Genomic DNA, 57671 nt, shown 5'->3' on the forward strand with positions numbered 1-57671 from the left:
TTAGGTACACTGGCAGGTATGCGTACTGCTTCGGCGCCGGTTATTGCCAGCCATATATTAAGTCATCATCAATCAAAAAATCTGACGCAATCGCCTTTAAGGTTCATGCAATCGGTAAGTGTAGCCAATACATTAAAAGTGATGTCTTTTAGCGAGTTAGTGGTAGATAAGCTGCCATCAACGCCTAATAGGATTAAACCATTCGGCGTACTGGCACGCTCGCTGTCAGGAGCTCTGGCCGGTGCAAGTATTTATAAAGCCAGCGGTAATAACGCTTTTGTTGGCGCTGTTATAGGTGGTTCGGCTGCTTTGGTGTCAACATTTGGCAGTTATTATTTGCGTAAAGGAGTAGTTAAAGGTAGTCATATTATTGATCCGGTTATTGGCGCTATTGAAGATGCCTTGGTTATAGGCGCCGGTGTGGGCATATCCGCAATGGCTTAACTGGAATGCTGCACATATTTTTCCAGATCGCCTAACTCATTTCTGGTTTTGGGCAGGCTACCCGGGTAATTTTGCTGCAGATAGGTGATCAGGTTTTCGCGGATATAACACCGCAGGTCAAACGCATCAGACGATGTTCGGGAGCTCATGAGCACCCTGATTTCAATAACACGTTCTTTTACATCAGTTACCTGTACTACTTTTACCCGTTTGTCCCATAAAGGTGTTTTTAAGATCAGGCGCTCAAACTCGCCCCGGATAGCATCTATAGGTACGGTATGATCCATATACAAAAACACAGTACCCAATATATCGGCAGAGGTGCGTGTCCAGTTTTGAAAGGGCTTTTGTATAAAGTAATTGATAGGTAAAATCAACCGGCGCTCATCCCATATTTTTAAAACAACATAGGTAAGTGTAATTTCTTCAACACGACCCCACTCGCCCTCCACCACCAGTACGTCATCAATACGTATGGGCTGTGTAAAAGCAATCTGGAAACCGGCTAATAAATTACCTAACGAATTCTGGGCCGCAAAACCTACAATAATACCGCCTATACCCACACCCGTTAACAGCCCGGTGCCAATTTTACGCATACTCTCAAAACTCAGCAGGATAATGGCTATAGTTACAAAAACAATAATTACTACCAAAAGCTTACGCATAAACTGTATCTGTGTGCGTATTTTTCGCTCTTTTAAATTATCGGCTTTGTTCAGATCATAGGTATGGTAAATATAATCTTCCAGTATCCTTACCGAACGAACCAGTATGCCTGCAAAGGAAATGGTAAGCAATATTTCAATAATCTTATCCAGTGGGGCTATATAAACTTTATCCAGCCGCATAAACGGAACGAATAAATTAAGCAGAAAAAGTGGTATAAAATAAGTGATAGCCCGACCAAGGTTAATGATCACTGATTTGAAAAAGGAATAAGAGGTTTCTTTTTTGGCATAAAACCTAAAAAGGCTTGTAACTATAAATTTGATGATCAACCCTACCAAAATGGCTATTACCGTTATACCCAGGTCCCATAATATGGCAGGTACACGTTGCGATAACTCCAGCAAACCGGATGGCAATTTATTTTCCATACTTATAGCAGATGTGTTTATAAAATCTACTTTGAAAATAGTTAGAATGTAAAATTGTTTTAGCAATAATGCATGTGGCAGGTGTCTGTACTTATATTTATAGAATTTTTGATAGTTTTGTTAAAAAAGTCAGGAATGTGATCTGACTAAGAGTTTTATATAATTATAGATCAAATGGCTGCAGGCAATGACCATCAGGATATAAAGCGGGAAAAAATTTTAGACGCCTCTCATCAACGGTTCTTACATTATGGATATTCAAAAACTACCATGAATGAAATTGCCGGAGACCTGTCTATGTCAAAGGCGCTGCTTTATTATTATTTTCCTGATAAAAGCCAGTTATACATTGCAGTAATGCGTAAACTGGCCAATGATTACATCAAAAACCTGGAAGACAATATTGACACTTTTGCTAATTTAAAAGACGCTTTTGTTTTCCAGATAAATACCAATCACGATTTTATTGTAAATAATTATAATTTCTTTGATTTTTTCAGATTGAATGAACAAAATCTTCCGGATACTATTTGGGAGATCGTGGAGCAGGTTCATTTGGCCGAACTGAATTTGTTGAGCCGATCGATAAAAACTGAAATAGAGCGGGGAGCTATTAAGCCTGTTGAAAACCCTGAAGAGATTGTTGATTTGTTATTGGATGCCCTACATGGTATTAAAGTTAGCGCTGTATCGCAAAAGAAAGTAAACTTTCCGCGTAAAGAACATCTGGAAGAAATACATACCAAAAGATTATTACTGATAGATATTTTTATAAAAGGACTGATGTATTAAGTCATCCTTAACTAACGAAGCTGATTTACTGTCAGTTATTAGTCAAAAGATAGATGAATAACCCATCTCGAATATTATTATAGATAACTTTGTTTTGCACAAATAATCAGACGTGTATTGAATTAATACCCCGATTATTGAAAGAAACTTCCTATTTAATAAGAGGTGATTGTTTTAGAGTGATTTAGCAGAATGGAGCATATCCATTCTGCTTTTTTGTGTTTAAATTATTTGAACTGAGTTATTGCTGTTTTGTCCCTGCATCATGAACAAGCTGATGCTGAAGTAACACTACAGATCGACCGTCTATTTGTATTGTATCTTCGGCTTTAAATGCCCGTACAGTTCCATTATTATCGGGGTTAGCAGTGTCAATCAGGAGCTCCCAATCAAGCGCATATTCCTCGTGGGGTAGTTTATAGCTCAGCGGCTCATCATGCGCGTTAAAGATGATGTAAAAGCTATCATCAACAACTTTGTCGCCTTCTGCATTAACACTGTGCAAGCCTAAGCCATTTAAAAATACAGCTACAGATTTGGCAAAATCATGGGTCCAGTTATCATCATTCATCTCAGAACCATCAGGCAAAAACCAGGCTATATCTGCAATGCCGTTACTATTAACGGGTTGCCCATTAAACCAGTTCTTGCGCGAAAAGGCAGCATGTTCTTTTCGCAGGCTGATCAGTTTGCGGGTAAAAGCATACAGATCTTTGTCCAGATTTTGCCAGTTTACCCATGAAATTTCATTATCCTGGCAGTAGGAGTTATTATTGCCTTGCTGGGTTCTGCCCATTTCGTCACCAGCCACAATCATGGGCACGCCCTGCGAAAGGAATAGCGTAGTTAAAAAATTCCTTTTCTGCTTAGCGCGTAAGTTATTAATGGTAGCGTCATCCGTCGGACCTTCCACGCCGCAGTTCCATGACCGGTTATGGCTTTCGCCGTCGTTATTGTTTTCGCCATTGGCTTCATTATGTTTTTCGTTGTATGATACCAGGTCGGTGAGCGTAAAACCATCATGGGCGGTTATAAAGTTGATACTGGCGGTAGGCCTTCTGTATGATTTGTAGAGGTCAGAGCTGCCGGTAATGCGGTTTGCAAACTCGGCCAGGGTACTCTCGGCACCGCTCCAATAGTCGCGGATACAATCACGGTATTTACCATTCCACTCGGCCCAGCCGGCAGGAAATTTGCCTACCTGGTATCCTCCTTCGCCAAGATCCCAGGGCTCGGCTATCAGCTTAACACGTGATATGGTAGGATCCTGATGAATGATATCAAAAAATGCGCTCAAACGGTTCACCTCATGCAGTTCGCGGGCCAGGGTGGCTGCCAGATCAAAGCGGAAGCCGTCAACATGCATTTCTTCTATCCAGTAACGCAGGCTATCCATCATTAGCCGCAAAACATTAGGCAAATTGGCATTCAGCGTATTACCTGTGCCGGTATAATCCATGTAATATCTTTTATCGTCATCAACCAGGCGATAGTAAGATACGTTATCAACCCCTCTGAAAGACAAGGTAGGGCCAAGGTGACTGCCTTCACCGGTATGATTGTACACCACATCCAAAATGACCTCTATACCAGCCTTGTGCAACTCCTTTACCATGTTTTTAAATTCAGTTACCTGTTCGCCAAGTATACTGCAAGAGGCATAACGCGCATCAGGGGCAAAGAAACCAATGGTGTTATAACCCCAGTAATTGGTAAGGCCTTCATCAAGCAAATGCCTGTCTGAAAGAAAATCATGTACCGGCATTAACTCAATAGCGGTAACACCCAGATCCTTTAAATAAGCAATGGCTACCGGATGTGCAATAGCCGCATAGGTTCCCCTGATGTTCTCAGGTATTTCCGGATGAAGTTTGGTGAACCCTTTTACATGGGCTTCGTATATAATCGATTTGTAGTAGGGGATATCAGGACTTTTATCACCTTCCCAGTCAAAGTGGTGATCAATAACTACGGCTTTGGGTATAAAGGCGGCACTATTTGTTTTGCTAAAACCAAGGTCCTCTTCCGGGCTGCCAACTTCGTATCCAAACAGAGAGTCGTTCCAGTCAATTGTCCCGGCAACGGCTTTGGCATAAGGATCAACCAGTAATTTATTAGGGTTAAAACGATGCCCATTCTTCGGTTCATACGGCCCATATACCCGGAAACCATATAATTGTCCGGGTTTTAAGCCGGGTATATAAATGTGCCATATCAATTCTGTGTACTCGGTGATGGGGATCTGTGTCGATTCTACTTCGTCATGAACGCCGTTAAATAAACAAAGATCAACCCCGGTAGCATTTTCAGAATAAAGTGTAAAGTTAACTCCTTCGCCATCCCAGGTAGCGCCAAGTGGAAATGGGTTTCCGGGGTATGTTACTATTTTCATGAGTGTTCAGATAGTTATGTTTTGTAGTCAGTACTTCTGAATTGAAATTAAAGAAAATTGTTTTAAGCACAACCCTATTTTCAGTATTAAACATAACAATGTAAAAACATCGCCAAAAGCATTGCTTTATTTTTAAATAACTTAATTAGTAATTGATTGTTAATAGTGTGCTATGTAAATTTGTTTATCTACACAAACAAACCTATGAACAAGAAAATATTTATTGTGGAGGACGATGCCGATCTGTCTGAAGCTATACAATTGATCCTGCGGGAAGAGGGTTACGAAACCGCTGCTTCCCTGGATAAAAACTCCATAAAGGGAGTAATTCTTCATATGCCCGACCTGGTATTGGTTGATAACAGGTTAAAAGATGGCTTTGGCAGTGAGCTATGTGTATCTATCAAAAATCACCCTTTAACTAGTCATATCCCTGTAGTATTGATGTCTGGTTGGGCAAATCTGGCAGATATTGCCCGTGATTGCGGGGCGGATGCTTATCTGAATAAACCTTTTGAAATGACCCAACTGATTGAAGCTGTGGATAAACATCTGAGGCATCTTGTTTAATTATAAATTAAACAGGATGGGTTATTAAGGATCAATCTGATCGCTGTTGATGGTTTGTAGCTTATAGTGATCGTAACCTTTAAGCTCTATTGCGTTAGCGGCTTCATCAACAGACCGTTGCATTTCTTTTAGAAAGTTTTTCAGTATCTTTTCTTTCCCGGGCAGTTTAAGCATCAGGCGCAACATAGTGGTTTGCAACCAAAGCTGTTTTTTTGATTTGGGCACCATATCCTTTAAAACAGTTAGCCCCAACCGTTGATTCGCTTTCACAAACCACCGCATCTGGCTTTCGTAATTAGCAAACGCTATTTGATGGTTGCCAAATGAAGCGGCCAGTTCGCCGGCTAATACATAAGCACCAACCATAGCCAGGCTGCTTCCCTGACCCGAGGCGGGAGAGGGACAATAACCCGCATCGCCCAATAACACTACCCGGCCGTTGGATAAACTTTCTGTTTTTACCTGGCTTATAGCGTCAAAATAAAAATCGGGTGTATCATGAATGGTATCCAGGATTTTTGAAACTACCGGGCCTTCATCTTTAAAATGATCAATTACTATTTGTTTCTGTTGTGCTATGTCGCGATGGTCATATTTAATAGTTGGCGCAGCAAACATCAGGAGCACTTTGGCTTCCTGGTTTTTGCCAGTACTGTATATATTTACGATTTTATCTACAGCCGGATAATTGAGTTCCCAATGGTCGAGGTTAAAATAATTGGGAATGGTGAAAACGGATACAAAATATCCGAGGTGATCTACAGATATCTTTTCCTGATCAAATGCTAACCTGCGCACATTTGATCTTAAGCCATCGGCAGCTACAACCAGATCAAAATCACGCTGTTCTCCATTTTTAAAAACAACTGTAACAGATTCGTCGGTCTGGGTTAACGCAGTAATGGAATTATTAAAAATATATTCTGTTTGATCCTTTGTTTCGGCGTAAAGTATACCCGAGAGTTCGCCCCGCATAATCTCCACATCGCCATCCTGCCGCATGCCAAATATATTGGGATCATTTAGGTCCGCATATCGTTTCCCCTCGGCGTTGATCATGGATGAGCCGCGCATGGCGGTATTCAATTCCCTTACCTGGTTTAAAATGCCCATGCGCTGCGCCACATCGGTAGCCACGCCGCGAAGATCAATGCGGTAACCGCCTTTGCGTAGCTCAGGAGCTTTTTCAACAACGGTAACATTAAACCCGTATTGGTTTAGCCAATAAGCCAGGGCCGGGCCGGCTATACTGGCACCTGATATTAAAATATTCCGGTTGTTTAAGTCGTTGTTCATCATAAGCCATCAAATAATGAGTCAAATATGATGAGGTAGCTAAGCTTTTTTTAGTGAATTTCGGCCAAATACCCTAAATTGTCGGTGAATGAGGGAATAGTAAAATTGAAATTATTTAAATAGTGATGACGTTATAGTCGGCACCGTTTTATACGTTTGTGATCATGATAGAAAAGCATGATGTTTCATGGATGCGGGTTGACAAGGAATTGAAAGATTCCTTTGCCGTTAATTATCTGCACGCTCATGTTTTTGAAACGCAAGCTGTTTGCCGGATCAATTATCACCGTATTTTTATCATTCAGGAAGGAAATGGTACTCTCCAAATAGATGACAACAACTACCAAATTTCGGGGAACGAATTGTTCTTATTAGCCAAAGGCCAGTTATATACCTTTGAAGAAGGAGCTCAAATAACAGGTTATGAGCTTTCTTTTGGTGATTGTTTCTGGGAAAAGACCCCGGGCAGTGCCAGCAATTGCAAAGCGGTGCTTTTTAATAATGCGGTTGACAATCAGCAATTACCATTGAACAATGCTGATCAATCTGAGCTCAATAATCTTTTTCAAACCCTTCACCAGGAATATATTAAAGAGGATTATCCCAATAAGCTGGATGCCATGGCGGCCTATTTAAAGATCATCATGATCAAGATAGCCAACGTGAACGCCTTGCTTGCCCGTGGTTATGATAGTTATGAGAACCAAATTTACCGGCAATATTTGGAACTAGTGAGCAGCCAGTATCAAACCACGCATGAGGTAGCCGATTTTGCGCGTCAGTTGGGGATCCCGGCCCGTAAACTGTCAGATCTGTGCCGGCGTTGTAGTGGTAAGGGGGCCAAGGATATTATCAACGGACAAATCATCGCCGAAGCCAAGCGCTCCCTGCAATTTTCCTCCAAACCGGTTAAAGAGATCGCCTATCACCTAAACTTTTCTACGCCCGATCAGTTCAGCCACTTTTTTAAAAAAAATACACTGATATCACCCAATGATTACCGTGGCCGCTTTGTAAATATTGGCATGTGATTGGCGGTTTTTAACATTTACCGGGTACGCCACCACAACTAATTTTGCTGATATAAAATCAACAAAATATGTCTGTAAATAAAGTAAAAACAATTGCCGGGATCACCATCCCTGATAGTACTATCGCCACCCAGGCTACCGAGCTTTTATTGGAGCATGGTACCGAATTTATCTATAATCACTCGTTAAGGGTATTTCTTTTTTCGTCGCTAAACGGAAAGCGTAACAATTTACCTTATAATGCCGAACTGTTATATGTGAGCTCGGTATTTCATGACCTGGGCTTAACCAAACACTACAGCAGTCCCGACCTGCGTTTTGAAGTCGACGGGGCCAACGCTGCCCGAGATTTTCTGAAAAGCCACGGATTACCCAAAGAATCATTACAGCTGGTTTGGGATACGATTGCCCTGCACACCACCATCGGTATTGCTGAGCACAAGGAACCCGAAGTAGCCCTGATGTACTCCGGCGTAGGCCTTGATGTAATGGGCGAGGGCTACGAAAACCTAAGCGCCGAAAACCGGGAGGAGATCATCCACGCCTTTCCTCGGAATGATTTTAAGAAAAATATCATCCCAACCTTCTTCAGTGGCTTTGAGCATAAAACCGAAACCACTTTTGGCAACATCAAAGCCGATGTATGCGCCTACATGATCCCGAACTTTCACCGCAAAAATTTCTGCGATTGTATTTTGCATTCGCCATGGAATGAATAAGGGGAGAATAATAGCCCCTGTGTCATTGCGAGGAGGAACGACGAAGCAATCTCCTCGCGTTCAATATGCACGCGAGGAGATTGCCACGCTACGTTCGCAATGACATATTTCTTTTTACCTTCCCTCCCCATTAATGATATTTTAATAAAATATTTATCCATGACGATAGATTTGTGCCATACCCCGCTTCGCAAACCTGTTTAAAAACCTGGATAATGAATCTATCTGTATCAATTCTAAAAAGAGTTTATGGCTGTGCTATGGCAGTCGCCCTGTTGTTCATCTGTATTTTTAGTAAAGCCTCCACACTGCCAGATCGAGGCGATTATCAATTCGACAAAAAAATATCGCGCAAGGTATTGGAAAATTACCTCGACCGTTCCATCACCATGCAAAGCCTGTTGGTAGGGCAGGGTAATTTTGATGATAACCTGCGCATGATCAAAAATATAGGTGCCAAGTTCATTGGCCGGGCCGTTTGCCAGTGGGGGCAGGAGGATGAGATCACCCAGAACCTGGTTAAAGAAAAAGAATTGGCCACTAAAGTGCATGCGGCAGATGCCGACATTATTTTACAGGCCTGCATCTTCGAGATCGTAACGCCCAAAGTAGAGCAATTGCCTGTACCTGCCTGGGCATTTGAGGCTTTAGGGATGCCCGTACAAAAACGGAATTTTAGTTATGCCGACATGCTGTACCCCGATGGTAAATTTAAAAATCAATGGGGCAGGGGTTCCGTACCCGATGTAAGCCGTGCCGAAACCAAGTTGTTCTTTTACTTCCTGGCTAAATCATATATCGACGCGGGTATCGAAGGTATCCATTTCGGGCAGGTGGAGCTGATGAATAAAAATGATCCTAACCTGGATAACTACGCCCAGATATTAACCCTCATCCGCGAATATGCCAATAAACATGCCCGCAGGCATATTGTTATTTGCGATTCGCACGTACCCAGTGGAGGCTTTGTACGCAATGGCAAGCTGCTGATGGATGTTCACGCCTTCCCGCTCCGCATTATGGAAACCCCGGGCAAGCCCGAAGAGGCCACGCTAAAAGTGGGCCATACCGATGCCCTATATCTGCGCAGCAAAGGCGGTATTACGCCCAGCGGCTGGACTTGCGAGCATCTGCCATACCTGGTGGAGTTTGATAACTATGGCGTAAGTAAAAAGCCCGGGCAGGAAAACGCCGGCGACATTCCGTTCTGGGTTTGGGGGTATGATGAGATCAGCTGGTTTGCCCATCAGAACAAAGCCTACCGCACGCAATGGCTGCATTACGCGTACGATTGGTTAAAGAAAACCGACTCGAACGGTCACCTCGAAATGCCTGGCGGCAGGCAAACCACATCGCCGCTGGATAAAAAACGCTGGTATTATGCCAATAACCCCGGTGCCGCCGTACCAGATGGTCATGGCGATGAGGATACTATTCGGGATATATGGGCAGCTGAGCGTCATTAAATATATTGATGTAAAAGCAACCCACATCTTCTTTTCGCCGTAACGATTATTAAACAGGTATGAAAGAAGATAAACCTACTGCGGTGGTGCATCCCAGATATAAGCAGCTGGATAGTTTGCGGGGATTAGCTGCATTGGCTGTTTTTTTTGTACATATCATAGGAAAAAATGCAGTTAATAATCCCTTTGTTGATTTTTTAAAAAGAACACTGTTAGGCATTGTGTTTAACGGAGGGGCAGCTGTGATGTTCTTTTTCGTGCTGAGCGGTTTTGTACTAAGTCTGCCATTTATTAATAACGAAAAGCCATTACAACTTACGGCGTTTTATATAAAAAGGGTTTTCAGAATATATCCGGCTCTTCTATTCGCTATTGTTGTTTCGGTATTGCTAAAAGCGTTTGTTTATGATAAATTCATTACTGCTCCTATACCTGATATTCATTCCGGCGAATGGAGTGGCTTCTGGAACTGGCACTGGAATAAAGAGCACGTTCAGGAGCTTATTAAAACATTTGTATTAATAGGACCTGAATTTAACTTTAATCTGCTCGATCCCCCCATCTGGTCATTGGTCATCGAAATGAAGATCTCCATTCTATTGCCCTTTTTTATCATGATCATCGCGCGCAGCAGCAAGGTGTTAAATATCATCTTTCTGTTTATAATTGTGTATTTAACTTACGATCATGCAGGTGTATGGCCCATAGGTGTTTTTTATTTGGGTATACTCATGGCAAAATATAAAGATCAAATAACACACACCATTAAATCGTGGCCGTTAATTATCTTGATCATCGTATGCTTTTTGAGCGTATTCTTATATAATATCGGGTTTGAATTTGCCGGGAAAATTCAACAGCATTATGCCCTGTTTAGCCATATCTGGAACAGCTATATGATAGCTGTAGGCAGTTGTATCATGATGATGATTGTTCTGGCTAAAAAAAGATTATCGCTGTTTTTTGAACATCCTGTTTTTACTTTTTTGGGAAACATATCTTACAGCTTTTATTTAATTCACATGCCTTTGGTAATCGCTATGAGTTCGGTATTTGTTGGGAGATATGCCTTTGGGGGGCTTTATACTTTTATAACCGCTTTTTTATTTGCTTTAATAATTAGTTACCTGATGCTTGTTTTTATTGAAAGGCCGTTTCAACAGATTGGCGCGAAGTTAGTCAGGCGGTTTAAGGTATTTCAAGTAATAACCATCTAAAACAAAACGGCCCGATAAGTTTTGCCTACCTTGCCGTTTGCCTGCCCCGGTTTGAAGATTATTTTTAATATTTTATGATCTAAAGATCATCCTTAAGGATTGATCTTTTGATACGTATGCCGTACCCCAGTTATACAGGGTTTTTAGTTTGTTACGATAATTTACCAGCGATATCAGGTGGATAAACAACCACATGAACAAGGCCATAATACCGCCAATGTGCAGCTTGTTCTTAAACAGATCAACCACCGCTTTATTCCTGCCGATGATAGCCATATCGCCCTTGTCAAAGTAGTTAAAAGCGCTTAATGGTTTACCATTTTGCATGGCTATAAAGTTTTTAGCCAGGTTGCGGCCCTGTTGTATCGCTACCTGCGCCAATTGTGGATGACCTTTTGGATAACGCTCGTCTGTTATCTGAACGCTGGCATCGCCAATAGCGTATATGTTTTCCAAACCAATTACCTGGTTATATTCATTGGTGATCATCCTGCGGCCAACACCCAGACTACTTTCCGGTATGCCCTCAAAGGTGTTTGCAGTAATACCTGCCGCCCAGATTAATGTCCCGGCTTCAATAGTTTCACCGGTTGACAGGGTGACTTCATGTTTATCATAATCCCTAACCTGTGTGTTCAATTTTACTTTTACACCCAGTCCGGAAAGTACCTTATAGGCCTCCTGGTGTGTTTTTTCGCTCATGGGGCCCAGCAGGTTTTTGCCGCCATCAACAATATAGATACCGCCCGGAGTGCCTTTCAGCTCAGGATAGTCTTTCAGGAAAATGTTCTTTTTCATTTCGGCCAGCATACCGGCAATTTCTACCCCGGTAGGGCCACCACCGGCTACTACAATGGTTAACAGTTTTTTCCGCTCGGCCAGGTCTTTGGTCATGGATGCCTGTTCCATGGTTTGCAGCAGGGCATTCCGCATGTACAGGGCATCATCAATAGTTTTCATGGGGATGGCGTTCTTTTGAACATTTTCCATCCCAAAAAAGTTTATCCTAGCACCTGAGGCAAACACCAGATAATCATATTTCAGTTCTTCGTTGGTTAAGTGTACGGTTTGTGATGCAGAATCTATTTTGACTACTTCGGCCATGCGGTAACTGATCCGTTTATTGCGAAACATTTTACGAAATGGGTAACTGATATCTGATGGATCCAAAAAGCTGGTAGCCACCTGATAAAGCAGTGGAGGGAAGTAGTTATAATTGTTTTTATCAAGCAAAATAACCTGGTAGTTTTTGTTTTTGGCTACTTGTTCGGCCAGGTTTATTCCGGCAAATCCACCTCCAACAATAACAATTTTTTTGACAGCGTTTTGGACATTGCCCATAGCTGCCGGTATAGTTTTAGGAGTGCTCATTTTATCAATTATTTTGATAGTGTATTTTATACACAAATATACCTCTATTTTGTCTTTTGTATTCGTTTTTGAGAGGTTATTCAGGGCTGATATGAAAGTGTTTACAATAGGATGATTAAGTGTGTATTTTTTACACTAAGTAAAAAATAAAAGACAGAAAAGTAATCAAGAAGGGTGTTGTAGACTATGGTCGGTGTTATCACCGTACCATACATTAAGGGGCTGATAAAGTGTTGCATAGAAAACGCAAATAGTGGTGCGGTGATAACACCGACCACAGGCTGAAACTGGAGTGGTAGCCTATGAAAATATGGCCATCCAAACTGGTTGTGATGGTGATTTCTATAATAAAAGCGAAAGATTTTGAATTAAGAAAAGCATTTTTAGTTCCCTCCCCACGGGAGGGGCGCGTAGGGCAGGTGTAATGGCAGGGAGGGGTTTCTACACCCGATAATTATCCTGGTCCGGAACCCCTTCCTTCTCTTCCCGAGGGAAGGAATCGCACAACGGCTCTGGCTCTTTTGATGGAGCTCAGATATATCAAAAAGAATGTCATTTCGAACGAGGAATGAGGAGAAATCTTATACAACTTGTTTTTTAAATAAGCACGTCTCGTAAAAGATTTCTTCTCACGCCATTCACAGCAAGCTCGCGTTCGTCGAAATGACATTTTTTTTACTAAATGTAATTACACTACTTCAATAACAATCGTTGTTTCATTCTGATCAATACTCAGCGGAATAGCCTCTAACCCCGGTACAAAGTTAAATACCCTGCCTTTATTGGTGATTGGCATCGCAGTAAGCTTGCCTGTTGATGTTATTTGCAAATCCGCCTTGTTTTTGCTTATGTGGATCCGTTTTTCATCGAGGGTGAATTTTTCTGTTGACTTGGAAACTACCGGCAAGATGATCTTGACCTGACCATCATAACTGGATTTTTCAACACTCAATTTGATGATCACCCGCTCGCCGGCAAACTGGTAAGTTACCTGGCAGTTTACCTCGCCTGCAGGTGGATTTTGCTGGTTTTTATCCACCAGTTTTGCGCGTGTTGTGATAACTTCCTGTGCGCTGATGTCTCCAAGCGCTATCTGGGCTCCCAGATGGTTGATGTTCGTAAATACCGAATCACCCACCCGTAGTTCTATACGTGGTGTTAACGGCATAGACAGCGGGTCGGTATCGGGTTGCATATTATCGGCCTCAAACAATTGATATTGGTTCATGCTGCCTGCAAATATAGGGCCTGTTTTTTCGTGCCAGAGCATGGTGAGGGCGCCGCCTGTGGCATGGCCGTTTTTGGTTTCCTTATATTCCCTGTCGTACCCGGTAATGGTGGCCCTGAACTTTCCTTTGGCTACCAGCCAGGTCTGTATATCGCTAAAAGAGCGGGTCCCGTATGTTTCTTCACGTGGCAGTTTAACGCTGTCAACACTCACTTTCACCGGTTTATGCTCATGTTCCAGTATGGTTGTCAAAGCCTTAATGTGGCAAAAGGTATGGTGCACGCAAACCGGTACCTGGTGTGATACATAATGCGGTCCGCCGTGTAGTAAATTATCCTTGGTACACTCCTGCAGCAGTTGGGTATTTCGCAACGCTACTTTGTAAAACCGTGGGTCACGATCGGCCATCAGCGTGTATGCTGCCTGACAGCCATCACTGGTGCGGCTGCCCCAGTAGGTCCATTTATAATTACGTGTGCCCCAGCTGTTATCCCAGCCACCATCGGGCAGCATAAACTCCATGTGGGTACGCAGGCTGCGGGTTACCGCGTCCAATACTTCCTCGTCTTTAGTCAATAAGCCATAAAGCACCAGTGAGGGCAGCGATTCTTCGACATTATAACCCAGATCGACAGAGAAACATCCCTTCGGACTTGCCTTGCTGTTAGGGCCTCCTTCGCCATATATAAAACCATCTTTAGGTGTAATGTATTTTAAAGCCGTATGCGCAAACTCACGGCCTTTGTCCTTATACTTTGGTATATCTAATAGCGTGCCTATCAGCGATAGCGCGTAGGAGGCGGTAATAGGATAGTTAACATTGCCATATTCCATCGAAAAATTGGTGTAAACATAGTTGGCAGCCTTTTGCAGGCGGTCGGTCAATTCAGCCTTAAATCCGTTGTCCATGATAGAGCTATGGTTTTTTAGCGTTTCAGCCAGTGCTATCGACGAAAATACGGTTGTGCCCTTCCAGGAGCCTTTCACGGGCTCGTTAAGCCAGGAACCATCGGGCTGGCTCACACGGGTTTTCATCCAGCGGTAAAGCAGGGCGGCGGCATCTGTGTATTTGGAATCGCCGGTTTTTTGAGCCAGGTGATAAAACGGATAAATAGCATCGCTGCCGCGGCCATGAACTGTTTTGTTTGCCGGGCAATACAGGCCACCATAATTATCGGTATTTGATTTGTCCAGAACCTGCAGTGCCAGCAAACCTTTGGCCCATTGCCCCAACAACTGATCGCTCAATGCGTACAGATCATCAGTAATGGGAGGAATGGTTAAGACGAAAGCATTGGCCAATGGCGCTGCGCCGATCAAGCCCGCTGTTCCAATGGCGGTGGTTTTAATAAAGCTTCTCCGGGATAATGTCATGGTTAGAATAGGTATGGATCACAAATGTAGCTGATAGAAGATTAGGGATTAAAAAAATCAACTACAACGATGTAATAGCCTGTTTTGCCATGTTTAAATCGTTATTTTACCTGAGTATTTAAGTAATACTGCTGATCCACAGAAAACCTGCCGCCCCCGCTTATTACAAGTGACAAGGCCAGACCGATCATCAACAGATCAAACTCAAACCCTTCAAAACCTTTTGGGTTTGCACCAAACCAATCCATAAAAAAGCCTGCCTGCCAGTGATGGGTAATAATAATGCCGATAAACAGCGGAATGATCAGCGCCGCGACGATGCGTGTTGCCCAACCCAGTATCAGCAGGATGGAGCCCGCAAACTCAATCATGATTACAATAAAGCCGATAAGCCAGGGCAGGTGTACTACATCTGTAAAGTATTGCATGGTAGGCGAAAAACCCATGCCCCCGAAAAGCCCGAGAAGTTTCTGAGCGCCATGCGGTAATAATATGAGGCCTAGTGTGAGGCGACTGATGGTTGCGGGCCAGTTGCCTGCAGTGCTGAAAATTTTGTTTCTGATATTTTTCATGAAGCAAAATTCGGCAGCTCCGGAATGCTGTCTATGAAACTACATTCATAAATTGCCCTGTTTTTATAATCTTTTGCGGCGGATCCTGCTTAAAAACTGTGGTGTTATACCCAGGTACGATGCGATCAGATATTGCGGTATCCGTTGTTGCAGGGTAGGATAGCGTTGCAGAAAGATGTCGTACCGTTGCTCGGCAGTAAAGCTGATGGCCTCCATCACCCGTGATTGTGAGGCTACGAAGGCATTTTGAAAGAGTATCCTGAAATATCTTTCCATGGTTGGTACCGCTATAAGCAGCTTGTCCAGCGCATGTTTGTCTATTTGTAATACTTCGGTGTCTTCCAGGGCTGATATATACAATGTGGAAGGGTGTCCGGTTAAAAAGCTGTACAGGTCACCAACATACCAGTTTTCGACAGCCAGGAAAGCAATATGCTCGGTGCCCTGCTCATCAAGAGTATACGCTTTCAGGCAACCTTTAACAATAAAACTTTCATACCGGCATATTTCACCGGCCCGTATCAGATATTCATGTTTTTTGATGTGGCTGGTTTTGAAATTTGAAATCACAAGCCCGGCATCGTCGGCAGCAAGATCTGTATGCTGATGGATATGTTTTAACAGGAGATCGCTCATTAAATCAAAAATATTTATCTAAGATAAAATAAGCAGTTTTATACAAAGATATACTGTGGCAAATTACCACTTCGATGTGCCGAAAATTTTTCGTATATTTATACAAATCGGCAGCCCGGTTCTCTTACAAAAAGGGAACCGGGCTGTTTAGTTAAGGCAATACAAGAGCCAAAAAGCCGTAGTTTGCCAGGTTGTTATTTGATAATCAATAAATTAATACTTTTTAAAGTTTTGAAAACGCATCAAAACCGGGCTGTAATTTGTTAAAAAGTGTTAAAATGAGGGTTTTTCGATAGGTTTTTAGCTGTTTTTTCTCTGTTTTTGACCGGAAAAGTGTTAAAATTTAAGGTTTAAAAAGTTTTAAAGTTGATGGTCGCTAAGAAAAAGATGAGGTTAACATTCAGTTTAATTTGTGTTAACAAGATAACAGTTTCTTTGGCGCAAATTAAAACAGAGGCTATATTGCACCGCCGTTTTACATCAACAATTTCCGCATGAATAATTTTACAAAAGCAATTACCATTTTAGGTGCCTTAGCAATTACCGGTATCAGTGCCCACGCACAAACACCAATAAAAACCTATACCGTTGCCGATGCGCATTCGCACAATGATTATAAAAATAATATCCCCTTTTTTAGGGCTTATGAAAAGGGCTTTGGATCAATAGAGGCTGACGTATATGCCGTAAATGGCCAGTTGATGGTGGCTCATGATAAAAAGGAGATCAGTGCCAAACGATCGCTAAAAATACTATATATAGATCCATTGATCGAGAAGTTTAACCGTGACACCCAGCGGAAACTCCGTTTGCTGATTGAGATTAAAGATGATTATAAGGCGGTATTGCCACTGGTAATCAAAGAATTAAAACCGCTTGAACAATATTTTTCTTATGAAGGGCATCCAGGGCGTTTATCCATCGTGATGACCGGAGCGGTACCTCCGGCGGCCGAAATGACTAACTACCCGGATTGGATCTCTTTTGATGTTGACCACATGGATGGTTTTAATGCACAGCAATGGAAGAAGATAGGATTGGTAAGCTTTCCCTTTAGTAAGTATCTGAAATGGAACGGTAAAGGTGTACTGAACAAAGAGGAGATCAGCAGAGTGAAGGCTGGGATAGACAGTGTGCACAAAGCAGGTAAGATGATCCGTTTTTGGGAGACCCCTGATACCAAAAGCAGTTGGCTAGCCCTGATCAGACTGGGCGTTGACGTGATTGGTACGGATAAAATAGAAGAGCTTGGGGATTTCCTGAATAAAAAGCCGCACAGCGAATATCTATCACCCGCACCTTACGCGATATACCATCCAACCTATAAATCAGATGGGTCACAGAAAAAGGTCAAAAATATTATCTTATGTATAGGTGATGGTATGGGGCTGTCGCAAATATATTCAACGTATACAGCTAACCGGGGTCAATTGAATATATTCCAGATGCAAAATATAGGTTTTTCTATTACCTATTCGGCCGATGCTTATATTACTGATTCTGCAGCAGGCGGTACTGCTTTTGCTACCGGCCAAAAAACAGATGATCGCGCAGTTGGGGTTGATCCATCGGGTAAACCACTAAAATCATTGGCTGTTTATAGCGCAGAAGCCGGAAAGAAAACCGCTGATATTGTTGCCTGCGAATTAACCGATGCCACACCTGCCGTATTCTATGCACATCAGTCAGAGCGTTCAAGCGCGGCGGCTATTGCCAATGATATGGTATCGACGCCAATTGATATTTTATTGGGATCTGGTTATAAGGATTTTACAGAAAAGGTAAACGGCGAAACGCCATTGGATAAAATGAAGCAAAAGGGCTATACCGTTATTCGCAATTTTGATGAGTTTTTAAGTTCACAGGCACCTAAAATAGTGGCGTTGGTAGACGATAGCGTAACCCGTCCAAAAATGGAAGGCAGGGGGAATTATCTCCCGCTGGCTTTCAATAAAGTTACCAGCACGTTTAAAAATAGTCCGCAGGGATTTTTTATGATGGTTGAAGGTTCGCAAATTGACCATGGCGGCCATAGCAATAATCTGAAACAGGTAATTACCGAAAATAGCGATTTTGACCAGGTTGTAGGCAATGCGCTACGCTTTGCAGATGAAGATGGCGAAACACTGGTCATAGTAACTGCCGACCATGAAACCGGTGGTTTAACCCTGCTTGATGGAAGCATTAAGAACGGATATGTTTGGGGCGATTTTAGCACCAATGATCACACCGGTACACCAGTTCCGGTATTTGCATACGGTCCTCACGCTGGCGATTTCAGAGGTGTGTATCAAAATACCGAGATTTTTAACAAATTGTTGGCACTGATTAAAGCTAAGTAAGCGTAAATCGGACACTCTTTTAAATTACGAACAAAAAGCGGCTTGGATGATATATTTGAGGCGTTTTTTGTTCGTTTACTATAATCTGCAATTTAGCCGACGTTAATTTTCCGGAAACGTTTGCGCATTTTTACCTCAACTTATTGTTCTTCGGTTAGCATTTATCTCTAATTTAGTTAACCAATTATAACCGCGAATAAACCCTGGTCATAGCCTCTGTCGTCGAAAAAAAATGAGGCAATTGAAACAGATGATTAAGCCCGGTTTTACTGTGATGGTTTGATTCCATTATAGTTGGTATTGATTAACCCTAAAAACTAAGATTGATGCTTATGCCCAGAACAGTTTCGATAACAGCATTTCAAAATGGTGATGTAGGAGCATTTAATCTCATTTTTAACTTTTTTAAATGTGTATGCTTCTCTGCTACGGGAATTGTTAGTGAAAATTGTGTTGAACTCTGGAAAAAATAATAATTCTGAAATGATTTTTGCCTGCCAGTATCAAGTTTTCCTACAGCAAATAGCTTCAAGTATTTTATGCGGGGACATCCTTTTTTTACAGGTGACTGGGTTTAATCTTCAATAATTGATTGCAAATTTTTTTAATATGATAAGGATCACTACTTACTACATTCTATTAATCATTGGTTTGATGGTATCACCTCCATTATTGGCGCAACAAAAAACGGTTACGTTAGATTATTACTTCAATAACGAATACCGAAAAAATAAAGCTGGCGAACAGGAGAGGTATCACTATACCTGGGAGGACATAAAAAGTAGTGGTTTTTCTATCTGGGGAGATATTTTTAAGAAGAATGGAGCTGGTTTAAAAAGTCTCGAAAATGAACCAACACAAGATAATTTAAAGGGAACCGATATATATATTATTGTTGACCCGGACACTAAAAAAGAAACATCTAATCCCCACTATATCGAGTCCCGCCATATCAAAGCTATTGCTGACTGGGTTAAGCGGGGTGGCGTATTGATACTGATGGCCAATGATAGTGCTAATGCCGAATTGCCACATCTAAATGTATTAGCGGCTAAGTTCGGAATCCATTTCAATGATGATTTATATAAGCATGTGATCGGTACCCAGTTTGAAATGGGGGCCATCAATGTTCCTGCGAATGATCCGGTGTTTAAAACCGCAAAAAAGGTTTATCTGAAAGATATCGCCACGCTTCAACTATCAGCGCCCGCTAAACCCCTGCTGGTTGATGATAATCATGTAATAGTAGGTACCGCACGGTACGGAAAAGGCAGAGTAGTGGCTGTGGGTGATCCCTGGTTTTACAATGAGTATACAAATGGCAGGTTACCGGCAGCTATGGGATTTGACAATGACAAAGCTGCGGATGATCTGAGTAAGTGGCTGCTGGATCAGGTACCTGTAAAAGGGAACTAAAGAGATAACTAATCTATCATATCAGTGTTAGGCAATGGTTTCAGAAATTGAATTGATCGTATTAATTAAGGAGGGAGATATCCGCGCCTTTGATGAGTTTTACAAAAGAAACTGGCGTGTTTTGTATCAAACGGCTTATCGTTCAACATCCTCGCAGGAAGATGCTAAGGATTTGGTACAAACGGTTTTTATCAATTTATGGAATTGCAGGCAAAATCTTAACCCCGATGCTTACACGCCCTCTTATCTCTTTAAGATATTAAAAAATAACATTATTAATTTTTATAAGCAGGATTCGGCCAGAAGAAAGAGATTAGAACAACTGCTATATCTTGACGAAGTTAATCAGTATACCACTGAAGATAATTTGATGGCCAAAGAACTTTCGATAGTAATTGATGGAGAGATCAGGGAGCTGCCCCGGAAAATGCAGGAGGTTTTTATTTTATCACGCCAACAACACCTTTCTGTCAACGAAATTTCTGAAACACTTAACATTACGCCCCGCACAGTTAAAAATCAGCTCTCTAACGCTTTAAAAATATTGCGTACTAAACTGGGTATGTTTTAGCATTTGTCTATAAAAATAAAATAAATCTGGTACCAGGTTGCCTTAGCCTTGTATATAGTATCAAAACCCAAAACTGTTTAAATAACAGTTCATGTAAACTTAAAACAGATCATCATGATGCTATGGCGTAGGCCAGATCCCGACGATAAGGTTGGGGAAGAACATCTTCGGGATGAGGAGGCGATGCGTGCTGTAGAAAAAGAAATGCTCCAAAATATTCACAAAGATATTTTGGGGAGATGGCATTTTATCAAAACTACAACCGCACGGTATACCATGGCCGCTTCTTTACTACTGATGTGCTGCTCCGGGCTTTTATATAAAAAATTATCAGCTAATGATGAGGCTAGCTGGGTAATGGTATCAAGCCCAAAGGGAAATATTAAAAATATACAGCTTCCTGATGGATCAACCGTTTGGCTAAACTCAGGCTCGACACTGAAGTTTCCCGAACATTTTGGGAAAACACGAGAGATAGAATTAGTTGATGGTGAGGCTTATTTTGATGTAAAACATGATGATCATTCACCATTTACTGTGCACTATGGCCGCTTGCACGCACGTGTATTAGGAACTGCGTTTAATGTGAAGTTTTATAAAAACATTAGTGATGTACGGTTATCAGTTACCCGGGGCCGGGTTGAAGTAGGTAACAAATCATTGAGTTTTGGTGTGATTACACTCGGTAAAGAGGTTGTTTATGACCAAAGAGCAGGTACCCATCAGATTAGGCCAATAGATGCAGAAAAAGTAGCTGCCTGGAAATCAAATGAGATCAATCTATACAGTATTCCGTTTGATGAACTGGTAATACGGCTTGAAAATATTTATAATGTTCATATTAATTACGATCATACAAGGGTAAATCATCTAACAACCACCATTCATTTTTCAAGAGATAATACTTTACCGTATGTGCTTGATATCATTAAAACCATCTACCATTTGGATTATGATATAAAAGGGAAGGAGGTTTATCTGAAAAAAATGTAGATCGGCAAACCAAGGCCAATATTACCTGCTATATGCCGGTAATATCGGCCAGAGTTGAAATGATGAGTTATTGGCAGGTTCCAAGCTAATCCAATAATTCATTGATAGTTTTTTACTAAAAAACCACGTAAAGATGATAAAAAAACATACTAAATTATTTACTTTTTTTAAGAGGGTATTAATGTTGGTTATTCTTGGCTCATTGGTATTTATTCAGCTTTTGCATGCGAATAGTACGGCAGATCAGATAACAGACCACCCCGTTAAAATTTCGTTTGGTAATGAGTCACTACAAAGCTCCCTGGATAAACTTGAAAAACAATCCAACGTTAAATTTTCCTATAACCCAGCTGATTTAAAGGGCTATAGTATAGCACCGCATAAGTTTCAGAATGAGCCGCTTGGCAAGGTTTTAAATTATTTGTTCGCTAAAACTCATTTATCTTTTAAGGAAATAAACTCAGGTATTATCATTTATGATAGATCTGAATCATCAAAAATTAGCCCGCAAGTAGATAAAGCAATGGCTGGGGAGGTTAATAATGCTTCGGCTGATGAAATTACAGTTACCGGAAAAGTATCAGATTCAAATGGGCCGTTACCAGGGGTTTCTGTAGGAGTAGAAGGCACCTCAAAAGGTGTTATTACGAATGCAACTGGTAATTATACACTTAAAGTATCATCAGATGCAGTCCTGACATTCTCTTCAATAGGTTATAAAAAGCAGCGGATACCTGTTAATAATCAAACGGTTATTAATGTAACCATGCTTTCCGACCTGAAATCACTCAATGATGTAATTGTGGTTGGTTATGGCATTCAGAAAAAATCGGATGTAACTGGTTCGATTGTATCAGTTAATGAACAGGCACTTCGTGATATCCCGGCCTCCAACATTGGTCAGGCTTTACAGGGACAGGCAGCTGGTGTTGATATTCAGAAAAGTGGCGGTAACAGTCATCCTGGTGCAACGCCCTCCATTTTAATACGAGGCACCAGATCGATTAACGCCTCTAACGCTCCGCTGATAGTGGTAGATGGTTTACCTTTTAACGGAAGCCTCAATGATATAAATCCTGATGATATCGTTTCTTTAGAAGTATTAAAAGATGCTTCGTCAACAGCCATTTATGGCTCAAGGGGAGCTAATGGTGTATTGTTGATTTCTACAAGGCGCGGTAAAAAAGGCGGTACGTCTATAAGCTATAGCGGTTATGCTGGCTTTAATAAGCCGTTGGGGAATTATAATGTTATGAATGGCTCCCAATTTGAAGATCTGAAAAAATGGGGTTTGATTAATGGTAACCCCGGTAAGTACACTGGTATTGATGATCCTGCATTTTTAACAGATGGATCATTTGCTCCACAGGAAGTAGCCTCAATCAAGAGTGGGCGCAGTACGGATTGGCAAAAGCTCATTTATAAAACAGGTTTTGTAACCGATCATCAATTAGGAGTTTCGGGCGGTAATGATTTAACGCAATATGCTATATCAGGTGGATACTACAACGAAACCGGTATCTATTTTGGTCAATCATTCGTGCGTTACTCGCTTAAACTGAGCGTTGACCAACAATTGGGTAAGAATGTTAAAATTGGTTTAAGCGCATTAAACACCTTAAGCTATACCAATGGTGAAAATGCCAACCCGCTTGGGCAAGCATTGCGGGCAAGCCCGCTTTCAACACCTTATGATGATGTTACAGGGAAGCTGGTAGGATTTACTGCCGGTAGCGCTAACCAGGTATGGAACCCTTTAGCCAATTTTGTGCCCGGTGCTGTAGTTGAAACCCGTAAAAGGTTTGGAACCTTTACCACTGCATACGCAGAAGTAAATTTGGCTCCAGGCCTAAAATACCGGTTTAATGGAGGCGCCGAAATACGGCCCGATACATATGGAAACTACTATGCCAGTGCCACTACCAATAACCTTGGAGGGGCGTCAACAGCAAATAATCAAAGTACTTACAGCTATAACTATACCCTGGAGAATGTTTTAACTTATGATAGAACATTTGCGCAGAAACACCATGTAAACTTTACAGGTTTGTACAGTTTACAAGAAAGTCAAGCTCAGTCAAATTCATTTAGTTATAATAACATTCTGTCAGATGGTATTCAGTATTTTAATCCGCAATATGGGTCAAATTTGAGTGGATCTGGATCATACTCCAAATGGGATATCATTTCTTATATGGCGAGGGTAAACTATGGTTATGCCAATAAGTATCTGCTTACTTTAACCATGCGTTCAGATGGCTCGTCACGTTTGGCACCTGGTAATAAATATCATGTTTTCCCTTCAGCCGCAGCAGCATGGAATATTACTCAGGAACCTATCCTGAAAGATTCAAAAGTATTAACAAATCTTAAACTAAGGGCAAGCTATGGTACTGTAGGTAATACGGCTATTAATCCATATCAAACGTTGGGCGCGCTATCATCAGTAAACTATAACTTCGGCTCTACCAATTTAACAGGTGCTTATCCAACCAGTGTACCTAATCCAAACCTTACATGGGAATATACATCTACTTTAAACCTCGGACTTGATTTTGGCTTCTTTGACGGACGAATAACTGGCGCTGTAGATGCCTACCATCAATATACCCGGTCATTACTGCTGCCGCTGTCGCTGCCGCCAACCTCGGGCATACCCAGCAGCATTTTGACTAACGTGGGCCAAACGCAGAATAAAGGTCTCGAAATAAGCCTGAGCACTATTAATATAGCCGGAAATGGACGTAACAGCTTTAGCTGGACAACCAACTTTAACATCACCTTTAACCGTGGAAAAGTCACCAAACTGGCAAGTGGTGTTACCCAGGATATTACCAATGGGTTATTTGTTGGGCAGCCTATCAATGCCATATTTGATTATAAAAAAATTGGTATTTGGCAAAACACCAAGGCAGACAGTGCTTTGGCTAAAAGCCTGGGGTTAACTACCACCGGCACAGGCTCCGTTATTGGTACCATCAGGGTTGAAGATGTGAACAAGGATGGAAAAATCAATGCTAACGATAGGATTATACTTGGATCGGATCAGCCTAAATATACAGGTGGCTTTACCAACCGTATTGCCTATAAGGGATTTGATTTTACAGTAGTAGGAGTTTACCGTGTTGGGGGATTAATAACTTCTAAAATATTCCAAAGCGGAAGTTTTATTAATACTTTCCAGGGTAATTACAATAATATTAATGAAGATTACTGGACGCCAACCAATCATCAGAATTATTATCCTAAACCAAACTCTGCGTCGACAAATACCCCGTATTCATCGTTATTGAGCTATTTTGATGGCACTTTCTTAAAAATCCGCAGCCTTACTTTGGGCTATTATATGCCTGAGGCAATTACCAGGCGGATTAAGGCCAAGTCCTTACGGATATACGCAACGGCACAGAATCCATTCATTCTTTTTTCGCCTTATCGGAATGAGTTTCATGGCCTTGACCCTGAAACAGCTGGTACATTAAACGTTGATACGCCGCCTACCAAGTCATTTACATTCGGTATTAATATGACACTTTAAATTAAAATAAGATGAAAAGGATATCTATATACTTATATACTTGCTTGTTTTTAGGTCTTTTAACTACAGCTTGTAAAAAAACGCTGGTGGAAGATCCAAAATCAACGCTTACGCCTGCCTTTTTTGCCACAACACAAGGCTTCCAGGCAGGGCTTACGGCAGCTTATGCCGGTTTCAGAAATAACTGGGGGCCTGATACCTATTTTGAAATGACCGTACCCGGTACTGATGAGTTTATTGCCGGCAATGATGGTAATAACGGACTGGTCAAATACAACAGTAACTTTAACGCTTCTGATGGCACGGTAGCCGGGATATGGAAAAACTGCTATACCTACATCAATACTTGTAATGGTTTAATTGGTAACGCGCCATCGGGTCTTGACGCTGCTACAACAGCCAGTATGATAGGAGAGGCCAAGTTTCTGCGGGCAAATTATTACTTTATACTAGTGCAATTTTGGGGTGATGTAACACTCAATAAAACATTCCAGGCAACGCCTACCACATCTGCCACTCGAGCACCTATGGCGGATGTTTATGCTTTTATCATTCAGGATTTGAAGGATGCTATTGCTGCACTTCCGGCAAGTCCTTTAACCAGCGGTGTTCTTCCTGGCAAGGCAACAAAGGCTGCAGCCATGCATTTGCTGGCAAAAGTATACCTGACCCGGGCCGGATCATCGGCCAAGCAAGCTGATGATTATAAAAATGCGTATTCAACAGCTATTGATCTGATCACCAATGTTGCCCCGGCCGGAGGACTAAGGTTACAACAGGATTTTGGAAGCGTATTTGCAGAAGGCAATGAAGCCAATAGTGAAGTATTGTGGACAGTACAGCACACGCCTACATTAGCTTATAACGGTTCACCTACTCAAAACAATAGTGGTCCTGATAACTTATTGTGCCACTTATTTGTACCTAAGTACGAAGTGCAACCCGGTATGCAACGCAGCACACTCTACGGGCGCCCATACATCAGAGTAGTACCCACACATTGGCTTACTGACACTGTATTTAAAGAGCGGGTTAATGATCAGCGGTATAAAAAAACTTTCCAAACTACCTGGCTGTGTAATAATGCGGCTTCCATTCCAACATGGCCCAATCCCTTACCTGCTGGAGCTCCGGCTAATGCTCAGCCTGGTGCACCTAAGTTTACGGTAGGGGATACGGCTATATGGATGCCAGGTTATGAAATAAATGCGGCTAAAATTGCTGGATATCGTTATCAGGTCATCCCGCCGAGTAAATATAGCATTGCGTTATCGCCTGCTATGACCAAATATTTTGATACCAAGCGTCCTGATCAAAACTCTCCATCAAGCCGGCCTATCATCATCTACCGTCTGGCAGAAACTTATTTGATTGCTGCGGAAGCTTTATTAATGGACGGCCGGGCAAGCGATGCTGTGCAGTATGTTAACGCTGTGCGTGAAAGGGCTGCTTATCCATTGGGCAATGCCTCAGCCATGGATATCACGGCGAGTCAACTCACACTCGACTTTATCTTGGACGAACGTTCAAGGGAACTTTGCGGAGAATTAATGCGTTGGCTGGATCTGGTCAGAACCGGTAAATTGTTGGAGAGGGTGAAGTTGCACAATACAGATGGAAAGAATAATATCAAACCATTTCAGGTACTACGGCCTATTCCACAAGCGCAGATCGATGCAACAATAACCGGTACACCTTACCCTCAAAATCCAGGCTGGTAAATCCCGGTTTGAGAATGATAATTTGTATATAAAACCTATGAGTAATAGTATGAAAAGTAAATTATTCAGATTAACAGCGGTTTTCGCCGCTCTTGCAATGAGCATAACACTTTATGCTTTGAAACCCGCAACGGATGTGGTACCTGATGCCGATAATGCCGGATTAAAATTACCCGAAGGTTTTGGCGCCTTGAAAGTAGCCGAAACAGGCTCCAAGGCACGACATCTGGTGGTTACACCACAGGGAGATATCTATGTAAAATTGGCCAGGCCTAATAAAGAAGGCAAAGCTATTTTGGTATTACATGAAGCCTCAAATGGCAAAGCCGAGCTTAAAACTAGTTTTGGCAATTATGGTGGTACCGAGGTAGCTCTGAAGAACGGGTATCTGTATGCATCGTCAAATACGGAGGTATTTAAATATAAGGTAAACGATAAAAATGAGGTGATCAACCCGGATCAGCCTGAGAAAATTGTTACTGGCTTAAAAGCAGGCCGTCAGCATGAAACAAAATCATTTGCGCTGGATAACGATGGTAATATCTATGTGAATATAGGTGCCTGGTTTAACGCTTGTCAGGAAAAAGACCGGGGTTTGCATTCGCCAGGAATACCAGGTTGTCCGATCCTTGATTCGATGGGCGGGGTATGGCAGTTCAGAACCGATAAGCTAAATCAAAGCTACGGTGACGGCGTACGCTATGCAACCGGGTTACGGAATATGGTTGGCATGGATTGGAATCAGCAGGATAATCAACTGTTTGTAATGCAGCACGGACGTGATAACCTGAACAGTTCATGGCCCGAACTGTATACCACTAAACAATCGGCAGAGTTACCGGCCGAGTGTTTGTATGCCCTTAAAAAAGGCGACAACGCCGGCTGGCCTTTCATGTATTATGACCAGATACAACACAAAAAAATACAAGCACCGGAATATGGAGGAGATGGAAAAAAAGAAGCGGATGCTAAATATATAGATCCGGCTATGGCCTATCCCGGTCATATGGCTCCTAATGGCTTACTCTTTTATACTGGCAACCAATTTCCAGCAAAATACAAAAATGGGGCCTTTATAGCTTTCCATGGTTCATGGAACCGGGCACCGGAGCCGCAGGCTGGTTACTTTGTGGTTTTTCAACCATTTAAAAATGGTAAACCGGATGGTAATTGGGAAGTATTTGCGGATGGCTTTTCAGGTTCACCAGAAAAAACGGCAGCTGGTCGAGCAGATCATCGTCCCTGCGGTCTGGCCCAGGGTTCGGATGGTTCTCTGTATGTTACCGATGATTCTAAAGGGACTATTTATCGCATTATCTATTCAAAAAAATGATGACTAGGATGAGAAAATATATCTTGATTATCGCTTGCCTTTTTTATTGTACTCCATTACTGGCCCAGGTTAAAACTAAGCCTCGGTCAGTTGTAAGTTTGACTGCTGTTAATGGCAAGGGTATTTATGAAAAGTATTGTTTAACCTGCCATCAGGCTGATGGAGGTGGCGTACCCAATATGAACCCACCCTTAATCAAAACATCTTATGTGTTGGGCGATAAAACACGGCTAATTAAAGTAGTGCTCAATGGATTTTCAGAAAGTGTTGATATCGATGGAGAGTCATACTCCAATGTGATGCCTTCGCATGATTTTTTGAAAGACCAGGAAATTGCCGCTGTATTAACTTATGTCAGAAAAAACTTCACCAATAAGGCTGGGCCAATTACCACAACGCAGGTAAAAGCAGTAAGAGCTATGAATAAAAAGAAAACTATCTAAAAAAATAATGAAATATGAAAAGATTTTTATACCTGTTGCTGGTCCTTTGTTCAACCACCGTATTAGGGCAAACGAGCAATACAGAAGAGATAATTAGGAAGGTTGCGGATAATGTGATCCAAAACACTTCTTTTAAATTTATTAATACCAATACCAAAGAAAAATACGATTCAACCAAGGGTATGGCTTCATCACCCGATGTTAAAGCAGATAGTAAATATAATAAATGGATGTATGTAAATGGCGTATTGACCATTGGTATGATACAGACTGCGGATGTATTGGGCGATAAAAAGTATTCAGATTATTCGCAGCGTAACTTCGCATTTATTTTTGATAACCTGGGTTACTTTGAGGCTCTGCGTAAAGCTAAGGCACCAAAGGTAGAGTACGGCGCCGTTTTTAGCATTAGCAACCTGGATGCTTGCGGTGCCATGTCGGCAGGGTTATTTGATGTAGATGCACTGGCAAACAGAAAGGATTACAAAGCTTATTTAAGCAGATCAGCCGATTATATCTTAAACAAACAGCTGCGTCTATCCGACGGTACACTTTCGCGTCCAGCTCCCCGCAACATGACCCTTTGGGCCGATGATATGTTTATGAGTATCCCTTTCCTGGCGCGCATGGGTAAACAAACCGGCGACAACAAGTATTTTGACGACGCGATAAAACAAGTGGAGAATTTTAATAAGTATCTGTATGATCCTAATACAGGTTTATTTTTCCATAATTACTATTCCGACGATCAGACAAACGGTGTTGGCCACTGGGGGCGTAGCAATGGCTGGATAGCAATGGCAACTGTCGAGCTGTTAAATAACCTGCCAGCCAACCACCCAAAGCGTGCCGAAATAATTAAGTTGTTGCTTCGGCAAATAGTAGGATATGCCCGCTACCAGGATCAGACAGGCTTATGGCACCAATTATTGGATAAGCCGGATTCCTATTTGGAAACCTCTGTAACTGCTATGTATACGTATGCAGTTGCCCGTGCTGTGAACCAGGGTTGGATAAATGAAAAATACATAGCCATAGCCCAGGAAGGCTGGAAAGGCCTATTAGCCAAGATTACGCCCGATGGCCAATTGCAGGACGTTTGCATAGGTACCAATATGGATACAGATATCAAATTTTACTACACCCGTCCCACAGAGTTAAACGATACGCACGGAATAGGGGCACTTTTATTAGCCGGAGCAGAGATGCTTAAAGCCGAAAGGAAAAAATAGCTATGCGCGAGTTAATCAGGTGTCTGTTGATTATTGTATTTATGATAGCAAGTAGTTTAAAGTTATTTGCTGTTGATGTAAATATTACTGCATATGGAGCAGTGGGTAACGGTACTAAATTAAACACTAGCGTTATTCAAAAAGCGATAGAAAACTGTTATAAAGGTGGCGGTGGCAAAGTGATCATCCCTTCAGGGACATTTCTGACCGGAACTATAGTGCTAAATGATAATATCACCCTGAAATTAGAAAAAGGAGCAGTTTTATTGGGTAGTACTAATGTTAACGATTATAAAAACCTTGATCCTTTTGTAGATGGTTTGGGCGTCAGTGTTGGTTGGGCCCTGGTAGTAGCAATCGACAAAAAAAATGTAGGTATTGAGGGTGAAGGTATTATTGACGGACAGGGTTCAAAACTAAAAGCACAGCAAATACTGACCGATACCCGGCCAGAGTCACAACGTTGGGGACGACGCCCGTTTTTGTTACGTGTGGTGCGGTGTCAAAATGTTTCTGTAACCGGTGTTACCCTGAATTATTCCGCAGCCTGGACATCTCACTATTTTCAATGCAAGCAGGTGAGTATTAAGAATGTTAAGATTGTAAGCAGGGGAGTAGCACACAACGATGGTATGGACATAGATGGCTGCCAGGATGTAATCATTAAAGATTGTGATGTGATAAGCGGAGACGACGCGTTGTGTTTTAAAACCACATCAAGCAAAATGGCATGCAAAAATATCGTAATATCGGGTCTGCGGTTAAAAAGTGGTCAGGGAGCTATCAAAATAGGTACAGAATCTATGGCCCCGTTTGAAAATATCAGTATTTCTCAATGTTATATTTATGATACAGCTAATGGAGGTATCAAACTCCTTTCGGTTGACGGCGCCCGAATCCATAATATCAATATCAGTGATATTACCATGATGGAAGTAAAGACGCCTATCCTCATTCGTTTAGGCGCCAGGTTAAGTGTGTTTCGCAAAGATCAGGATACACAGCAACCGATAGGTACACTTGAAAATGTTACTATCAGAAACGTAAGGGCTAAAGCAGCTGATAACGCACAATTGATGCCACCATCTGGAATTTTAATAACTGGTATTCCCGATCATCCTATCAAAAACCTGACCCTCGAAAATGTCGAGATCAATCTTGCAGGCGGGGGCACTGATGAAAATGCCCGGCAGGTAGTACCCGAAGCTATTGACAAATATCCGGAGGTGAAAACTTTCGGTCCGCTGGTACCCGCTTATGGAATTTGGGCCAGGCACGTTGATGGTCTGAAGCTAGAGAATGTAAAACTTACTTTAAGTCATAATGATCTTAGACCCGCCTTTATCTGTGAAGATGGTAAAAACATTGAATTGAATAACTGGGATATCCCCAAAACTGTCGATGCGCAAGCTATTGTCAGATTAGAAAATGTGACTGGCGCCGATATCACAAATAATAGTGTATATGGCTTTGCTCATGAATTTGTATGCGTAGAAGGTAATACAAGCGGAGATATTCATGTTTTGAAAAATAAACTTCCGGGAATATCAAAAAAGGTGGAACTATCTGCTGATCTGAAAACTAGTACCGTTGTTTCAGATTAAAGTTAATAAATAATTAAATGTGCCCAACATGAAGATAAACACATATAAAATGCTTTTAGGTTTCTTATGTCTGCTATTCCCTAGTATAAGTTATGCTCAACAAACGGTTTTGCCTATGCAACCCGACCGTTGGGCTATTCAACCTGATGGCAGTATTAAATGGACAGTCCACGGTCGGCTTCCGCATACTGATCATATAGAAATGTCAGGCGAAAAAGTGTCTGTTTGGGTGCAGTATGGTATTGATAGCGCAGGCAGATCGTCCATTTCACGTACGGTTGTTTTCCCTACGTTCAGGATGTTGCCCGATGGTACACGCACGCATATCGACTATACCTTTCAGGATAATGAGCTACCACGTTTTTTAATCAACAATCGTCAATTAAAAACTGACTTGGCCACTGGCAAGAAAAATGGCGATCTGACCTACAATATCAAAAGCATCAGCCATAAAGGCATTATGCGGATAGTGGCCACCTCGGGCAACCAGGCACAGGTAAAGATCGACCGAAGCATCTTCCCATCCACAGATAAGCCTATGGTGATTGAAAAAATTGTTTTTACTAACATAAGCGATAAACCGGTTAATGTTACGATGGAATACCTGAGGCGCGAGGAAAGAACCGACAGTGCCAAAAGTAAAGTAAGGCCGCATACGGTGATCATGGGCACTGTTGATCATGGGAGCAGAATGTTACAGCCGGGTGCAAGTACCTCGTTTTCGGTTTATTATTTGGCAACGGATTTTCCGGAGCAGCCAATAAAAATTAATGTAGATGCTGAGGAAATGGCTCGTGAAAAACGGATAAATACCATTTTGGCCCCTTTACAATTGCAAACACCGGATACTTTATTGAATACGGCATTTGCCTTTGCCAAGATTCGCGGAACGGAAAGTATTTATAAAACCAAGGTAGGTTATTTGCATGGCCCAGGTGGTTTGGCTTACTATGCAGCAATATGGGCCAATGATCAGGCAGAATATATCAGTCCGTTCTTCGCGTTTTCGGGTGATAGTATTGGTAATCTTTCTGCCATGAACTGTTATCGTTTGTTTGCCAAATATATGAACTCCGAGTACAAGCCCATCCCTAGTTCCATAGTGGCAGAGGGGGATGCGGTATGGAAGGGAGCTGGTGATCGGGGCGATCAGGCTATGATTGCTTATGGTGCTTCACGTTATGCGCTTGCTTATGGACAGGCTGATTCTGCCAAAAAATTATGGCCGTTGATTACCTGGTGCCTGGAATACAGTCATCACAAACTGAATGAACAAGGTGTAGTTATCTCTGACCATGACGAACTGGAAGGTCGTTTCCCCGCAGGCAAAGCAAATCTGTCAACAAACAGTTTGTATTATGATGCGCTGATATCTGCTGCCTATTTGGGCAAACAATTACATCAGCCCAAAACCCAGACCGATGAATATCTGAAGCAGGCTGCTGAACTTAAAGGCAATATCGAGAAATACTTTGGAGCAAACATCGACGGTTTCGATACTTACAAATACTATGAAACCAATGACGTTTTGCGCGCCTGGATTTGTCTGCCGCTCACCATGGGGATTTTCGAACGAAGCGAGGGAACTATCAATGCATTATTTTCACCAAAGTTATGGACTGCCGATGGTTTAGCTACTCAAGCAGGTAAAGAAACCTTCTGGGATCGCTCCACTTTATATGCACTTCGTGGTGTATTGGAGGCTGGAAAAACAGAAAAAGCCCTGGATTATTTGCGTTATTACTCGCGCAGGCGGCTCCTGGGCGAGCATGTGCCTTATCCGGTAGAAGCTTTCCCCGAAGGAAATCAAAGGCACCTGTCGGCCGAGAGTGGACTTTATTGTCGCATCTATACCGAGGGCTTATTTGGCATACGGCCAACAGGCTTTGCCAGTTTTAATTGTACGCCAAGATTGCCAATGGAGTGGAATAAAATGGCAATAAATAATATACATTCTTTCGGTCATATATTCGATCTTACCATATCAAGACAAAGCAAGGATAAATTGCTGATTACTGTTAAAGAAGGTAGTAAAACAATAAAATACAAAATAAACGATGGCGATACGCAAGCTGTTCAATTGTAAATAATTTAAACCTATGAACTCATTTTTTAAATATATGCTGGCTATTGTATCGGCCATTGTCGCGCAAAGTGCATTTGCGCAAACCCATCAACTGGAAAAACTCTGGGAAACAGATACGGTGGTAAGGGTTCCGGAATCGGTTTTGCCTGATCTTAAAAAAGGCGTCCTGTATGTATCCGAGATTGACGGCAATCCCAATGCGATAGATGGCAAAGGCGGTGTAGCCAAAATTGGTTTAGATGGTAAAATCATCGATCTGGATTTTACCACCGGTTTAAACGCACCCAAAGGTTTGGGAGGATTTGGTAACGAATTGTATGCCGCTGATTTGTCGGAAGTGGTGGTTATTGATATGAATACCGGGAAGGTAAAAAACAAAATAGTCATTGACAGCGCAAAAGCCCTTAATGATATTACGGTAGACGATAAAGGAGTAGTGTATGTATCTGATAGCAAAACCAAAAAGATCCACCGGATTGAAAAAGGAAAGGTGAGCACATTTTTAACAAACATAGGAGGAGTGAACGGTCTTAAAGCTGTAGGTGCTGATCTTTATATACTGGGCGGACAAAAATTTATGAAATCTGATAGTAAAGGGAATTTAACTCCTATTACTACGCTCAATTGTGGCGGCGATGGGCTTGAGCCTGTTGGTAATGGCGATTTTCTGATCACTTGCTGGTCAGGCCATATATTTTATGTGACTGCTAGCGGTAAAATTGAAACATTACTGGATATGCAGGATAAAAAGGTAAACACTGCCGATCTGGCTTACGATGCTGCGAAGCATATTTTATATGTACCTACCTTTTGGGGTAAAAAAGTGATGGCTTATAAACTAATAACAACCCAATAATATGGAGCTTACTAAAGTTCAGTCTATTAAAAATTACCTGATTATCCTCTGCCTGGTGAATGTTGGTATAGCATCTGCGCAAACACAAAGCAACGATCCTTATTTAAAACTATGGTATGATAAACCTGCTACTGCCTGGGAAGAGGCTTTGCCATTAGGTAATGCTACTACGGGTGCCATGATATTTGGTGGCGTAAGCCAGGAACATTATCAGTTGAATGATCATAACCTGTGGTCGGGTTATCCGCAATCGGGTAATAACCCGCAAGGGCTAGAGTATCTGCCACAGGTACGAAAGGCTGTATTTGATAACGATTTTGATAAGGCGGCCGATCTATGGAAAAAACATTTACAGGGCCCATATACTGCCCGTTATTTACCACTGGGCGACCTATACCTCAATTTTAATGTTGCAGATAGCACGCACTACTATCGTGACTTGAACTTAAATGACGCGGTTTCAACCGTAAAATATGAGGCCAATGGTGTACACTACACCCGTGAAACCTTTATCAGTTATCCGGATAAAGTAATGATGATACGTATTACAGCCGACAAAAAAGGTGTTATTGATTTTACCGCCAGTCTGCAAAGCAAACTGCGTTTTTCTGTGGCAAACGATGGTAATGGTAAACTTATATTAAAAGGGAAAGCTCCAAGTTATGTAGCCAACCGCGATTATGAACCACGACAGGTGATTTATGATGAGCCTAAAGGTGAAGGAATGAATTTCCAAATCAACCTAAAGATCAAAAGTGATGGCGGGCATGTAGAAGCTGTTAATAATACTTTGCAGGTTAGCGGGGCCAACGGGGTGATTATTTATTTAACCGAGGCTACCAGTTTTAATGGTTTTAACAAATCGCCGGGGTTGCAGGGTAAGGATCCTGCTATTGAAGCTAATGCAGGCTTGCTTACTGCATCCCAAAAAACATATGAGCAACTTAAACAACGGCATGTAGCAGATTATCAACAGCTATTTAAGCGGGTGAGCTTTAATTTAGGTGCCGATGTCGACATGGTAAAACAACCTACAGATCAAAGGCTCCGGAATTTTAGTGTAACTAATCCTGATAAACAATTACAAACACTGTATTATCAGTTTGGGCGTTATTTGCTTATAGCCAGCTCCAGACCGGGCAGTGCCCCCGCCAATTTGCAGGGTATCTGGAATAACCAGGTATCGCCACCATGGGGTAGTAATTATACAACCAATATCAATACTGAGATGAATTATTGGCTTGCCGAGAATACGAATCTATCGGAATGTCACAAACCTTTATTTAATTTTTTGAAAGAACTTGCCATAAATGGCGCTATCACCGCTAAAGAGAGTTATAACATTCAGGAAGGTTGGGTTGAACATCATAACAGTGATATATGGGCCAAAACATCAACCGTTGGAGGTTATGACCATGATCCTAAGAGTTCGGTGAAATGGTCGGCATGGCCAATGGGAGGGGCCTGGATGAGCTTGCACCTGTATGATCATTACTTGTTTACCGGCGATAAGGCGTTTTTAAGTAAAACCGCTTATCCAATTATGAAAGGTGCTGTGCAGTTCATGCTGCATTGGCTGGTAACCGATCCTAAAACAGGTTACCTTGTAACCAATCCCTCTACATCGCCCGAGAATACCATCAAAATTAACGGTAAGGAATATTTAGTAAGTATGGCCTCCACCATGGACATGTCTATTATTCGAGAACTGTTCCAAAGTTGTATTAGTAGCGCATTGATATTGGATGTAGATAAGGTTTTTGCAGCACGGGTAAAAGCGGCTTATGATAAATTGTATCCATTTCATATTGGCAAACACGGACAATTACAAGAATGGTTTCAGGATTGGGATGATCCGGCGGATACCCATCGGCATATATCACACCTGTTCAGTCTGTTTCCTGGCAGGCAAATCTCTGTGTTTAATACACCGGAATTGGCGGCCGCGGCTAAACAGTCTATGATATACAGGGGAGATGTAAGCACAGGCTGGTCTATGGCCTGGAAGGTGAACTGGTGGTCGCGCATGCATGATGGTAATCACGCTTATAAGATACTAGGCGCCGCATTTAACTATATGGATCCGGTACAGAAAAAAGAACAGATGAGCGGCGGTGGTACCTATCCCAATTTGTTCGATGCGCATCCACCTTTTCAGATCGATGGAAACTTTGGCGGAACGGCCGGTATGACCGAAATGCTGCTGCAAAGCCAAAATGGGGAAGTAGAACTTTTGCCTGCTTTACCTGATGCCTGGGCCAATGGCAGCATCAGAGGCATTAAGGCCCGCGGCAATTTTGAAATAGCTATTGATTGGAAAAAAGGTAAATTGACTAAAGCGCTCATTAAATCAAACCAGGGAGGCAATTGTCGGCTTCGGACGCCTATCCCGGTAAAAGTAGTTGAAGTAAATAATAAAGCTGCTGTTGGCGACAATAGAAATATATTGAATACGCCACCCAAAATACCAATATATAAAAAAGCTGATGATGTTAAACTAGTGGATATCAGTTTTAATAAAGGTTATGAAATTGACTTTACCACTCAAAAAGGTAAAACCTACACCATTATACCTCAATAACGAAATGAAAATTCTGAAGTGTTTTTTATTGTTTTGCTTATATTTAAGTTCTGCTGATATACTCAATGCTCAATCTATCACCTGGACAGAAGTTGAACCGGGAATATGGAAGGGAGTGATCGGTAAGCCCGAAGAGTTTGATCTGTTGGGAGTTGCGGGTGTAAAGCCGTATCATACTGGTTTGCAACAGATGCCTGCAGCAACTTTTCCGCTGGCACAGGATGAAATTATAGGTCGCATCCATGATAGTAAAACCTATCTTCGTTTTCCGTTAGAGAAAAAAGAGCAGATATTTGGTTTTGGCTTGAATTTTCAAACGGTATTTCAGCGTGGTAAAGTACTCACCTTGCATGTAGATAATTATGCCGGAAAGGATAATGGCCGTACTCATGCGCCTACACCATTCTATGTATCATCAAACGGATATGGCGTATTCATCAATTCGGCCAGATATATCAATGTGTATGCTGGCACAGCTGTAAGGCGGGACAGTAAAACAGCTCCGGATGTAAAAGATAGAAATTTAGACAAAACATGGAACTCACATCCTTACTCAGATGGGGTTGAAATGTTGGTACCTGCAGCAGGTGTGGAGATTTATGTATTTGCCGGTCCAACAATGTTAGATGCTGTACGACGTTATAATTTGCTGAATGGTGGTGGCTGTCTGCCACCGCGTTGGGGCCTGGGTTTTACTCAGCGCATGCAGCGTTTAACCGATGCGCAGGGCGTGGCTGCGGAGGCGCAGGCTTTTGAAGAAAAAGATTATCCGCTGGATTTTATTGGACTTGAACCGGGTTGGCAAAGCAAATCATACCCCTGTACTTTTGAGTGGGACAAAACCCGCTTCCCTGATCCTAAAACGCTGGTGCTGGATATGCTGAAAAAAAATATCCGGCTAAACTTATGGACAAATCCCTATGTGTCGCCCGAAGCTTCGGTTTATAAAAGTATTTTGCCCTACAGTGGCTCGCATACCGTTTGGAATGGTATCGTTCCTGATATTAGCATGCCCGAGGCCCGGAAGATATTTTTTGGTGAACTGGAAAAAGGCAAAATAGATATCGGTGTTAGTGGCTATAAAATGGATGAAGTTGATGGTGGCGATAATTATTTATGGCCTGATGTAGCTGTTTTTCCTTCAGGGCATGATGCCGAACAAATGCGTCAGACCTACGGACTTATGATGCAACGTTATACCAGCGAAATTTATCATAGTCGTAATCAGCGTACTTTCGGATTGGTTCGCGCATCCAATGGTGGTGGTGCATCATTTCCTTATGTAATATATAACGACTATTACGACCATCGCGATTTCATAACAGCATTAGTGAACAGTGGTTTTGCAGGGGTATTATGGACTCCAGAAGTACGTTCATCTAAAACAGCCGAGGAATGGCTACGCAGGTTTCAATCAAATGTGTTTTCACCTATGGCTATGATTAATGCCTGGGCCAGCGGTACCAAACCATGGTCGTTTCCAGAGGTTGCCGAACAGGTAAAAACAATGGCCAATTTGCGTATGCAGATGATGCCCTATTGGTACAGTGAGTTTGCTAAATATCATTTTGAAGGTATTCCGCCATTTAGAGCTATGTACCTGGAAGACGGTTTTACAAATACCGAAACCAAAAGCGAGAACAAAAAAGTAAATCTGGAAGAAAATCCTTATGAAGAAGCTGTAACCAAAGAAGTAAAGGATCAGTACATGGCAGGGGAATACTTATTGGTGGCACCTATGTTTGCCGGACAAATCAGCCGTAAAGTAATATTGCCGAAGGGTAAATGGTATGACTTTTATACTGGAAAATATGCTGGTAATGGCGAGATAATCAACGTAACGCCTGGTTTGGATAAGATACCTGTATACGTAAAGGATGGGGGTATAATACCTATAATGCCGGTAATGTTGCATGCGCCAAAAGCAGGGCAAAAGGTTGATATAGAGGTGAGGTATTATGGTGAACAACCAGGTACCTATTCATTATATGATGATGACGGCGAAACCTATAACTATGAAAAAGGAAATTATACCTTTCGTAAGATCACTGTAAGTAAACTGAACGGAAAACTAAGAGGCGCAATTACCCCGGCTCCAAAAGATAAGCCAGATAATGTAGGTAAAGTAACTTTTAAAGCGATGACAGAACTTTAGGTATACATTGATGCACCTGCAGTTTTACCAGACTATATAATGTTAAAGCCATTGGATTTACCCGGTGGCTTTTTTGTTGGACTGACCAAAGTCTTTGTGAAAACTTCTTTTACCGCTTTTATTGAGTCTTTCACCGATAAGTAAGTATCATCCACTCTTTTTGCTTTGCCATTGCTTTGTCACCGTTTTACATTTGTTAAAATGTTTTAAGTGGCTAATCGTCCTTACTGTTATGGAAAATAATTACTTTATACTAAACCCAACAAACTCCACTATACCTGATCAGGAGCAAGAGCTTGCTATTATGTTTCTGGATATCCGGAACTTTACTGGACTGATGGAATCACAGCCAGGCCAAACCGTTATACAGATTGTTCGACGGTTGTTCACAGCTTTTGGCCAAATTGTGAAAAAATTCGAAGGCAGGGTGGTAGAAATTGCCGGCGATAGTTTGTATATAGTATTTGGTTTACAAACTGAACTTAAGGTAGCTGTGAATAATGCATATCAAGCAGCCAAAGTAATGTTTCATACGGTTAACCTTTTTAATGAATCTTATGCCGAACCCTATTATGGCGGCCCACTCGAAATAGGCATGGGTTTACACGCCGGAAAAGTTTTCGTGGGTGAGTTCGGTTTGGATAATGCGCCGCAATTGTCGGTTATGGGTTTACCTGTCAACATTGCCTCCCGACTCCAAGCTAAGACCAGGGAACTGGATAATGATCTGATCATTTCAGAAGATGCATATCAATTGCTGGTTAATGAACAGGACATTGTTCAGCAACAAACTGTGCAATTGCAAGGAATTAGGCATGAACAGCAGGTGCGTTTAGCCGGCAAATCATATGGTATTCAACAGAATCTAGAATATTTACTGGCCATCTCTGGTTAATACTAGACCTAATTAAAAGTCTTTCAACCCATAATAAGTGCATGCTTACAGCCGGTGAGCTTATATTACCGTTGTAATTGGCAATCTGCATTGACAACGCTATTCCTTATTCACAGAAATTCTTTCTGCTTCCCGCCAAATAACTTCCGAAAATAATTAATTAATGATGAGTCATGAAAAGTAGTTCTATGAAGCTGTTTTTTATGGCTAAGTCTTTGAAAATATAAGGTTCATTCAGTTGAATGTTTACCAATGTTAAATAAAATACTAAAATAGATTAATTTTTGTATAGTATTTGTAAACTAACAGTGTAGTATTTATATTTGACATCAGTAAACCCAATTTCTTAGCAATACCAAATTATATGAAAAGACGGGATCTAATCAAAAAGATCGGGCTGGCTACAGGAGCAGTAGCATTAAACAATGTTGTTGTTGCTTCTTCCCTTAATTCAGAGCAGAAAAAGAAAAAGGTCTTGAAAATAGCACACATTACCGATGTGCACATACGACCTGAATACAATGCTGTTGTCCGTTTTAAAAAGTGTTTGGAAATGATCAAAAAAGATAAGGTCGATCTGATCCTTAATGGTGGCGACTCTATATATGCGGCCGATTACGATGATATTAAAAAAGAGCGTGTGATTGAATTATGGAACTGTTGGAAAGATAGCACCTCCTTAGTTAAAGAAATTCCAATGTATAGCGTTCTTGGAAATCACGACATGTGGTGGCAGGGTAAGGGAGATGAGTTTTTTGGTAAACCGGGTGTACTTAAAATGTTGGGCCTAAAGAATAGTTATTACAGTTTTGATAAGAATGGATGGCACTTTATTATGCTGGACAGTAATCACCCCAAAACACCAGGGATGTTGGATGAAGAACAATGGAATTGGTTTGTGCAGGATGTACAAGCCAGCAACGGTAAGCCAACGTTGATTATGTCACATTATCCGCTTCTGAGCTGCACTGGTATCGTTGATAATAAGCCGGATTTTATTGGCCCGTTTAAAGTAAGTGGTAGCTATAATCATTTGGATATTATGAAGTTTATTGAGGTGTTCAATAAAAATAAGAATATCAAAGTTTGCCTGAGCGGACACATTCATTTGTTAGATAAAGTATGGTATAACGATGTAAGTTATTTGTGTAATGGTGCAGCCAGTGGTTTCTGGTGGGAACCGGGTGATGATGGTAAAAGCTCTTATAAGCAAACTGTGCCCGGCTACTCCTTATTGAACCTATATAGCGATGGCAGTTTTGATGATGAATATATTAAGTACGAGGCCTAATTAATTAAAAATATAACCCTAACTGAAATGAAAAAGCTATCCTCCTTATTAATGTTTTTATTGTTAACCGGTATAACCGCATTAGCTCAGAAAGCTACCGCCGACAAGGTAGAAAATATCCTTATTGTATCTATAGATGGGTTACGGTGGCATGAGGTTTTTCAGGGTGCTGAGAAGACATTAATCCTGAACAAAAAATATAACTCTCAGGATTCAGTCCTACGAATAAAAAAGTACTGGTCTGATGACCAACAGGAGCGAAGAGCTAAGCTGATGCCTTTTGTATGGAGCGTTTTTGCCAAAGATGGACAATTGTATGGGAATCGTGATTTAGGAAGTCTGGTAAATGTTAAAAACCCATACTGGTTCTCATATCCCGGAAGGAATGAAAATTTAACCGGATACGCTGATCCAAAAGTGAATTCTAATGATTATCCAGATAATCCCAATAAAAATGTATTGGAATTTATTGATCAGCAAAAAGGATACAAAGGCAAAGTTGTAGCTTTTGCATCATGGGATGCTGTGGCCCGCATCATCAACCGTAACAGGAATGGTTTGATGGTTAATAACCCATTTGAAGACATTAAAGGAGATAATCTTACAGAAGCCGAAAAGTTAGCCAATGAAATTCAACATTATGAACCCCAGATATGGGGTGACGGAGAGCGTTTGGATGCTACTACCTACGCTCTGGCTAAATCATATATTAAGGCCAAGCATCCAAAAGTAGTTTACCTTGATCTTGCTGATACCGATGATCACGCTCACGGAGGTAATTATGATCTTTATTTAGATGCCATCCATAATATCGACGCGATGATTAGCAGTTTGTGGAGCTATATGCAAAAAGACCCATTTTACAAAAATAATACCACCATCGTAGTGATGCCTGATCATGGACGGGGAGAAGGAAAGCAATGGACAAGTCATGGTGCTAGTATTCCGCACGCCAATGATACCTGGTTAATGGCTATCGGCCCTAAAATAAAACCATTGGGCGAGGTGAAAAGCAATGGGCAGATTTACCAGGATCAATACGCAAAAACCATAGCCAAATTATTGGGCTTTAATTTCACATCGGTAAATCCTATTGGTGAGGCGATAAATAGCGTGGCTAAATAGATTAAGAATGAAATTAAAGTCATTTTTTATTGCTGTCGCTTTATTAATCATAATGCCACTTGCTATGGTAAGGGCTCAGGAATATAAAGCTAACTGGAATAGTCTTGATAAACGCCCTGTTCCGGAATGGTTTAAAGATGCCAAGTTTGGTATTTTTATTACATGGGGGATATACTCCATGCCAGCTTATGCGCCCAAAGGACAGTACGCCGAGTGGTATCAGTATTGGTTGCAAACGAAAGCCTTCAATGGAGAGGTGGCTAAATATCATAAACAGGTATTTGGAGATAGAACATATTATGATTTGGCAAAAGATTTTAAGGCTGAACTGTTTAATCCAGATGAATGGGCCCAGCTTATTGAAAAATCTGGCGCCAAATACGTGATCCCGGTAGCCAAGCATCACGATGGATTTTGCTGGTGGCCAAATAAATACGCTGATGAAACCTGGGGTTTTCCCTGGACTGCTGTAGATGTGGGACCCAAACGGGATCTTTTGGGCGACTTTTTCACTGCACTGCATAAAACATCGGTAAAAGCAGGTGTTTACTTTTCATGGTATGAATGGTTTAACCCGCTGTATAAATCAAATCCAGAGCAATATGCGTTACAGCATGCCATCCCGCAGGCAAAAGACTTGATAGAACGATATAAACCAGCTATTTTCTGGACAGATGGTGATTGGGAGGATAGCGACACCACCTGGCATTCCACTGAATTTTTAAGCTGGTTATATAATGAAAGTGCTGTTAAAAAAGACATAGTCACCTATGATCGTTATGGGAAAGGGGTTAGATTTAAACATGGTAGTGTTTACACACCGGAATACCAGCCAGACATGGAATTCGGTGATCACTATTTTGAGGAAAGCAGAGGCATTGGATTTTCCTATAGCTACAATAAAATGGAGGATGCCTGGGATTACAATTCACCGCAGGTTTTGGTGTTACTACTAAGTGACCTGGTGAGCCGGGGTGGAAATTTGTTGCTTGATATCGGTCCGGATGCATCAGGGAAGATCCCGCCCATTATGCAGGAACGGTTGTTACAGATGGGCGATTGGCTTAAAATAAATGGGAGAGCTATTTATAATACCCGTAAATGGATTAGGGCTTGCCAATGGAGTGAAGGAAAAAGAGATTATAAGCCCAAAAGAACCGAGGGCGATTTTAAGGCAAACGGTGATTTTATGCTCAAGTTAACTGTTGATCCCGATCCTGGGTATGCGGTAAAGGAATGTTTTTTTACCATTAACCCAATCACAAAAGAAGTATTTGCTATACTACCCCAATGGCCGGTTAATAACCATTTTATAATAAAGGATATGCGGCTAAAAAGTGGCGCGGTAATTAAACTTGTGGAAACAGGGGAGGTGATAAAATGGAAGCAACAAGGTGAAAATGTTGCACTAACATTCCCTGCATTTGATCTGCAAAAATATAAAAGCCAATATGCTTACACACTGAGCATATTATAAATATAAAAAGATGGACAGAAAAGAATTTATAACAAAAAGTAGCCTTGCCGGGAGCGCATTGTTATTGGCCCGTTATCCCCAACTGCAGCCGGCCAGTAAAAAGATTAGGTTTGGTGTTATTGCCGATCTGCACCACGATTTGATATACGATGGGATAGGTCGTTTATCAGCATTTATTGATGATATGAATGCCGAAAAGCCTGATTTTATTATTCAGATGGGGGATCTTTGTTTCCCCAAAAAAGAGAATCTTCCTTTAATGGATGCCTGGAATAAGTTCAATGGGCCAAAATACCATGTAATCGGAAATCATGACACTGATGGAGGGTTTACTCGTGACCAGGTGGTTGAATTTTGGAAAGCGAAGGCGAAATACTATTCTTTTGATGTCAATGGTTTTCACTTTGTGGTATTAGATGGAAATGAGCATAATCCCTCACCAGACAGACCTACAGGTTATGCGCGCTTTATTTCTCCAACCCAATTAGATTGGTTAAAAAAAGATCTGGATGAAACAACCTTGCCAACCATTATATGCTGTCATCAAGGGTTGGATAACGATGCCGGCGGATTGGAGAATGGCACGCTAATGCGCTATACACTTGAACAAGCCAATCAGAAGAATAAGCATAAGGTGATATTGGTGCTAAGCGGGCATCATCATCAGGATTATTATAATCAGATCAATGGTATACACTACGTGCAGATCAATAGTGCATCATACCAATGGTTGGGTGATAAGTACCTGGAGATTCGTTATTCAAAGGAAGTAGATAAGGCCCGCCCTTACATAAAATATACGGTACCTTACAAAGACCCATTATGGGCCATGATAGAGATTGACCAGAAAGGAACGATCAGTATAAAAGGCAGGCGATCGGTTTTTGTTGGATCCTCGCCAGAGAAATTAGGGGTTGATCCCAATAACTATATCTACCCCATAGTGCCTTTTATTTCCGACAGGAAGATCAAAATAAATTCATAAATATTAACCTATAACCCTAAATGAGAAGATCACTGATTGCTATTTGCCTGCTTGGCTTAACTTTACAACTAAGTGCACAAATTAAACATGTAAAACACATCGTTTTAATCGGCTGCGATGGCTTTGGCGCTTATGCCGTGCCCGATGCTAAAATGCCTAACTTAAAACATTTGATGGAAACGGGCTCATGGTCGTTAAAGGCAAGGTGTGTAATGCCATCATCAAGTGCCGATAATTGGGCATCCATGTTAATGGGAGCGGGGATAACAGAGCATGGCTATACGGAGTGGAATAGTAAGGTTCCTGAAATTCCATCAGTCACAACCACCAAATATGGTATTTTCCCATCTATCTTCAGTGTTATACGCGATCAAAAGCCAGAAGCTAAAACCGCGGCTATTTATAGCTGGGGTGGTATTGCCCCGCTGATCGAAAAAGATGCTATCAATATGGTAATACCGGGTGGTGATGCTGGTGATGATTTTTGCGTCGACACAGCCATAAGCGTGATCAAAAAGCAAAAGCCGCTATTTGCATTTATCCATGTTAGTCAGCCTGATGGGGTAGGGCATAATATAGGCCACCGCACTCCTGCTTATTATGACACTTTGCAAAAAGTAGATATAAGGATAGGTAGAATTGTTCAGGCTGTAAAAGATGCGGGTATTGAAAACGAAACTATTATTATAGTAACAGCCGATCATGGAGGCATTAATAAAGGGCATGGTGGTAAATCATTGGATGAGATACAAATACCCTGGATAATAAACGGCCCAGGCGTTAAAAAGAATCATGAAATAAAGGATGTGATCATTACCTATGACACGGCCGCTACCATAGCCTGGGTATTTGGATTGAAAATGCCACAAAGCTGGCGCGGGAAGCCCGTAACTGATGGATTTAATTAAACTAACTTTTTCATAGCTGGTACTATTTGATAAAGCGGGCCATTTTATTGAAAAGTGGGTTTACATGGTTTACACTTTTTATGGTTAAAATAGAGTTATTGCATTGATAATCAAATATTTGTAATTTTTTTTCTTAAAATAGTGTAAACCATCATTTTGCAAACTTGTTTTTGGTTCCGCTGAAGTCAGTTGTGTTGTTATTTGAATAAATTACTGGATTAAATCAGTCAAAATAAAGTTGGGTACACTTGCTTTTTTTCCCTGCATTGAGTACCGGGCATCATTATTAAATTTTGATTACTTTTGATCGAAAGTAATTATTATGCAAGACGATATTATCCTGAAAATTAGCTACCGTTTAAAAGAAATAAGAAAAGATAAGCGTATAACCATTCAGGAGCTGGCTGATAAGGCCGGGGTTAGCAAAGGGCTGATATCCCAGATCGAAAATAACCGTACCATACCTTCATTGCCGGTTTTGATGAATATCGTTCAGTCATTAAACCTGGATTTGACTGAATTTTTTAAGGATCTTTCTTCCAAAGGGCATCAGGAAAAAGTATTTGTTATCCGTTCATCCGAATATAGTCCAATTCAAAAAGAGGCATCCAAGGGTTTCAGCTATCAGAGGATGTTAACACGTAATATACAGGGTGGCCCGGTTGACTTTGTATTATTAGAATTAAAAAAAGGAGCACGTCGTAATAAAATGGTAATGACCGATGCTTTTGAATACAAATATCTGATCAAAGGTAGAATCGACTATTTGATAGAGGATAAAAATTATATTTTAGAAGAAGGTGATTCTATCTTTTTTGACGGTCGCCTGGGGCATAGTCTTTCTAATATTGGCGAGTCCCAAGCTATTATGTTGGTGGTTTATTATTTCATCTCCAACGATTAATCAGTACGCTAACCAATAACCTAATGATATAAGAGAAAGCCCCATATTTAAATATGGGGCTTTCTCTTATAGTTTTATCCTGAAGCCGAGCGTAAAGCCGCCAATTTCGGTAGCTATTTTAGTCATTATTCCACAAGATTATTCCTTAAATGTCTTCAATGTTTGCTTTTCTTTAAAAAAGGCACTTCTCAAAGCTATAATTTACTGCATTTATCATGGTGTATTTTATCTGAAAAATGGTGAAATTTTGTTGCTTTTTCTAGCTTGATTTTTATTTAGTATTTATAAACAATTAATCAATTGTTTGGAGATTGTTAAGTGGCTGATTTTGCTCTGTATTTATAATTCACACAAACGTTTGCGTAAATAATTTACTTGTAATTTGTTAATTTACAGTTATCTAAATTTTATTTTAAAATTTATCTATAAACATAACAGCAAAACGATTTAGTCTGAAATGAGATTGTTTTTCATCTTAAAAGTTTAATATTTATTTACTTTTTGTTTACAAATAATGATTATAATTGTACAAATACTAAACAAAGCTATTGGAATTTAAACCATTAAAAAATGAAGAATTTTTACTTGTTAAAGCACGGCCTGCTCCTGGTGGTAGTATGGTTGCTGACTTTGGGTATAGGTTATGCCCAAAGTAAGATTGAAGGAAAAGTTTCCGACGAATCGGGGCCTATTCCGGGAGTGGTCGTATTCAATAAATCAACAGGGAAAGGTACGGCTTCCGATTTAAAAGGCGGATTCAGAATTACAGCAAATGCCGGAGATGTTCTGGAGTTTAAATCACTCGGTTATTTAACCCAGTCGATAAAAATTGAAGGTAAAGACTACTTGACTGTTTTATTGAAGACTGATTCCAAAAACCTCAATGAAGTGGTAGTTACTGCACTCGGTATCAAAAAGGAAAAAAGTGCCGTAGGTTATGCCATTCAGGAAGTAAAAGGTGATGCGTTAACCAAAGCGCGGGAACCAAACCCTGTAATTTCATTAACTGGAAAAGTAGCAGGTTTATTGATTACACCAAGTTCCAATCTTTTTGGGAATCCCGGAATTTCTCTGCGTGGTCAAACAGGGGTACTTTTTGTAGTGGATGGTACACCAATTAGTACCGATTCCTGGAATTTGAGCGGAGATGATATTGAAAGTTACTCCGTTTTAAAAGGTGCAAACGCGGCTGCTCTGTATGGTAGCAGGGGGGCGAATGGTGCCATCATTATTACTACAAAGAAGGGTACTGGATCTAAGCAAAAATCATTATCTGTCGAGCTGAATTCAAGTACCCAATTACAGCTTGGTTATAATGCTATACCCAAAATACAGACAAGTTATGGCCCTGGCGATAATTTTGACTATGCATTTAAAGATGGTAAAGGTGGCGGAACTAATGATAACGATTATTTTATTTGGGGGCCTCGGTTTGAAGGGCAGCTAATTCCACAATATAATAGTCCGGTTGACCCTACTACAGGTAACCTGGTGCCAATACCCTGGCTGGCAAGAGGTAAAGACAACCTGGCAAATTTTTTGCAAAATGGATTGATCAGCACCAATAATGTTGCAGTTTCCACACAGAGTGATCTTGGTAATTTAAGATTCTCGGTATCGGATATTTACCAACGCGGTACCATACCTAATACGCAACTAAATATTACAAACTTTTCTGTTAACGGGACAATAAACGTAAGTAAAAAAGTAAGGTTTGAATCCAGTATTAATTACGACAGGCAGATTTCGCCAAATTATCCGGTTGCCGGATATGGCCCCACAAGTCCTGTTTATTTGATGACAGTTTGGGGAAGTGCCGATTATGATGTCCGTGATCTGAGAAATTACTGGCAACCAGGCAAAGTTGGAATTCAGCAATACTCCAGAGAATACACTATATATAACAATCCCTGGTTTGTGGCTTACGAGAATTTGCAGATCTACAAAAAGGATGACCTGTATGGACACGTACAGATGGATTATGATATAACAGATAAGCTTAAATTTAACTTGCGTACCGATGTAAGTACCTGGTCTAAAAACTATGCTGTTAATATTCCGGTTTCGGGTAACTTTTATCAATACGGTAATTACAATCAGATAGGTGGCTATATCAACCAAAATTCCAAATTCTGGGAAAACAATACACAAGCTTCTTTAAGCTATGCCGATAAGTTCCGATCATTCGGGTATAAAACCTCGGTTTTTGCTAATATACGTACAGTTAATGTTCAGGAAACCGATGCCAGCACAAACGGTGGCCTGCTGGTACCCGGTGTATATACATTAAGCAATTCTGTTTTACCATCTGTGCCTAAAAATTATTTTGCCCAACGCCAGGTAAACAGTGCATATGGTTTAATTGATTTGAATTACAAAACTTATGCTTATCTGAACCTGACCGGACGTTTTGATAAATCTTCTACCTTGCCGGCAAGTCATGATACTTATTTTTATCCATCGGCATCTTTGAGTCTTGTATTATCTGAATTTATCCATTTACCTAAGGCTATATCTTATTTAAAAGCCAGAGGGTCTTACGCAAATATTGCGCGTGATGTGGTGGATGAAAATAATCAGTATGATATTTACAAGCAGATACCTACTTATACAACAAACTCGCTGCGCTGGAATAATAATACCGGTGTTAATTACAGTAGTACTCTTTATAATCCGAATATACAGGCTGCGCGTGTAAAAACATCCGAAGTAGGTTTAGAAGCTCGTTTTTTAAATAACCGCTTAGGTTTTGATGCTGCTTATTTTCACAATATTGAGGGGCCTGGGATTGTAAATGTTGCCGAATCTCCTACTTCCGGAGTTACTTCTTATCAACAAAATGCCTACACCTATACACGTAAAGGGGCGGAACTAACCATTGACGGAACTCCAATAAAAACAACCGATTTTTCATGGAACATCGCCGGTAACTGGTCCTTTAACCATAAATGGCTTGATAAGATTGATGGCGTGCAAACCCGTAATGGGATGATCAAATTAGGGGACCGGGCAGATAGCTACTATATTTATGATTTTCAGAGAGATCCGCAGGGAAACATCATTGTAAAATCTAATGGATTGCCCGCAATAAATCCATACCAAACTAAAGTGGGTTATACCGATAATAATTTTGTTGCTGGTATTAACAATACATTCAAGTATAAAGCCTTTAGTCTTAGTTTTCAGTTAGATGGTCGTTTTGGAGGCAAAGTTCAAAATTATGTTGATTACAAGCAATGGCAGGCAGGCGTAGCGCCAGGCTCTGATTCGCCACAACGTTTGGCCGACTGGAATAACCGCAATAATCCAAACTGGAAAGGTACAGTAATGACCAATGGTCAAAAGATAGTAAGTGGTCTTTTAAGTACCGATCAGGATGGTAAAGTGATTTCGGATACACGTGTTTTTGCCCCTAATAATGTGCCTGTTCTTTATGAAAACTGGGCAAGCAATTTCTACACGGCCGATTATGAGATTACCAGAAGCGCCACCTATGTTAAACTCAGGGAGGTTATACTGAGCTATAATTTTTCAAAAAGCCTGCTTGAGCGTACCCGATTTATAAAAACTGCCAGTGTTTCTTTTGTAGCCCGGAATTTATTATACCTGACAGGAAAAGGAACGCAAAATATGGATCTGGATCAGTTTACATCCAGCTCTACCAATCTGCAAACACCAACGGTTAAAAGCATTGGCTTTAATTTAAATGCCACATTTTAAGTGATATTAATAAGCAAAAACATGAAAGCAAGAAATATAACAGGCCTTTTTTTACTTATTTTAAGTATGGCCCAATTGTCATGCAAAAAGTTTGATGATTTACGAAAAGATCCCTCGGCTATTGTAAATGCGCCACCAAAGTTGGTATTTACCGGTCTTCTGTTGGATCTTGTACAGTCTGAAGGCCCCTGGGGGCAAGATCAAAGAAATAACCAATTTATGGTATTGAACGAGCCATATTACGGGGGGCAGTATTATGATTGGATAACAGGTAGCTATACTAACTATACTTACCTGCAAAATGTTGGTCGCCTGGAAATAGAAGCGCAAAAAAACGGTGCGACGGCTGCTCCTTACCTTGCCCTTGCTAAATTTTTCAGGGCTTATTTTTTTGTGAATTTAACTACCATGTTTGGTGATATTCCAATGAGTGAGGCCCTGAACGGGGCAACCAGTAAAATTTTCACACCGAAATATGATAGTCAGCACGATGTTTACATGCAATGTTTAAAGTTGCTGGATGATGCTAATACCCAGATAGCTCCTTTAGTGAAAAATAATGCAACTGTTGATGGGGATTTCTTTTATGACGGCAATCTTTCCAAATGGCAAAAGTTGATCAATTCTTTCCGTCTGCGGGTTTTGATTAGCCTGAGCAAGAGGGCAGATGATGCACCTGATTTAAATATCAAACAGCAATTTGCCAATATCATCAACAATCCTGCACAGTATCCTTTGATATTAACCAATGCGGATAATTTTCAATTGGTATACAATACTTCGGATGTATCCAATAATTACCCTTTATGGCCAAGCAATGGCGTTGTGCTGTACAAGGATTTGAGGAATACTTTAGGCGCTACTTATGTTGATATTATTAAAAAAACAAAAGATCCCCGGATTTTTGTAATTGCTCTGCCTACAGATTCTGCCAAGGCAAGTGGCGATCCAAATTATGCAACTGAATTTACTTCTTTCCGCGGTGCAAAAACGGGCGATTTGCAGTCTACTCAAAAAACACAGTCTATAGCAGGCTTGTTGAGCGAGATTAATTTTTATTATTGGGAGGCTAGTCCCGCTGGTATTCCTTATGTATATACAGGGGCGTCTGAAACCAATTTCAGTATCGCAGAAGCTATCAATCGCGGATGGATTTCTGGCGATGCTTCTACCTATTATAATCAGGGGATCTCGGAGTCTATGAAATTCTATGGTGTATCTGGCACTGCGATCAGTGCATTTCAAACGCAAAATCCCTATATAGGGAATACTCCAGCCGGGCTTACGCAAATACTGGAGCAAAAATATGTTGCTTTTTTTGAAAACTCAGGAAAGGAAGCCTATTACAACAACCGCAGAACGGGTGTACCTAAATTTGATGTAGGGCCACAAAATGCCAACAATAATTTAATTCCAACGCGCTGGGCTTATCCTACTGGTGAATATACCACGAACACAGTAAATGTAAAAGCGGCTATTCAAAGTCAGTTTAGCGGAGCCGATACACAAAATGGTGTAACCTGGCAAATAAAATAAGTTAACCTGTTGATTACTCCATCCTATAAAGAATTGCAATAATGCGACCCTTTATAGGATGGGGTTTATGTTTAGTATTTATTAACAATTAATAAATTGTTAATTATTTGTTAAGTGGTTGATTTGGAATTCTTGTGTAGGATAATGTATGTAAGTGTGCTGGTTTTATGTGGAAAATTATTTTAAAAAAGTTTAGTATTTATTTACTTTTTCTATTTAAATGTTTTATTTTTGAACAAATACTAAACAATAATTATAAACAAGTTTTTGCATATGCAATTAACGGTTTAAAGGTATTGGTAAGTTGATTAATGTGTTTATTTAGGGTCGTAGCGGTTACGGCCCTTTATTAATCCGTTAACTAGATAAATTATAATTCGATACTTCAATAACATAAATACATAATGAATACCATCTCAACTACTCCCTTCTCGGTTAACGGTAAATTATATACGCCTCCGGCAAAGCCTATAGTGGTTATTTGCATGGATGGCTCGGCTGATGAATATCTGGATACCACCATGACCCATGATCGCATGCCTAATCTTAAAAAAATGGTCTTGCAAGGTTACCGTGGGATGGTGCGCGGAGCTTTACCGTCTTTTACCAATGTTAATAACTCATCTATTGTAACCGGGGTTAGTCCGGCGGTACATGGTATTTGCGGTAACTTTTTCTATGATGTCCAAAAAGACCAGGAAGTGATGATGAACTCATCAGAATATCTCCGGACAGATACTTTATTGGCTGCCGCAGCAAATGCAGGGCGTAAAGTAGCTGTGGTAACAGCCAAAGAAAAATTAAGAGACATTCTTTCCTATAAACTGGATGGTATTGCTTTTTCTGCAGAAAAAGCCAATCAGGCAAAACTGGAGACACATGGTATAGAAAACGCAGAGGAAGTTATCGGGCATAAAACACCGGCTATTTATAGCGCAGAAGCCAGTCTGTTTGTTTTACGGGCAGGTGTTGCGCTGATAGAAAAAGGTATGGCCGATTTTCTGTACTTGTCTTTAACGGATTATATGCAGCATACTTATGCCCCGGACACTGAAGAATCCCTGGCATTTTACGAAGCACAGGATATTGAATTAGGTAAAATGCTTGAATTGGGCGCTATCATTGGTGCAACGGCAGATCATGGTATGAATGCCAAAGTAAAAGCTGATGGTTCGCCAAATGTATTATTTATTGAAACGATGCTTACCGAAAAGTTTGGTACAGGTTTCCGGGTTATTTGCCCTATTACCGATCCTTATGTAAAGCATCATGGTGCATTAGGTTCTTATGTGGTTGTACATGTGGAAAATGATTCGAATATCACTGAAGTGAAAAACTGGCTGGCACAGCAACCGGGTATTACCGAAGTGTACGATAAAGAAACCGGCTGCCATATTCTGGAGCAACCAGCCGATCGTACTGGTGATTTGTTCGTGTTATCTGCCCGCGATGTTGTGGTTGGAAAAACGGCTGCCGATCATGATCTGAAAGCATTAGATGGAACCTTGCGTTCGCATGGTGGCAGGTATGAAGAGATGGTGCCTTTGGTAGTTTCACATCCTTTAAATAGTGTGTACAAAATGAAGGCGCAAGGTGATCCCCGAAACTTTGATGTGTTTGATTTTGCAGTTAATGGCACCCATTAATTGGGGCCAAAAATGAAGTTTTAAGAGGACAATGAAAGAAGAAACGTTGATAACTACTGAAAATATAATCAAATCAACTTCGTTGGTTGCCGGTAAGCCGGTGATATCCGGGAAAACATTAGCGGTTAATAATCCCTATAACGGACATCTGGTGGGTACCGTAGAGATGGCAGGTTTGAATGATACGCAGGCTGCAATTGATATCGCGCTAAAAGGCGGAAAAGTACTTACCCGTTATGAAAGATACAGCGTTTTGGATAAAACCAGAACGATGCTGTTGGAAAGAAAAGAGGAATTTGCCCAACTGATCACGGCTGAGGCGGGGCTTTGCATTACCGAGGCCCGCTACGAAATCGGTCGTGCACATGATGTGTTGTTATTTGCCTCCATGGAGTGTTTGAAAGATGACGGGCAGGTGTTTTCCTGTGATATATCTCCTAATGGCAAACAACGCAAGATATTTACGTTGCGCGAGCCCTTAAAACTGGCAGTTGCCATTACACCATTTAACCATCCGCTGAACCAGGTGGCGCATAAAATTGCTCCGGCATTAGCCGCAGGTACACCGGTTATACTAAAACCTTCCGAAAAAACACCTTTAACAGCTATTCGTTTGGTAGAGTTATTGTATCTGGCTGGTTTACCGACTTATATGCTAAGCGTTCTGTTGGGAGACACCAAAGATGTGGCCGAGGCATTGGTTCAGGATCCGAGGGTTGATCTGGTGTCGTTTACGGGCAGCGTAGCTGTAGGAAAGAAGATAGCACAAACTGCGGGATATAAAAAAGTGATCCTTGAACTTGGTGGTAACGATCCTTTGATTGTATTAGAAGATGCCAATCTTGATTTGGCAGTTACACTGGCTGCGGAAGGATCTTTCCGAAATTCAGGCCAGCGTTGTACGGCAGTAAAGCGCATCCTGGTTCAGGAAAGCATTGCAGAAGAATTTACTAAACGTTTTGTTGAAAAAGCAAAAGAATACACCTGTGGTGACCCTGCAAATCCTGAAACACGAGTAGGAACTGTAATTGATGAGCAATCAGCCTTGTACCTGGAAAGTGTGGTTGACAAAGCGGTTGCCCGTGGTGCAAGAATTTTGCTGGGAGGTAAACGTACAGGCGCTTTGTTACAACCTACTGTGATTGTGGATGTTCCACGGGATGCCCAAATGGTTGTTCAGGAGTCTTTTGGCCCTTTGGCCCCAATACTCACTTTTAAAGATATTGATGATGCCATCTCCTTATCTAATTCAACGGCTTTTGGTTTATCGTCGGGTGTGGTCACCAATAATATGGAACATGCTATCCGCTTTGTGAAGGAACTAAAGGTTGGTACTGTTAATATCAATGAAGTTCCCGGTTACCGGATAGAAAATTCTCCTTTTGGAGGTATTAAAGATTCGGGTCTGGGAATAAAAGAAGGCGTCATTGAAGCCATTAAGTGCTTCACTACTGTAAAAACATTTTCAATGCCCTGGTAAAAAAATCATCATGAATAATTCATCAACATACGATTTAATTGTAATTGGCTCAGGCATACTGGGCACATTCCATGCCCTGCATGCTGCACGTTTAGGAAAAAAAGTATTACTCACCGAAAAAGATCAATATCCTGTAAGTGCAACCGTCAGAAATTTTGGTCAAGTTGTAACTTCAGGAATGTCTTCAGATTGGCTCCCTTATGCCATCAGAACGGCGGAGCTTTATAAAGAGATCCAGCAGGAATTTGATATCAGCGTACGCAACAACGGCAGCGTTTACCTGGCGTCTGATTCGGAAGAGTTACAGCTGGCACACGAACTAAAAGAGCGTATGGATACTTTTGGTTATCAGGCAGAATTATTATCCGCAAAAGACTGCTTAACTAAATGGCCGGCTTTAAACAATGAATATAGTAAGGGCGGTATATTTTTTCCACAGGAGCTAAGCGTAGAGCCGGACAAACTCATATATCGTTTGATTAAGTATGCTGTTACTAAATATCCGCAGCTTACCTACAAACCCGCAACACCTATTATTGGTTGCGAGGTTATCGGCGATCATGTGGAAGTAACCACTTCATCAAAGCAAAAATTTACTGCCGATAAGGTAATTGTATGTAATGGAGGTGAATATAAATTGCTATTTGCCGATCATTTTAAAAATAGCGGCATCATCCTGTGCAAATTACAAATGATGCGGACTGTCCCAATGCCAGAGGTTCAATTAGAAGGTAATATATTAACTGGCTTATCTATCCGCAGGTATGAATCCTTCCAGGAATGTCCCTCATATGCCACCCTTACAACTCCTGAACATTATGCCGAATTGAAAAAATGGGGAGTACATATCCTATTTAAAAAAGCGGTAGACGGCTCTATTATTATTGGCGATTCACATGAGTATGCCGATGTAAACCATTCCGACGATTTAAGTTTTAGCATCAATAGTCATATAAACGACTTGATGCTGAAAGAAGCCCAAAATATCGTCGGTTTTGATGTTAGCAAAATAGCATCAACATGGGCTGGTGTTTATCCGCAGCATAACAGCAAACACGTAGTAGAAATGGATATAGAAAGTCGCATACATATCCGTACGGCTATAGGTGGCAAAGGAATGACTTGCTCAGGTGGTTATGCCGAAGCTAGCATACAGGGAATATATAACTGATCATTAGCCAGTTTCATCGCCATCATATGAAGCAAATAAATAAGCTACTTGCGCATTCAAAAGTTTTCTTCATATGTTGGTGTATGGTGGCAGCTTTTGGTACATATTTTTGTATGTATGCCTTCCGAAAGCCATTTACCAGTGGTACCTACACCGGCCTGATGCTTTGGGGGATTGACTATAAGGCTGTTTTGATCATTACCCAGGTGCTGGGTTACATGGTATCAAAATTTATCGGTATTAAGGTTATTTCAGAGCTCAAAGCATCCGGCAGGGTAAAGCTGATTATTAAACTCATTGTTTTTGCCGAAGTTGCACTGATTTTATTCGGCCTGGTTCCATATCCTTACAATTTCATCTTTTTATTCCTGAATGGCTTACCATTAGGCATGGTATGGGGAATTGTTTTCAGTTACCTCGAAGGCCGGCGCTTTACCGAAATGCTGGCCATGGGCTTAAGTATAAGCCTCATCGTATCGTCAGGTATTTTAAAAACCATCTACTTTATGGTTCATGGATGGTTTCCATTGCTCTCTGAGTTTTGGATGCCTTGTGTTATCGGCTTGATCTTTTTACCCTTATTTCTATTGTTTGTGTGGATGCTTTCGGTAATTCCAAACCCTACAGAAACCGATAAATTGTTACGGGTAGAACGTGTAGCAATGACCAAAGCCGACAAGCGAATTATTTTAAAAGAGTACGGCCCCGCTATAATAGGTACAGGATTGGTTTACACTATATTAACCACCATGCGTGATTTTCGGGATAATTTCTCGGTAGAAATATGGAACGAAATAGCGCCTCACTGGGATAAAACAGTTTTTTCAATAACAGAGGCCATTTCGGGTGTCATTGTATTAGCAGCCATAGGTTGTCTGTCACTTATCCGTAGCAATATCAAAGGTTTCTGGGCAACTCAATATCTGGTTGTTTTAGGTTTATTAATAAGTGGGGGCAGTACGCTACTTTTTCATTTGCATGTATTAGGGCCGTTCTGGTGGATGCTTCTGGTAGGAATGGGCATGTTTTTAGCTTACACGCCAATCCAGGTAGTTTTGTTTGAGCGGATGATCGCTTTATTTAAATTAAAAGCCAACGCCGGATTCTTTGTTTATATATGCGATTCCTTTGGTTATCTGGGTAGTGTTGGTTTGTTGCTCTATAAAGAATTTTTTATGAGGGATTTAAGCTGGAGCAAGGTCTTGATGCAATTTAGTTATCTGCTTACCATTTTATGCATTGCACTATTGGTACTTGTTGCAATATTCTTTAACCGAAAACTTTGGCTCAAGGACGTTGTTTCAAGAGAGTTAGATAAGATTATTTAACTTATTGCAGTTTTTTTTAATATCCTTTTCAGAATAGAAGCTAGTGGCTCTATTCCAGTTTAAATTCTAAAGGTGCTTTTTTGGCCCATGTTTTTTGGATGGCTTTACCTCCGGCGGGTATAACGG

At 41.1% G+C, this 57671-nt stretch carries 42 protein-coding genes (2 of these 42 only partly in view); 34 read left to right on the top strand and 8 right to left on the bottom strand.

Going from position 1 to position 57671, the window contains the following annotated elements:
- Positions 1 to 444, top strand: the 3' portion of a protein-coding gene (locus G7092_RS00725) for a DUF4126 family protein (RefSeq protein ID WP_166085201.1). The gene continues 42 nt to the left of window position 1, outside the view; 444 of the gene's 486 nt are visible here — the last part of the coding sequence; the start codon falls outside the window, past its left edge; its stop codon occupies positions 442 to 444.
- On the opposite strand, the gene G7092_RS00730 is transcribed toward G7092_RS00725, so the two are convergent.
- The gene (locus tag G7092_RS00730) at positions 441 to 1544 is read right to left on the bottom strand and encodes a mechanosensitive ion channel family protein (protein WP_166085203.1); all 1104 of its coding nucleotides are present in this window, start codon (positions 1542 to 1544) and stop codon (positions 441 to 443) included. The two genes, G7092_RS00725 and G7092_RS00730, sit on opposite strands and share 4 nt — an antisense overlap.
- Before the next feature lie 174 nt (positions 1545 to 1718).
- On the opposite strand from G7092_RS00730, the gene G7092_RS00735 reads away from it, so the two are divergent.
- A complete protein-coding gene (locus G7092_RS00735) occupies positions 1719 to 2336 on the top strand; it encodes a TetR/AcrR family transcriptional regulator (protein WP_166085205.1) in 618 nt (205 codons plus the stop codon).
- Between the two features lie 241 nt (positions 2337 to 2577).
- On the opposite strand, the gene glgX is transcribed toward G7092_RS00735, so the two are convergent.
- On the bottom strand, positions 2578 to 4728 hold the full coding sequence (gene glgX, locus G7092_RS00740) for a glycogen debranching protein GlgX (RefSeq protein WP_166085206.1): 2151 nt from the start codon (positions 4726 to 4728) through the stop codon (positions 2578 to 2580).
- Positions 4729 to 4932: 204 nt separating this feature from the next.
- Between glgX and G7092_RS00745 the strand changes: the two genes are divergently transcribed.
- On the top strand, positions 4933 to 5298 hold the full coding sequence (locus tag G7092_RS00745) for a response regulator transcription factor (RefSeq protein WP_166085208.1): 366 nt from the start codon (positions 4933 to 4935) through the stop codon (positions 5296 to 5298).
- 24 nt (positions 5299 to 5322) lie between these two features.
- Here G7092_RS00745 and G7092_RS00750 read toward each other — a convergent pair whose 3' ends face one another.
- A complete protein-coding gene (locus G7092_RS00750; protein ID WP_202985187.1) occupies positions 5323 to 6597 on the bottom strand; it encodes an FAD-dependent monooxygenase in 1275 nt (424 codons plus the stop codon).
- Positions 6598 to 6758: 161 nt separating this feature from the next.
- On the opposite strand from G7092_RS00750, the gene G7092_RS00755 reads away from it, so the two are divergent.
- The 4 genes from G7092_RS00755 to G7092_RS00770 all read left to right on the top strand — a co-directional run bounded on the left by G7092_RS00755 (position 6759) and on the right by G7092_RS00770 (position 11027).
- Entirely contained in the window at positions 6759 to 7625 is an 867-nt protein-coding gene (locus G7092_RS00755; protein WP_166085210.1) for an AraC family transcriptional regulator, read from the top strand.
- A gap of 68 nt (positions 7626 to 7693) precedes the next feature.
- Complete coding sequence (locus G7092_RS00760) at positions 7694 to 8344, top strand: HD domain-containing protein (protein WP_166085212.1); 651 nt, start codon at positions 7694 to 7696, stop codon at positions 8342 to 8344.
- 215 nt (positions 8345 to 8559) lie between these two features.
- Positions 8560 to 9810, top strand: a complete 1251-nt coding sequence (locus G7092_RS00765; protein ID WP_202985188.1) for a hypothetical protein — start codon at positions 8560 to 8562, stop codon at positions 9808 to 9810.
- Positions 9811 to 9869: 59 nt separating this feature from the next.
- Positions 9870 to 11027, top strand: a complete 1158-nt coding sequence (locus tag G7092_RS00770; protein WP_166085214.1) for an acyltransferase family protein — start codon at positions 9870 to 9872, stop codon at positions 11025 to 11027.
- A gap of 72 nt (positions 11028 to 11099) precedes the next feature.
- Here the strand turns inward: G7092_RS00770 and G7092_RS00775 are convergent, their stop codons facing one another.
- The 4 genes from G7092_RS00775 to G7092_RS00790 form a co-directional block, all read right to left on the bottom strand.
- Positions 11100 to 12398 carry an NAD(P)/FAD-dependent oxidoreductase gene (locus G7092_RS00775; protein WP_235953748.1) on the bottom strand — a complete coding sequence of 433 codons (1299 nt, stop codon included), beginning with the start codon at positions 12396 to 12398 and terminating at the stop codon, positions 11100 to 11102.
- 688 nt (positions 12399 to 13086) lie between these two features.
- The gene (locus G7092_RS00780; RefSeq protein ID WP_166085216.1) at positions 13087 to 15000 is read right to left on the bottom strand and encodes an ulvan lysase-like protein; all 1914 of its coding nucleotides are present in this window, start codon (positions 14998 to 15000) and stop codon (positions 13087 to 13089) included.
- Positions 15001 to 15101: 101 nt separating this feature from the next.
- Positions 15102 to 15572 (bottom strand): DoxX family protein, encoded by a 471-nt coding sequence (locus G7092_RS00785; RefSeq protein WP_166085218.1) that lies wholly within the window; start codon positions 15570 to 15572, stop codon positions 15102 to 15104.
- 63 nt (positions 15573 to 15635) lie between these two features.
- Positions 15636 to 16208: a Crp/Fnr family transcriptional regulator gene (locus G7092_RS00790; protein WP_166085220.1), complete on the bottom strand. Its 573-nt coding sequence runs from the start codon at positions 16206 to 16208 to the stop codon at positions 15636 to 15638.
- Positions 16209 to 16702: 494 nt separating this feature from the next.
- Between G7092_RS00790 and G7092_RS00795 the strand changes: the two genes are divergently transcribed.
- The 27 genes from G7092_RS00795 (at position 16703) to G7092_RS00925 (ending at position 57545) form a co-directional block, all read left to right on the top strand.
- Positions 16703 to 18550 (top strand): alkaline phosphatase, encoded by a 1848-nt coding sequence (locus G7092_RS00795; RefSeq protein WP_166085222.1) that lies wholly within the window; start codon positions 16703 to 16705, stop codon positions 18548 to 18550.
- Between the two features lie 609 nt (positions 18551 to 19159).
- Positions 19160 to 19966 (top strand): DUF4350 domain-containing protein, encoded by an 807-nt coding sequence (locus tag G7092_RS00800; protein WP_235953749.1) that lies wholly within the window; start codon positions 19160 to 19162, stop codon positions 19964 to 19966.
- 34 nt (positions 19967 to 20000) lie between these two features.
- Positions 20001 to 20537, top strand: coding sequence for an RNA polymerase sigma factor (locus G7092_RS00805; RefSeq protein ID WP_166085224.1), 537 nt, complete (start codon positions 20001 to 20003; stop codon positions 20535 to 20537).
- A gap of 114 nt (positions 20538 to 20651) precedes the next feature.
- Positions 20652 to 21530: a FecR family protein gene (locus G7092_RS00810; RefSeq protein ID WP_166085226.1), complete on the top strand. Its 879-nt coding sequence runs from the start codon at positions 20652 to 20654 to the stop codon at positions 21528 to 21530.
- A gap of 181 nt (positions 21531 to 21711) precedes the next feature.
- Entirely contained in the window at positions 21712 to 25068 is a 3357-nt protein-coding gene (locus G7092_RS00815) for a SusC/RagA family TonB-linked outer membrane protein (RefSeq protein ID WP_235953750.1), read from the top strand.
- Positions 25069 to 25079: 11 nt separating this feature from the next.
- Entirely contained in the window at positions 25080 to 26789 is a 1710-nt protein-coding gene (locus G7092_RS00820; protein WP_166085228.1) for a RagB/SusD family nutrient uptake outer membrane protein, read from the top strand.
- Positions 26790 to 26838: 49 nt separating this feature from the next.
- Entirely contained in the window at positions 26839 to 28122 is a 1284-nt protein-coding gene (locus tag G7092_RS00825; protein WP_166085230.1) for a PQQ-dependent sugar dehydrogenase, read from the top strand.
- 8 nt (positions 28123 to 28130) lie between these two features.
- Positions 28131 to 28565 carry a c-type cytochrome gene (locus tag G7092_RS00830; RefSeq protein ID WP_166085233.1) on the top strand — a complete coding sequence of 145 codons (435 nt, stop codon included), beginning with the start codon at positions 28131 to 28133 and terminating at the stop codon, positions 28563 to 28565.
- A 14-nt stretch (positions 28566 to 28579) separates the two neighbouring features.
- Complete coding sequence (locus G7092_RS00835; RefSeq protein WP_166085235.1) at positions 28580 to 29797, top strand: glycoside hydrolase family 88/105 protein; 1218 nt, start codon at positions 28580 to 28582, stop codon at positions 29795 to 29797.
- Between the two features lie 41 nt (positions 29798 to 29838).
- On the top strand, positions 29839 to 31401 hold the full coding sequence (locus tag G7092_RS00840; RefSeq protein ID WP_235953751.1) for a glycoside hydrolase family 28 protein: 1563 nt from the start codon (positions 29839 to 29841) through the stop codon (positions 31399 to 31401).
- Positions 31402 to 31429: 28 nt separating this feature from the next.
- Positions 31430 to 33487 carry a hypothetical protein gene (locus G7092_RS00845; RefSeq protein WP_166085239.1) on the top strand — a complete coding sequence of 686 codons (2058 nt, stop codon included), beginning with the start codon at positions 31430 to 31432 and terminating at the stop codon, positions 33485 to 33487.
- Between the two features lie 13 nt (positions 33488 to 33500).
- A complete protein-coding gene (locus tag G7092_RS00850) occupies positions 33501 to 34343 on the top strand; it encodes an SMP-30/gluconolactonase/LRE family protein (RefSeq protein WP_235953752.1) in 843 nt (280 codons plus the stop codon).
- 1 nt (position 34344) lies between these two features.
- The gene (locus G7092_RS00855; protein WP_166085241.1) at positions 34345 to 36924 is read left to right on the top strand and encodes a glycoside hydrolase family 95 protein; all 2580 of its coding nucleotides are present in this window, start codon (positions 34345 to 34347) and stop codon (positions 36922 to 36924) included.
- The gene (locus G7092_RS00860; RefSeq protein WP_235953753.1) at positions 36869 to 39079 is read left to right on the top strand and encodes a glycoside hydrolase family 31 protein; all 2211 of its coding nucleotides are present in this window, start codon (positions 36869 to 36871) and stop codon (positions 39077 to 39079) included. Before G7092_RS00855 ends, G7092_RS00860 begins: the two co-directional genes overlap by 56 nt.
- Positions 39080 to 39311: 232 nt before the next feature.
- Positions 39312 to 39974, top strand: a complete 663-nt coding sequence (locus tag G7092_RS00865) for an adenylate/guanylate cyclase domain-containing protein (protein WP_166085244.1) — start codon at positions 39312 to 39314, stop codon at positions 39972 to 39974.
- 364 nt (positions 39975 to 40338) lie between these two features.
- Positions 40339 to 41265 (top strand): metallophosphoesterase family protein, encoded by a 927-nt coding sequence (locus tag G7092_RS00870; RefSeq protein WP_166085246.1) that lies wholly within the window; start codon positions 40339 to 40341, stop codon positions 41263 to 41265.
- Positions 41266 to 41292: 27 nt separating this feature from the next.
- Complete coding sequence (locus G7092_RS00875; protein WP_166085248.1) at positions 41293 to 42390, top strand: alkaline phosphatase family protein; 1098 nt, start codon at positions 41293 to 41295, stop codon at positions 42388 to 42390.
- A gap of 52 nt (positions 42391 to 42442) precedes the next feature.
- The gene (locus G7092_RS00880; protein ID WP_166085251.1) at positions 42443 to 43867 is read left to right on the top strand and encodes an alpha-L-fucosidase; all 1425 of its coding nucleotides are present in this window, start codon (positions 42443 to 42445) and stop codon (positions 43865 to 43867) included.
- A 10-nt stretch (positions 43868 to 43877) separates the two neighbouring features.
- Positions 43878 to 44852, top strand: coding sequence for a metallophosphoesterase family protein (locus G7092_RS00885; RefSeq protein ID WP_166085253.1), 975 nt, complete (start codon positions 43878 to 43880; stop codon positions 44850 to 44852).
- 20 nt (positions 44853 to 44872) lie between these two features.
- Positions 44873 to 45760, top strand: coding sequence for an alkaline phosphatase family protein (locus G7092_RS00890; RefSeq protein WP_166085255.1), 888 nt, complete (start codon positions 44873 to 44875; stop codon positions 45758 to 45760).
- A gap of 322 nt (positions 45761 to 46082) precedes the next feature.
- Positions 46083 to 46664, top strand: coding sequence for a helix-turn-helix domain-containing protein (locus G7092_RS00895; RefSeq protein ID WP_166085257.1), 582 nt, complete (start codon positions 46083 to 46085; stop codon positions 46662 to 46664).
- A 570-nt stretch (positions 46665 to 47234) separates the two neighbouring features.
- Positions 47235 to 50384: a SusC/RagA family TonB-linked outer membrane protein gene (locus G7092_RS00900; protein WP_166085259.1), complete on the top strand. Its 3150-nt coding sequence runs from the start codon at positions 47235 to 47237 to the stop codon at positions 50382 to 50384.
- Positions 50385 to 50405: 21 nt separating this feature from the next.
- Complete coding sequence (locus tag G7092_RS00905) at positions 50406 to 51920, top strand: SusD/RagB family nutrient-binding outer membrane lipoprotein (RefSeq protein ID WP_166085261.1); 1515 nt, start codon at positions 50406 to 50408, stop codon at positions 51918 to 51920.
- Between the two features lie 404 nt (positions 51921 to 52324).
- Entirely contained in the window at positions 52325 to 53566 is a 1242-nt protein-coding gene (phnA, locus tag G7092_RS00910; protein WP_166085263.1) for a phosphonoacetate hydrolase, read from the top strand.
- Positions 53567 to 53597: 31 nt separating this feature from the next.
- Positions 53598 to 55046 carry a phosphonoacetaldehyde dehydrogenase gene (gene phnY, locus G7092_RS00915; protein ID WP_166085265.1) on the top strand — a complete coding sequence of 483 codons (1449 nt, stop codon included), beginning with the start codon at positions 53598 to 53600 and terminating at the stop codon, positions 55044 to 55046.
- A 10-nt stretch (positions 55047 to 55056) separates the two neighbouring features.
- A complete protein-coding gene (locus G7092_RS00920; RefSeq protein WP_166085267.1) occupies positions 55057 to 56217 on the top strand; it encodes a TIGR03364 family FAD-dependent oxidoreductase in 1161 nt (386 codons plus the stop codon).
- Between the two features lie 83 nt (positions 56218 to 56300).
- Positions 56301 to 57545 (top strand): DUF5690 family protein, encoded by a 1245-nt coding sequence (locus G7092_RS00925; RefSeq protein WP_202985189.1) that lies wholly within the window; start codon positions 56301 to 56303, stop codon positions 57543 to 57545.
- A gap of 49 nt (positions 57546 to 57594) precedes the next feature.
- On the opposite strand, the gene G7092_RS00930 is transcribed toward G7092_RS00925, so the two are convergent.
- Positions 57595 to 57671: the end of a hypothetical protein gene (locus tag G7092_RS00930; protein ID WP_166085271.1), read on the bottom strand. Its footprint extends 1975 nt past the window's final position; 77 of the gene's 2052 nt are visible here — the last part of the coding sequence; its start codon lies beyond the right edge, outside the window; it ends in the stop codon at positions 57595 to 57597.

The organism is Mucilaginibacter inviolabilis (assembly GCF_011089895.1).
In the GTDB taxonomy this organism is placed as follows: Bacteria; Bacteroidota; Bacteroidia; order Sphingobacteriales; family Sphingobacteriaceae; genus Mucilaginibacter; species Mucilaginibacter inviolabilis.

Excerpts from the sequence above, each read along its gene's own strand:
- G7092_RS00730 (WP_166085203.1), bottom strand. The coding sequence starts at position 1,544 with ATGGAAAATAAATTGCCATCCGGTTTGCTGGAGTTATCGCAACGTGTA.
- G7092_RS00735 (WP_166085205.1), top strand. The coding sequence starts at position 1,719 with ATGGCTGCAGGCAATGACCATCAGGATATAAAGCGGGAAAAAATTTTA.
- glgX (WP_166085206.1), bottom strand. The coding sequence starts at position 4,728 with ATGAAAATAGTAACATACCCCGGAAACCCATTTCCACTTGGCGCTACC.
- G7092_RS00745 (WP_166085208.1), top strand. The coding sequence starts at position 4,933 with ATGAACAAGAAAATATTTATTGTGGAGGACGATGCCGATCTGTCTGAA.
- G7092_RS00750 (WP_202985187.1), bottom strand. The coding sequence starts at position 6,597 with ATGATGAACAACGACTTAAACAACCGGAATATTTTAATATCAGGTGCC.
- G7092_RS00755 (WP_166085210.1), top strand. The coding sequence starts at position 6,759 with ATGATAGAAAAGCATGATGTTTCATGGATGCGGGTTGACAAGGAATTG.
- G7092_RS00760 (WP_166085212.1), top strand. The coding sequence starts at position 7,694 with ATGTCTGTAAATAAAGTAAAAACAATTGCCGGGATCACCATCCCTGAT.
- G7092_RS00765 (WP_202985188.1), top strand. The coding sequence starts at position 8,560 with ATGAATCTATCTGTATCAATTCTAAAAAGAGTTTATGGCTGTGCTATG.
- G7092_RS00770 (WP_166085214.1), top strand. The coding sequence starts at position 9,870 with ATGAAAGAAGATAAACCTACTGCGGTGGTGCATCCCAGATATAAGCAG.
- G7092_RS00775 (WP_235953748.1), bottom strand. The coding sequence starts at position 12,398 with ATGAGCACTCCTAAAACTATACCGGCAGCTATGGGCAATGTCCAAAAC.
- G7092_RS00780 (WP_166085216.1), bottom strand. The coding sequence starts at position 15,000 with ATGACATTATCCCGGAGAAGCTTTATTAAAACCACCGCCATTGGAACA.
- G7092_RS00785 (WP_166085218.1), bottom strand. The coding sequence starts at position 15,572 with ATGAAAAATATCAGAAACAAAATTTTCAGCACTGCAGGCAACTGGCCC.
- G7092_RS00790 (WP_166085220.1), bottom strand. The coding sequence starts at position 16,208 with ATGAGCGATCTCCTGTTAAAACATATCCATCAGCATACAGATCTTGCT.
- G7092_RS00795 (WP_166085222.1), top strand. The coding sequence starts at position 16,703 with ATGAATAATTTTACAAAAGCAATTACCATTTTAGGTGCCTTAGCAATT.
- G7092_RS00800 (WP_235953749.1), top strand. The coding sequence starts at position 19,160 with ATGATAAGGATCACTACTTACTACATTCTATTAATCATTGGTTTGATG.
- G7092_RS00805 (WP_166085224.1), top strand. The coding sequence starts at position 20,001 with ATGGTTTCAGAAATTGAATTGATCGTATTAATTAAGGAGGGAGATATC.
- G7092_RS00810 (WP_166085226.1), top strand. The coding sequence starts at position 20,652 with ATGATGCTATGGCGTAGGCCAGATCCCGACGATAAGGTTGGGGAAGAA.
- G7092_RS00815 (WP_235953750.1), top strand. The coding sequence starts at position 21,712 with ATGTTGGTTATTCTTGGCTCATTGGTATTTATTCAGCTTTTGCATGCG.
- G7092_RS00820 (WP_166085228.1), top strand. The coding sequence starts at position 25,080 with ATGAAAAGGATATCTATATACTTATATACTTGCTTGTTTTTAGGTCTT.
- G7092_RS00825 (WP_166085230.1), top strand. The coding sequence starts at position 26,839 with ATGAAAAGTAAATTATTCAGATTAACAGCGGTTTTCGCCGCTCTTGCA.
- G7092_RS00830 (WP_166085233.1), top strand. The coding sequence starts at position 28,131 with ATGAGAAAATATATCTTGATTATCGCTTGCCTTTTTTATTGTACTCCA.
- G7092_RS00835 (WP_166085235.1), top strand. The coding sequence starts at position 28,580 with ATGAAAAGATTTTTATACCTGTTGCTGGTCCTTTGTTCAACCACCGTA.
- G7092_RS00840 (WP_235953751.1), top strand. The coding sequence starts at position 29,839 with ATGATAGCAAGTAGTTTAAAGTTATTTGCTGTTGATGTAAATATTACT.
- G7092_RS00845 (WP_166085239.1), top strand. The coding sequence starts at position 31,430 with ATGAAGATAAACACATATAAAATGCTTTTAGGTTTCTTATGTCTGCTA.
- G7092_RS00850 (WP_235953752.1), top strand. The coding sequence starts at position 33,501 with ATGAACTCATTTTTTAAATATATGCTGGCTATTGTATCGGCCATTGTC.
- G7092_RS00855 (WP_166085241.1), top strand. The coding sequence starts at position 34,345 with ATGGAGCTTACTAAAGTTCAGTCTATTAAAAATTACCTGATTATCCTC.
- G7092_RS00860 (WP_235953753.1), top strand. The coding sequence starts at position 36,869 with ATGAAATTGACTTTACCACTCAAAAAGGTAAAACCTACACCATTATAC.
- G7092_RS00865 (WP_166085244.1), top strand. The coding sequence starts at position 39,312 with ATGGAAAATAATTACTTTATACTAAACCCAACAAACTCCACTATACCT.
- G7092_RS00870 (WP_166085246.1), top strand. The coding sequence starts at position 40,339 with ATGAAAAGACGGGATCTAATCAAAAAGATCGGGCTGGCTACAGGAGCA.
- G7092_RS00875 (WP_166085248.1), top strand. The coding sequence starts at position 41,293 with ATGAAAAAGCTATCCTCCTTATTAATGTTTTTATTGTTAACCGGTATA.
- G7092_RS00880 (WP_166085251.1), top strand. The coding sequence starts at position 42,443 with ATGCCACTTGCTATGGTAAGGGCTCAGGAATATAAAGCTAACTGGAAT.
- G7092_RS00885 (WP_166085253.1), top strand. The coding sequence starts at position 43,878 with ATGGACAGAAAAGAATTTATAACAAAAAGTAGCCTTGCCGGGAGCGCA.
- G7092_RS00890 (WP_166085255.1), top strand. The coding sequence starts at position 44,873 with ATGAGAAGATCACTGATTGCTATTTGCCTGCTTGGCTTAACTTTACAA.
- G7092_RS00895 (WP_166085257.1), top strand. The coding sequence starts at position 46,083 with ATGCAAGACGATATTATCCTGAAAATTAGCTACCGTTTAAAAGAAATA.
- G7092_RS00900 (WP_166085259.1), top strand. The coding sequence starts at position 47,235 with ATGAAGAATTTTTACTTGTTAAAGCACGGCCTGCTCCTGGTGGTAGTA.
- G7092_RS00905 (WP_166085261.1), top strand. The coding sequence starts at position 50,406 with ATGAAAGCAAGAAATATAACAGGCCTTTTTTTACTTATTTTAAGTATG.
- phnA (WP_166085263.1), top strand. The coding sequence starts at position 52,325 with ATGAATACCATCTCAACTACTCCCTTCTCGGTTAACGGTAAATTATAT.
- phnY (WP_166085265.1), top strand. The coding sequence starts at position 53,598 with ATGAAAGAAGAAACGTTGATAACTACTGAAAATATAATCAAATCAACT.
- G7092_RS00920 (WP_166085267.1), top strand. The coding sequence starts at position 55,057 with ATGAATAATTCATCAACATACGATTTAATTGTAATTGGCTCAGGCATA.
- G7092_RS00925 (WP_202985189.1), top strand. The coding sequence starts at position 56,301 with ATGGTGGCAGCTTTTGGTACATATTTTTGTATGTATGCCTTCCGAAAG.